This is a genomic window from Ruminiclostridium papyrosolvens C7, assembly GCF_000421965.1.
Lineage (GTDB): Bacteria > Bacillota > Clostridia > Acetivibrionales > DSM-1351 > Ruminiclostridium > Ruminiclostridium papyrosolvens_A.
In genome coordinates this window covers 1-43,320 of the sequence record NZ_ATAY01000013.1, presented here as the reverse complement: position 1 = coordinate 43,320, position 43,320 = coordinate 1, and the positions used below count along the sequence as shown (strand labels likewise).

At 36.5% G+C, this 43,320-nt stretch carries 47 protein-coding genes and 2 pseudogenes; all 49 read left to right on the top strand.

Annotated features, from left to right (window positions below; genetic code table 11):
• Nucleotides 1–608, top strand: a 608-nt coding sequence (locus L323_RS23520; RefSeq protein WP_020814096.1) for a hypothetical protein, incomplete at its 5' end; no start/stop codon positions are given.
• Between the two features lie 115 nt (nucleotides 609–723).
• A complete protein-coding gene (locus L323_RS23515; RefSeq protein ID WP_020814095.1) occupies nucleotides 724–1,074 on the top strand; it encodes a hypothetical protein in 351 nt (116 codons plus the stop codon).
• A 7-nt stretch (nucleotides 1,075–1,081) separates the two neighbouring features.
• On the top strand, nucleotides 1,082–1,615 hold the full coding sequence (locus L323_RS23510) for an HNH endonuclease (protein WP_051153496.1): 534 nt from the start codon (nucleotides 1,082–1,084) through the stop codon (nucleotides 1,613–1,615).
• A 350-nt stretch (nucleotides 1,616–1,965) separates the two neighbouring features.
• Entirely contained in the window at nucleotides 1,966–2,214 is a 249-nt protein-coding gene (locus L323_RS23505) for a hypothetical protein (RefSeq protein WP_020814091.1), read from the top strand.
• A gap of 93 nt (nucleotides 2,215–2,307) precedes the next feature.
• On the top strand, nucleotides 2,308–3,087 hold the full coding sequence (locus L323_RS23500; RefSeq protein ID WP_020814090.1) for a ParA family protein: 780 nt from the start codon (nucleotides 2,308–2,310) through the stop codon (nucleotides 3,085–3,087).
• Nucleotides 3,088–4,146, top strand: coding sequence for a ParB/RepB/Spo0J family partition protein (locus tag L323_RS23495; RefSeq protein WP_020814089.1), 1,059 nt, complete (start codon nucleotides 3,088–3,090; stop codon nucleotides 4,144–4,146). It abuts the gene before it with no gap.
• Entirely contained in the window at nucleotides 4,133–4,279 is a 147-nt protein-coding gene (locus L323_RS41570) for a hypothetical protein (protein ID WP_242835229.1), read from the top strand. The genes L323_RS23495 and L323_RS41570 overlap by 14 nt, the downstream gene beginning before the upstream one ends.
• Nucleotides 4,280–4,334: 55 nt before the next feature.
• Nucleotides 4,335–5,852, top strand: coding sequence for an ankyrin repeat domain-containing protein (locus tag L323_RS23490; protein WP_242835228.1), 1,518 nt, complete (start codon nucleotides 4,335–4,337; stop codon nucleotides 5,850–5,852).
• Between the two features lie 8 nt (nucleotides 5,853–5,860).
• Complete coding sequence (locus tag L323_RS23485) at nucleotides 5,861–6,883, top strand: DUF3991 domain-containing protein (protein ID WP_020814088.1); 1,023 nt, start codon at nucleotides 5,861–5,863, stop codon at nucleotides 6,881–6,883.
• Between the two features lie 61 nt (nucleotides 6,884–6,944).
• On the top strand, nucleotides 6,945–7,091 hold the full coding sequence (locus L323_RS41250; RefSeq protein ID WP_020814087.1) for a hypothetical protein: 147 nt from the start codon (nucleotides 6,945–6,947) through the stop codon (nucleotides 7,089–7,091).
• Nucleotides 7,092–7,336: 245 nt separating this feature from the next.
• Nucleotides 7,337–7,525, top strand: coding sequence for a hypothetical protein (locus L323_RS23480; protein WP_020814086.1), 189 nt, complete (start codon nucleotides 7,337–7,339; stop codon nucleotides 7,523–7,525).
• Nucleotides 7,526–7,828: 303 nt separating this feature from the next.
• Entirely contained in the window at nucleotides 7,829–8,932 is a 1,104-nt protein-coding gene (locus tag L323_RS23475) for a hypothetical protein (protein ID WP_020814085.1), read from the top strand.
• Between the two features lie 363 nt (nucleotides 8,933–9,295).
• Nucleotides 9,296–9,853, top strand: a complete 558-nt coding sequence (locus tag L323_RS23470) for an RNA polymerase sigma factor (RefSeq protein WP_020814084.1) — start codon at nucleotides 9,296–9,298, stop codon at nucleotides 9,851–9,853.
• A complete protein-coding gene (locus tag L323_RS23465) occupies nucleotides 9,834–10,841 on the top strand; it encodes a hypothetical protein (protein ID WP_020814083.1) in 1,008 nt (335 codons plus the stop codon). The genes L323_RS23470 and L323_RS23465 overlap by 20 nt, the downstream gene beginning before the upstream one ends.
• A gap of 129 nt (nucleotides 10,842–10,970) precedes the next feature.
• Nucleotides 10,971–11,312, top strand: coding sequence for a DUF6364 family protein (locus L323_RS23460; protein WP_242835227.1), 342 nt, complete (start codon nucleotides 10,971–10,973; stop codon nucleotides 11,310–11,312).
• 335 nt (nucleotides 11,313–11,647) lie between these two features.
• A complete protein-coding gene (locus L323_RS23455) occupies nucleotides 11,648–12,613 on the top strand; it encodes a hypothetical protein (RefSeq protein ID WP_020814082.1) in 966 nt (321 codons plus the stop codon).
• A gap of 182 nt (nucleotides 12,614–12,795) precedes the next feature.
• On the top strand, nucleotides 12,796–14,010 hold the full coding sequence (gene mobP3 / locus L323_RS23450) for a MobP3 family relaxase (RefSeq protein ID WP_020814081.1): 1,215 nt from the start codon (nucleotides 12,796–12,798) through the stop codon (nucleotides 14,008–14,010).
• 24 nt (nucleotides 14,011–14,034) lie between these two features.
• Nucleotides 14,035–16,326, top strand: coding sequence for a VirD4-like conjugal transfer protein, CD1115 family (locus L323_RS23445; protein ID WP_020814080.1), 2,292 nt, complete (start codon nucleotides 14,035–14,037; stop codon nucleotides 16,324–16,326).
• Nucleotides 16,327–16,425: 99 nt separating this feature from the next.
• Nucleotides 16,426–17,781, top strand: coding sequence for an eCIS core domain-containing protein (locus L323_RS40525; RefSeq protein WP_020814079.1), 1,356 nt, complete (start codon nucleotides 16,426–16,428; stop codon nucleotides 17,779–17,781).
• A 44-nt stretch (nucleotides 17,782–17,825) separates the two neighbouring features.
• A complete protein-coding gene (locus tag L323_RS23435; protein WP_020814078.1) occupies nucleotides 17,826–18,119 on the top strand; it encodes a hypothetical protein in 294 nt (97 codons plus the stop codon).
• A 142-nt stretch (nucleotides 18,120–18,261) separates the two neighbouring features.
• A complete protein-coding gene (locus L323_RS40720) occupies nucleotides 18,262–18,423 on the top strand; it encodes a hypothetical protein (RefSeq protein ID WP_020814077.1) in 162 nt (53 codons plus the stop codon).
• Between the two features lie 155 nt (nucleotides 18,424–18,578).
• Complete coding sequence (locus tag L323_RS23430; protein ID WP_020814076.1) at nucleotides 18,579–19,532, top strand: topoisomerase C-terminal repeat-containing protein; 954 nt, start codon at nucleotides 18,579–18,581, stop codon at nucleotides 19,530–19,532.
• A complete protein-coding gene (locus L323_RS23425) occupies nucleotides 19,525–19,920 on the top strand; it encodes a hypothetical protein (RefSeq protein ID WP_020814075.1) in 396 nt (131 codons plus the stop codon). The genes L323_RS23430 and L323_RS23425 overlap by 8 nt, the downstream gene beginning before the upstream one ends.
• Before the next feature lie 42 nt (nucleotides 19,921–19,962).
• Complete coding sequence (locus L323_RS23420; RefSeq protein ID WP_020814074.1) at nucleotides 19,963–20,856, top strand: conjugal transfer protein TrbL family protein; 894 nt, start codon at nucleotides 19,963–19,965, stop codon at nucleotides 20,854–20,856.
• Nucleotides 20,857–20,868: 12 nt separating this feature from the next.
• Nucleotides 20,869–21,102 (top strand): hypothetical protein, encoded by a 234-nt coding sequence (locus L323_RS23415; protein WP_020814073.1) that lies wholly within the window; start codon nucleotides 20,869–20,871, stop codon nucleotides 21,100–21,102.
• Nucleotides 21,099–21,443: a hypothetical protein gene (locus L323_RS23410; RefSeq protein WP_020814072.1), complete on the top strand. Its 345-nt coding sequence runs from the start codon at nucleotides 21,099–21,101 to the stop codon at nucleotides 21,441–21,443. Before L323_RS23415 ends, L323_RS23410 begins: the two co-directional genes overlap by 4 nt.
• Complete coding sequence (locus L323_RS23405; RefSeq protein WP_020814071.1) at nucleotides 21,440–22,627, top strand: hypothetical protein; 1,188 nt, start codon at nucleotides 21,440–21,442, stop codon at nucleotides 22,625–22,627. Before L323_RS23410 ends, L323_RS23405 begins: the two co-directional genes overlap by 4 nt.
• 2 nt (nucleotides 22,628–22,629) lie before the next feature.
• Nucleotides 22,630–23,310 carry a hypothetical protein gene (locus L323_RS23400; RefSeq protein ID WP_020814070.1) on the top strand — a complete coding sequence of 227 codons (681 nt, stop codon included), beginning with the start codon at nucleotides 22,630–22,632 and terminating at the stop codon, nucleotides 23,308–23,310.
• A gap of 13 nt (nucleotides 23,311–23,323) precedes the next feature.
• Nucleotides 23,324–24,490, top strand: a complete 1,167-nt coding sequence (locus L323_RS23395; RefSeq protein ID WP_020814069.1) for a hypothetical protein — start codon at nucleotides 23,324–23,326, stop codon at nucleotides 24,488–24,490.
• 131 nt (nucleotides 24,491–24,621) lie between these two features.
• Entirely contained in the window at nucleotides 24,622–25,353 is a 732-nt protein-coding gene (locus L323_RS23390; RefSeq protein ID WP_020814068.1) for a hypothetical protein, read from the top strand.
• 112 nt (nucleotides 25,354–25,465) lie between these two features.
• On the top strand, nucleotides 25,466–25,927 hold the full coding sequence (locus tag L323_RS23385; RefSeq protein ID WP_020814067.1) for a hypothetical protein: 462 nt from the start codon (nucleotides 25,466–25,468) through the stop codon (nucleotides 25,925–25,927).
• Between the two features lie 50 nt (nucleotides 25,928–25,977).
• On the top strand, nucleotides 25,978–26,571 hold the full coding sequence (locus L323_RS23380; RefSeq protein ID WP_020814066.1) for a cohesin domain-containing protein: 594 nt from the start codon (nucleotides 25,978–25,980) through the stop codon (nucleotides 26,569–26,571).
• Nucleotides 26,572–26,648: 77 nt separating this feature from the next.
• Nucleotides 26,649–28,175 carry an ATPase gene (locus L323_RS23375; RefSeq protein ID WP_020814065.1) on the top strand — a complete coding sequence of 509 codons (1,527 nt, stop codon included), beginning with the start codon at nucleotides 26,649–26,651 and terminating at the stop codon, nucleotides 28,173–28,175.
• Nucleotides 28,172–28,870, top strand: coding sequence for a hypothetical protein (locus tag L323_RS23370; protein ID WP_242835226.1), 699 nt, complete (start codon nucleotides 28,172–28,174; stop codon nucleotides 28,868–28,870). Before L323_RS23375 ends, L323_RS23370 begins: the two co-directional genes overlap by 4 nt.
• Before the next feature lie 114 nt (nucleotides 28,871–28,984).
• The gene (locus tag L323_RS41565; RefSeq protein WP_242835225.1) at nucleotides 28,985–29,143 is read left to right on the top strand and encodes a hypothetical protein; all 159 of its coding nucleotides are present in this window, start codon (nucleotides 28,985–28,987) and stop codon (nucleotides 29,141–29,143) included.
• A 16-nt stretch (nucleotides 29,144–29,159) separates the two neighbouring features.
• Entirely contained in the window at nucleotides 29,160–30,044 is an 885-nt protein-coding gene (locus L323_RS23365) for a hypothetical protein (protein WP_020814064.1), read from the top strand.
• Between the two features lie 145 nt (nucleotides 30,045–30,189).
• Nucleotides 30,190–30,357 carry a hypothetical protein gene (locus L323_RS41245; protein ID WP_020814062.1) on the top strand — a complete coding sequence of 56 codons (168 nt, stop codon included), beginning with the start codon at nucleotides 30,190–30,192 and terminating at the stop codon, nucleotides 30,355–30,357.
• Between the two features lie 14 nt (nucleotides 30,358–30,371).
• Nucleotides 30,372–30,527: a hypothetical protein gene (locus tag L323_RS41240; RefSeq protein ID WP_020814061.1), complete on the top strand. Its 156-nt coding sequence runs from the start codon at nucleotides 30,372–30,374 to the stop codon at nucleotides 30,525–30,527.
• Between the two features lie 76 nt (nucleotides 30,528–30,603).
• A complete protein-coding gene (locus L323_RS23360) occupies nucleotides 30,604–31,020 on the top strand; it encodes a hypothetical protein (protein WP_020814060.1) in 417 nt (138 codons plus the stop codon).
• Nucleotides 31,017–31,508 carry a hypothetical protein gene (locus tag L323_RS23355; protein ID WP_020814059.1) on the top strand — a complete coding sequence of 164 codons (492 nt, stop codon included), beginning with the start codon at nucleotides 31,017–31,019 and terminating at the stop codon, nucleotides 31,506–31,508. The genes L323_RS23360 and L323_RS23355 overlap by 4 nt, the downstream gene beginning before the upstream one ends.
• Before the next feature lie 158 nt (nucleotides 31,509–31,666).
• Complete coding sequence (locus L323_RS42060) at nucleotides 31,667–31,828, top strand: putative holin-like toxin (RefSeq protein ID WP_020814058.1); 162 nt, start codon at nucleotides 31,667–31,669, stop codon at nucleotides 31,826–31,828.
• A 176-nt stretch (nucleotides 31,829–32,004) separates the two neighbouring features.
• Nucleotides 32,005–33,440: pseudogene (locus L323_RS23350) on the top strand (S-layer homology domain-containing protein).
• A gap of 24 nt (nucleotides 33,441–33,464) precedes the next feature.
• Nucleotides 33,465–38,394 (top strand): annotated as a pseudogene (locus L323_RS23345) (Athe_2463 domain-containing protein).
• Nucleotides 38,395–38,422: 28 nt separating this feature from the next.
• Nucleotides 38,423–38,665 (top strand): AbrB/MazE/SpoVT family DNA-binding domain-containing protein, encoded by a 243-nt coding sequence (locus L323_RS23340; RefSeq protein WP_020814057.1) that lies wholly within the window; start codon nucleotides 38,423–38,425, stop codon nucleotides 38,663–38,665.
• Between the two features lie 78 nt (nucleotides 38,666–38,743).
• Entirely contained in the window at nucleotides 38,744–39,487 is a 744-nt protein-coding gene (locus L323_RS23335; protein ID WP_020814056.1) for a hypothetical protein, read from the top strand.
• Nucleotides 39,488–39,489: 2 nt separating this feature from the next.
• Nucleotides 39,490–41,322, top strand: coding sequence for a VirB4 family type IV secretion system protein (locus tag L323_RS23330; RefSeq protein ID WP_020814055.1), 1,833 nt, complete (start codon nucleotides 39,490–39,492; stop codon nucleotides 41,320–41,322).
• A 12-nt stretch (nucleotides 41,323–41,334) separates the two neighbouring features.
• Nucleotides 41,335–42,267, top strand: a complete 933-nt coding sequence (locus tag L323_RS23325; RefSeq protein WP_020814054.1) for a M23 family metallopeptidase — start codon at nucleotides 41,335–41,337, stop codon at nucleotides 42,265–42,267.
• A gap of 14 nt (nucleotides 42,268–42,281) precedes the next feature.
• On the top strand, nucleotides 42,282–42,464 hold the full coding sequence (locus L323_RS23320; RefSeq protein WP_020814053.1) for a hypothetical protein: 183 nt from the start codon (nucleotides 42,282–42,284) through the stop codon (nucleotides 42,462–42,464).
• The coding region (locus L323_RS23315) for a hypothetical protein (RefSeq protein ID WP_020814052.1) at nucleotides 42,439–43,320 on the top strand (882 nt) is incomplete at its 3' end. The genes L323_RS23320 and L323_RS23315, both read left to right, overlap by 26 nt.

Here is a 43,320-nt window from a genome sequence, read left to right as displayed (position 1 = left end):
TAGGAAAGGATGAGAGATTTATGGATAGTCAAGATCAAGAAATTAAAACAATAAGAGGGAGAACAATTACACTGGAATTATCAGATGCAGATGTAGAGAGAATTTGGAATAAGGCTGGAAGTGTAAATTTAACTGTATCAAAGCTTTTGGAAAATTTTATAGGAGATCTAGTATGGGGGACATATACTAATGGCTCGGATGAGCGGATGTATGCTAATGAGTGGTTTGAGCGTTGTGGGTTTGGTATGTTTTCTCATAAAACTTTTTTAGGTTATTTATTAGAGTATGGTTGCATAAAAGAGAGCATCGGACTTTGGGAAGATATAAAGGATATAAAGGAAGAATTGGAATATGCGAAAGTTCATCCAGCTGAGTATGATGCTGATGAAATTAAAGGATTGAAAGAAGATTTAATAGATTGGCAGTCTTCCCTTGATGAAACCTTTGGGGAATATAAAGAAAGTGCAAAAAATGAAGAAGTAGGTACTTTGGATGAAGAAATGGAAACAGTAATAGAGTGGTATGAAGGAATGAAGCAGATGAAAAATTCCAATACAACATTATACAAAAAAGATGAAGATGAATTAGAAAATGATATGGAACGTTAATGAAAAGGCATTAAAAAACTACATAAATATAAATAACCTTTTGTATTATGTACATGCCTGTAAGCCGCTATTTGAATAAATAGTGCAGCCGAGAATGAGGAAAGTGAGGGTTTTTATGAGATACAAAAATAGACAAGTTGAAGGTTTCTCTGTAGGAGTTGAATTGGGTGAAGCTAAAATCGGTAATAAACTTCAAGATTTTAAAGATAACGAGAGGCTAGTTGCAAATAGATTAAGGAAGCATGGCATTCATGGATGGAATTTCATTGAAGCCCCTATAGATGACCTTGTGGTGATTAATCCCAATAGTAACAATTTAGAGGATGTGAACAACCTGTACAGTAAAGTAAAAGAAGTATTTGAAAATGTAAGTATTCAGGTGTTGTATGCTGATTTTGATGAAAAAGGCCATAACCTTGAAGATATCTACGAGTCATTAGAGGAACAATTATTTACCGCAGAATAGTCCCAATTTGAATATTAACCGTCTGAAAGAAGGTGAGAAAAACTTGCCGTACAACAATAATGGTAAAAGATATTGGCTATCGTTGTGGAATTATGCAAAACAATATCCAAACGACAATATTTTATATCAGATGCCTGATTACAGGGCAGATAAGAATACCTGTAAATGGTGTGGGCAATCCTTAAAAAGTAAGAGACAGCAAAGTTATTGTTGTGAAGATTGTAAAATTGAATTTCAGAGATTGGCGGTCTGGGGGCGAGGGGTTGCACCTCTGCCGTACAGAATACTTTGCAGGGACAATTTTACTTGTAAAGAATGCGGGTTGTTTGGTGCATATAAAAATAAACATGGTTTGTTTGTACCAATAGCAGTAGGACCAGACGTACATCATCTAATACAAGTCTCAGAAGGTGGGACAGATCAACAAAACAACCTTATTACAATTTGTAATGACTGTCACAACCAAATTCACGGAATTAAGTCAAATACTAAAAAGAATCTTGTGAAATCATCAATTTACTACAGTGAACAAAACCCATAGAGAAATATAACTGATTTACATATGAATATTTCATGAAAGGAGTGGCTTAGATGGGGTATTGCGGAAGCTGTGTGCAATTTGAGGAAGATCAAACAGGTAAATGTAAATGCAGGAAATTTGATATGCCCTGTAAGGCAGGGCAAAAGGCTTGTATGTATTTTACAAGCAATAATACAAATTTAGTAAGAAGGTGATAAAATGACAGAAATAATGCAAAGCATACACAAAACATGGGACAGTCTGATATTTGCTGGCAGCAAAAATCTTGAGCTTAGAAAAAACAGCCTATTGGCATAAGATATCCTGCCAAAGTGTACATATATGAAACGAAACAATGTGGAGGATGCGGAATGGTTGTCGGTAATTATCTTTTAAAATTTGAACCTAGTGATAGCTTATTTTTAAACAGGTATAAACTGATGGGTATTCTGTCAGCTCATAGTTGTGTATCCCCACAAGATATTATGAAATATCACGCAGGAAAAGGGACAATATATGCTTGGAGAATCAGTAATGTAAAGAAGTATGATCATCCTATGAACCTCACTGACTTTGGATTGAAGAAGGCTCCGCAATCATGGTGCTATCTGAATAGGTAATATGAATTTTGTGTGATTTAAAAAATAATATCGGTAAGGAATGAGTAGGCAATTTAATGACCTGCTTTTTTTATTTTAAAAGGAGAAAACGAGATGGGAAAAGTAATTGCTATTGCAAATCAAAAAGGCGGTGTAGGTAAAACCACAACCGCTGTAAACATTGCTGCCGGTCTGGTGCAGGAAGGTTGTAGTGTCATGGGCATTGACCTGGACCCGCAGGCAAACATGAGCGACTATTTAGGTTATGACAATGACAGCTTATACAATATAAGCGACCTGATGGTGGCAGCGGCAAACAATACTCTGAGTGATGAGTACATTGAAGGAAGTATAGTACATAGTAAGGAGGGCATTGATTTTATTCCTTCCAGTATAAAACTTTCCGGGGCTGACTTGTTCTTATCAAATGTAATGTGCAGGGAGCAAGTGTTAAACAGGATACTGATAAAAGAAATATTCAGTAAGTATGATTATATAATTATCGACTGCCTGCCTAGCCTTGGCATCCTTCTTACAAATGCACTTTCAGCAGCAGATAGCCTCATAATTCCCGTACAAGCACAGAAGTTTGCTCTGGATGGATTGGTACAGTTGGAACAAGTATATGACATGGTTAAGGTAAATGTAAATCCTGAACTTAAAATTGACGGTGTACTTTTGACTATGGCAGATAACACAAATATGTCCAAGGCGGTAGAAGTAGCTTTAGAAAGACAATACGGTAATACTCTTTTTGATACCAGGATACACAAAAGGGTTGAAGCTACAAACAGTACATTTGAACAAAAAAGCTTGGTTTCAATGGAAAACAGTGTACTGGGTGCAGAATACAGAAATGTGACAAAGGAGCTGATTGAAAGGAGTATAGTATAAGTGGGGACAACAAAAATTGACTTTTCAAAGAAGCTGGATAAGCCGTCAGACAATGCTTTTGCACAGATGTTTAATCTGAATACTACAAACAAAAATAAGGAAAATGCTACTGAAATAGATATAAATCTTATAGTACCCTTCAAAAATCATCCATTCCGATTATACACAGGCGAGAAGCTACGGCAAATGGTTGAATCAATAAAGGAAAATGGAGTAATAGTTCCCATAGTGGTTAGAAAAAAAGATGACGGGACATATGAGAACCTGGCAGGCCACAACCGTGTTAATGCAGCGAAGCTTGCCGGGCTAACAAAAGTTCCAGCAGAAATTAAGGAAAATATCACTGATGCACAGGCGAAAATAATCGTAACAGACTCCAACTTTATACAGCGTTCAGTGGAAGAAATGCTTCCCAGCGAGCTTGCCAAGAGCTTACAGATGCAACTTGAGGCATGTAAGGAAGCCAAGCAAAAACGTGAGCTTATTAATGCAATCGAAAACGACTCAAATGCTGATGAGAGTAAGGATTGGATTGAAGGTGCCCAACTTGGGCACCCTGAAAAAAGTAGGGACACTGTTGCAAAAAATAATAAAATGAGTAAAACAAATATCTGTAGGTATATCCGTCTTAACTATCTCATTGATGAATTACTTAACAAGGTAGACGAAGGAAGCATCAAGTTAAATCCGGCAGTTAGTCTGTCATATTTGACTATAGATGAACAAAATATTCTTTTCAGTATCCTGAACAAAAACGATTACAGGATAGATATGAAAAGGGCAGATAAACTTAAAGAAAGGAGTGGCAAACTTACAGAGGATGATATATTGGCCATAGCATCCGGTGAATTTTTTGAAAAGAAGAAAAGGCCAAAGCTAACAGCAGTAACAGTAAAACCAAAACTAATTTCAAGATTCTTCAATGCTTATACTACGCAGACAGAAATAACATCAACAATTGAACAGGCCCTTGAAGAATACTTTGAACGCCGTAGGCAAGAAGCTGAAGATTCTGAAAAAGAAAACAACAAGGAGGTCGAAGGCGATGAAGAAAATTGATTTGTACAAACCCGGTGGAGGTAACGGAAAAGAAACAATTAAAACAATCAAAGAAATATCGGATGAGCTGGGCAGCAGACTGGAAAGTCAGGGATTGAAACCTGACTTTTTCTTTTTTGTCCGCAGACTTTAAGAAATTTCAAAAGAGTGAATTTCCAAAAGATTATAACGTTTCGGGAATGTTATCTGTGAGCAGTGACATGGTTGTTGCCTCTATCAATGTAATGGACAACGGGAATCCCGAATTAAAAGGGCGGATGTTCAGTGGACAATACAAGATTGAGTCCGGTAAAGCAGCCGAAGCTTTTAGCAAAGCTACAAAGGCAATGCAGTTAATGGTTGAAAGCTTTTGGATGGATACAGAAGAAAAGGCAGTCAGTAATGAGGAAGAACAGTTAAACACTAAAAACCCACAAGTAGAAGAAAACGATATTAAGATTGAAGCTAATCCCAGAGAAATTGCATTATCTATCCAGAAGGCATTGTCAAATGAAGATGTTGCTAAGGAATATAAGAAGCTTCAGCAACCGGCTTCTGAAGACGAAGAAACAACAGCTAAAACAACTAAAACAATCACAATTCCAACAGGTAATAAAGCCTTAACTGACATGGATATTAACAATAATTACAGTCAGAAAGAATTAATTACCGGCGGTAATGAGAGTGGAAGTATTAAGAATCAGCTTATTAACGTAAACTTTACTCCTGAACAGGCAGAGGTTGTTATTGATTTACTTGAAGAGAACCAGAAGAAGTATGAGCCAAAGAGCAGTATGTTTGGTTTGCTTGGAGAAGTAATGGGAAAGATGCTCCGAGCACTCAGCAAGAAGCTTGATCAGGTTATAGATGCAGACAAAATAACGTCAGAAAAATTGAACTCTTTATATTCTGCAATAAATAACGAGGACATTGATAAATTCAGAGAGCTGTACAGAACATTTGAGCAGAAGGTTAAATATTGTCATGACTTTATATGTGAGGCAGCCCATGGAGCAACAATCCAGAGTACGGATATAATAAACCATATTCTATACAAAGAAAAAGTTCCTGTATCTATCAGAACGTTACAAAATGCATTCGTGACAGCAATAGACAATAACATTGATTCAGCACTTAGCATTTACAAATATTCAGATGCAAACCTACATGGAGAAGCACAGTTTGATACCATGAGGGGTTTTCTCAGTCATGAATTAACCACTTTACCGGATACAGAAGCAGAAAAATTCATTAAGTCGAGTTCAAATGCCTTAGATGATACAGTAGTATTCAAAGAAATGATAAGAGCTGAAAAATATGGACTACTCAATTCAGGTTTAATGCAATGCAGGAACATAGACGAACATGCACCGGCGCTTTTCTATTTCGCAGCCCATCATAAGGATGCAGATGCAATGCACACACTTATCAGCCGAGGAGCTAATGTTAATTCAAACAATGGTGAAGCCCTCTATGCCTGTTATGAAACCAATAAGCTTGAAGCAGCAAAAGTTCTCATAAACTACGGGGCAGATATTAATTACCTTACTAATTACATAAGTCAAATAAAAGATGCAAGACCAGATATTCATTTCATTCAAGAGCTATATAAACACTGTGGAATAACTGAAAATGCACTGGATAATAAATTACAGTCAGGATCGGAGATAGATGAAGCCGTTGGTGAATATGGAGAGATTGGTGTATTTGATGGTAGTTGGGAGTGATACGATAGATGAAAAAATTCACAGATGAACAAATTTATCGTGCAAATCATGTAAGCATATACGAGTTGGCAAAGCAGCTTGGATACAATCCCGAAAAGCGTGGTTCAAACTATCACATCAAGAATCATGGAGGTCTGTATATCGATGATGCCAAGAACTCATTCTATTGCTGGGCAGCTGAACGTGGAGGAGGTCCTATCCAGTTTTTGATGTTTGCTGAAAATATGAGTTGGCTGGATTCTATGAAATACCTTGTTGGTGATGGAGAAATCCAACAAACTCAAAAAGCAAGCCTAAAACAGCACAAACCAGTGGAAGAAAAACATGTAGAATTCAAACTTCCGGATAAAGCCAGTCCGTACAAGAGATTGTTCGCATATCTGATAAAAACCCGTGGGTTAGATAAGGATATAATAACCGATCTTGTTTACAAGAAAAAAATATATGAAAGTCTGCCTCATCATAATATAGTATTTGTCGGGTATGATGAAAATGGCGAAGCAAGGCAGGCATTCCAGCGTGGGACAGTAACAGGTTTGACCTTCAAAGGAGTTGTACCGGGAAGTAATATGAACTATTGTTTTGCGATGGAAGGTAAAGGAGACAGCCTAACGGTGTACGAAGCCGCAATAGATGCGATAAGTCATGCAAGTATATACAAAAATCTCGGCATGGGGTGGAAAAAAGAACACAGAATAGCACTGGGCTGTCTCTCTGATAATGCATTGGCAGAGTACCTAAAGCATCATCCGGAGATAAAAAACATAACGTTTGCATTAGATAATGATGACGAAGCAAAGTTCTCTAATGGAAGCCCTGCACCAAACTGGGGACAAGAAGCAGCCAACAAGTACGCAGAAAAATATTCAAAACTAGGTTATAACACAACTATAGAAAAACCCCTTGCAAAGGATTGGAATGAGGATCTGCTAAATATACGACTGGTACAGCAGGATTTGGAGAACAGGAATGAAGAAGACCGTTTACAGCTTCTGATGGGGAATAATGAAGAACTTGAGGCAGCTTTATAAACAAATGGAAGACTGTTGGAGATGGGATATCCGGCAGCCTTCTTAAAATACGGAGGTGGACATGAAAATTATTCAAAAATATTTCTTTTTTCAGAATCATTTTTCAGAGTTTTGCTCTGAAAAAACAGGGGGCATGGGGGAGAATCCCCCGATTTACGTACAAAAAACCGCACCTTTTTGGGGTGGGTATGTACGGCGGCAGGAATAGTCGGGTGACACACCCGACGGTATACAGCTTGCCAACAGAGTTGGCAACGGGTGACGTTGTAATTTATGGGTGACAAAAGGGTGACGGAAAAGTTGTAATGTTGATATAGTGTGGGTTTCGAAGGATAGAGTTAAATGTGGCTTAGAATAGGCATATATAAAGTTGAAAGTAATTAAAAATTTAAATAAATAATAGAAGGTTGCTGTGGCATAATGCTGCAGCTTTTGTTTTGTTAGGAGGTGCAAATGGCTAAAAGGAAAACAAATCCGGAGGAACTCAAAAGGTCAATCAGGTTTAAAGCCAAAAGTATAGAAGATATGAAAAAGCTTGCAGCGGTCAGGGGGATATCCGTTTCAGATATTGTCAGAGAATTTGTTGAAAGTAATTTGGAAAATTACAGAAGAAGTTTTATATTTTTTGTCAAACATGTATAGAAAAAGTAGTTTTTGTAATTTATATAGCAAAGTTTTTTAATGTTTTTACAATATTTGTTAATACATATACTGACAAAAAAACAATAATATGTAAATATATAAGATATTCTGATTATGGAGGTTAAATAATAAAAGATGAAAATCAAAAATATAAACAATAACATCTTGTAAAGTAGAGGAATATCTATGGCAGTTCCTCATAAAAATGTATGTAAGATGTACTTTATTCATCATTTGTAGAAATGGAACTCAATTTTTTAAGGTTCAAATTAGGAATACCATAATTGAAAAAGGAGATATAAAATGTCAATTAATAAAAGAGTGTTATCATTTATAGCATTAACAGTATGTGTGTTCATAGCTATTTCAGGATTTAATATTACAGCTATAACTACTAATAATGACACAAAAGTAAATTTAGGATATGAATACCCAGTAAAACCTGGAACAGATGAATGGGTAGCACTAAATAGTAGAAGTAATAGAGTATCAGCTTGTCAAATACCTGAAAGTATACTACAAGAAATGCCAACTGATGATTTGATTCAATCGGTACTAAATTATCCGTTTTTAATAGATATTTATGCTTACGATTCGCTCCAACAAGGATTTAATGTTGTTAAAGAAGGATTTAATGGTCTGCAGGAATTATTAAAGAGAAATGACGCTGGAGCGAGATTAATTAACAAATATAATAATACTAAAGTAATTGATGATGTAACAAAAGTTAATCACAATAGGTTTTTTGATTTATCTAACCTTGAAATAATACTAAGCCAAAATGAGATAAAGAATAAGCTATCAAAGGAAGATAATGAAAAGTTAGAAAAAGCATTTGAGAATAAATATTTAGAGAAGGATAAATATCCCAATATTTATAATTTAACAAAATCAACTGCTTATAGGGTCAAAGCAGAAAATGAAAGTTCTTTAGCAAATGTAAGTATACAATCGTCTACTTATGTATATACACCAAAAGGTTCTGCTGTTTCAGTAATTATATCACCAGAAACACTAACTGATGCAGAGAAAAGTTCTTCAGATGCTCAAATGCAGAGCTCATATCCTGGAATTATAGTTATGAGAACTGCAACATCAACATACAATTGTCACTCATATGCTTGGTATAGTACATCTACTAGCAATACATATTGGATGAATGATCCGTCTCTATATATGTCAGATGGAAGTTACACCAAAAGGACAAGTGGATATTCAATTGGAGATAAGATATATTACCCAGTTAGCGGTAGCGAACATTCAGGTATAGTAACTGAAAATAATCCTAATAGTACTACTTATCCTTATATAACATCTAAATGGGGAAGTTGCGGGCTCATGCGGCATGCTGCTAATAATTGTCCATATTTTATAGGGCCAATTAGCTTAAAATATTATTACCGCTAATTACAGGTGCACTTAAGTAGATTTAACCTTAATAATAATAGAACTCATATTTCAACATTTGAGTATTAAAAATTATGAGGAATACCATAGATATTCTAACTTAAAAATCTTTGTTTATACAAAAAACCTCCTATATAGAGAAACATCTATTTTAGGAGGTTTTTCGTATAGAATTACTAGAAGGTCCTGGGGTCTAGAAGGTCAGATAAAACCTTTCGTGACTGTCAAATAATAATATTTTTACAATAAAATTAATAAAATTTTTAGGTTTGGCAAAAAAATGAATATTTTTTACTTATATTAAGTATAGAAGCAATTTAATAATATCAGTAAAATAATATTGTGTAGAAAGGAGGGGGTGTTGTGAATGAATTAAATGAAAAATTTTCAGAACTTTATAATGAGACATATAGTTCCATTTTGAATTACGTAATAAGCAAAATTAAGAATATACACGATACAAATGATGTTTTGCAAACAGTATATATATCGCTTTATCGTCTAATGAACAATAGGGGTGTCCTTCCTACAGAACAAGCTTTAAAAATCCTTTATACTTCTGCGAGACATGAAATTGGTCGTTATTATGGGTTTGTTAAGTATCAAAAGAGACTTGTTCCAACATTTTCGGAGGATGAAACAGATGGTGTAAACATAGAATTACTTTCATATAATTTGTCAAATGTAGACGATGAATTTGACCAAGAATTATTGGATATAATATGGGACTTTATCAGTAAAAAAGATGAATTAACTTACCGTGCTTTTCTGTTACATTATGTTCAGGGATTGACCTTTAAAGAATGTGCGAATTTGCTTAAATGCAGTAATTCAACTATAGTACATAGAGTTTATAGGACAATCGAAGAGGTAAAAAAAATATATAAGGAGGATAATAAGTATGAAAGAAAAGAATTTTAGAGAGACTGGTCTTGAAAATAGTCAATTGTTAAGTAAAGAGGAATTGTTAGTCAAAATAATTAATAGTGCTAAATGTGAAGATAACATTTTAAGAAAAAGAAAAAAGAAGTTAAAATGGAGCTACAAGGCAGCTAGGATTGCAGCTGTATTTCTAATATTGTGTGTTGCTAATGTAGCAGTTTATGCGGTTTCTCCTGACTTTAGATATATGTTATCAGAAAAGCTTCATATAAACAATGAAGAAACTCATCTTATTGGAAAATCTGTCCATGATCAAGGAGTTACAATGAAAATTATATCTTCGCATGTTTCTAATAATACAGCGGTTGTACTTTTATCATTTTCAAAGGATAATGGAGAAAAGTTTGGTAACTCCTTAAATCCATATGAAAATAAAATAATTTGCAATAATAAAGAGATCTCATTAATGGGAATCTATAGCAAATTATCAGATGATTGCAAGACCTTATATTGTTACTATACTTGGGCATTACCTAATTCTATAAACGATAGTCAGAAAGTTACGATCAAAATTCGTAATTTGATTTGTAATCAATCACAAGTAGAAGGTGTTCAGTTTACCGATGAAATGCTGTACGGAAATTGGAATCTTCAGTTTGAATTATTAAAAAATAAAGATAATAGTTTTACAGCTACTAATCCAAATGTTAATAAAACTATATCAATGTGTGGAAAGAAGCTTCAAATAAATAGTGTTACATTAACAGACATGTTAATGATTGTAAATACTACAACATTAAGTGATTCTGGGATGCCTAAAGATCCTTTAAGTAATGTTAACACCGGAAGCGGTGCTTACTATGGTATATTTACTCAACTTATTTATGAAAATGGAACAGTATCTCAAAAGAAGGATTGCCAACTTGACGAGAAAGGTAATATTATTTCTTGGTATCCAGAGGCTATTAACCTTGACGGTTTAAAAGAAATACATGTTGGGGATGTTGTTATACCTGTAAATAAGTGAAATTATTATAACTGAGTGTATATCTAAATAAAAGTGTGACAATTTAAATAAATACTATTTGGAAATTTATAATATCTATTTTTCGCTGTGGCATAATGCTACGGCTTTTATTTTGTCAGGAGGTGCAAAGTGACTAAAAGGAAAAGTAATCCGGAGGAACTTAAAAGGTCAATCAGGTTTAAAGCCAAAAGTATAGAAGATATGAAAAAGCTTGCGGCGGTCAGGGGTGTATCCGTTTCAGATATTGTCAGAGAGTTTGTTGAAAAGGGCCTGGCAGTTGATGGCTATAAAAGTGACATTTATTTTATTACGGAAATCATTCACAAGGAACTGAAGGAAGTACTGGAACCGCAGATAAACAGAATAGTAAAAATGCTTATGAAAATAGGAAAGGTATCAGCCGGAACCATGTATTCAAATTTGAGCCTTATCCAGCTAATAAGTGACGAGGATCAGGAAGCTTTCTATTAAATGATTAACAGAAGTTTACGGCTTGGAGTTGAGTACATGAAGAAGAAGGATGTTGAGATAGACCAGTATCTGAGTCAGGCTGATGAAGTGGGTAAGGATAGTAGGAGGGTGAAGTGAATATTCTTATAAAAATTTGATAAATCGAGGTATAATATGTATAATTATATTATAAGTAAATAAATGGTAAATTTACTCCAATGGATAAACAAAATTAATCAAGATATTAATTCATCGAACCTTTAGTAATTTAATGAATAATCTTGAAATTTACATTTAGAGGTATTTCTATAAAGTTACTACTTTGGGAGAACGCTATAGATTCATTAGTATGGTCAATGAAGCACTTCACTAATTTCTTAAGAAAGGGTGCATACTTTAAAGAAGCTGATAAATTTGCTACATATTTGAAACAGGGTATAATAAATTTAAATAATGCCCTCGAATTATTAATGAAAAAAGCAATTAGTGATATAAATGAAATCATAATTTTTGAGTCAAAAAGTAAAGATAAGGTTCATAGTTGTATACTTGAATACTATAAGCTGAAACGAAATAATAAAATAGATATTCCATTGTATGACTTTGTTATATTAAAAGATCCAAAAGACTTAAAAACAATTGATTACAAAGATATTATTGATTTATATTGTGACCTTTTTGATGTTGGAGATGCTCTCCGTGATGATTTTAAAGAATTAAATAAAATTAGGAATTCTTTTATCCACCTTGGTATTGATTATAAACAAGAATACTATAAGTTAGCTGGTCATATTAATAGTATACTATGGTTTCTTCAATTTATATATTTCAAAAAATTTAAATATAATAAAAGGAAATTGGATAGTCTGTTATGTAATATATCTCAAGTTGGGTTTGGATTTAGCCAAGTTGAAGAGACACTATACAAAGAACTATTTCAAAATAATATAGATATGGTTGGTAAAGACTTAGAGCAAACTTTTAATGATACTGAGGTTCAAACGTACATAAAAGAGAAAAATGTTGATGTAGCATTTGGTTATGGTTCAGATGCTGAGTTTATAAATGCAAGTATGTCTCTTACAAATGAGAATGATTATATAGAATTAGTTTTTGTAAGTAATCATCCTAAAATTCCAGGACTAATTATTGATGATGGACAACAAAATGGAAGAGTTTTTGCTGTCTTTACATTCGACAATTGTGACAAAGCTCCAGTATTTTTTTATTGTGCTTCAGATTATATGGGTATTCAAGTAGAAGATGCTGAAAATCAAAAAATTTTTGGGCAAAAGATTCTGGAAATAAATTTGAAAGATTAAGTTACAATAATAATAATTTAAATAAACTTATGCTAAAATTAATAGATTACTGTTCTAATGTTAGTTTTAAAAGTTGATTGTTTTTCTTTCTAGATTCCCATTAACCAATAGTTCCCCCGTACCCCACCCAAGGGCCTACGGGTTTTTTTATGTCCCAAATTCAATTAAGAAGGTGATTCTTTTTGTCAGCAGTTTTCTATAAACAGTGGTTTAAGCCGGTAAATGAAACTCGCACACCAAATAAAAATGCCGAGCATATCAGGTACATTGGTACTCGTCCGGGAGTAATGAAAAATGAGGGAGAAAAGCATGGTCTGTTCGGTAACTTGTATGATTCCGACACTCTCGAAGTCAAACATAAGATAAAGGATGTAATGGATTTAGTTAAGAAAAAATCCGAAGAAGGAAAAAACATTTTTAGGTCAGTGATTTCATTCTCTCCTGAAGATGCAGCAATAAAGGTTGGAGAGCCAATAACAAAAGAGGCATGGCAAGAGCTTATAAAACAACAAATAAGGATAATTGCAGAGGGAAACAACATAAAGATGTCAGATTTCAAATGGATTGCTGCAGCTCATGACACTCCCAGCCATCCCCATGTACACATTGTTTTCTGGGACGAACGTCAGGAGATACAAAAAAATTGGGTCAATCCTAAAGTACCGAACAAAATCAGAAGCAAACTGGTCAAGAACATATTTGAAGATGAGTTAAAAGAATATTATGAGAAAAGAGATGAGAAAAAATATTTACTTAAAGATATTACAAATGAGATGGCAAGTGAGTTTGAAGCCTATCTTGATAAAATAAGCAAGAGAGATTATTCAGCTTTGACAAATGAAGAATTCTTTTTTGATAAACCGGATAGTGAATTTTGCAAATACCTGGCTCAAAGGCTATTTGAAATAAGAAAAGAGATACCAAAAGGTTCATTAAAGTTTGAGTATCTCAAACCTGATGTAAAGGACAAGCTTATTTCTTTAGTTAGAGAGCTGGTTGACATAGATGAAAACCTACAGGAAGCCATTTCGGAGTATGTTCAAGCAAAGCTGGACATTGCCAGAATATATTCATCTAATGAAATGGAACTGGATGCAAAAGCCGATGAGTACGAAAAGGAGGCTGAGAAAATTATCGCAAACAAGCTTTTAGAGCTTGTAAGGAAATTTATTAAAAAGGAGTGGGATATAAAAAATGAAGAGTTTGAAGCCAATATAAGAGAACGAGCGACAGAACAGTTGGTAACAGAAATTTTTTCAACACTTGCAAGGCTTACAAAAAATAATAGGAAGAATCGCATATCCCGTAAGCATGTCATGGGAGGCGACCTTTCCAAGCAGGCCAGAAAGGAAAAAGCAAAGGAAATGGAATCAATCGGATGGGATATTGAAAAATAAATAGTGCAAGGGGGAACAATATTCATGCACAACAGACATTTGAAAGTACAGTACGCCACTGTATTTTTTGTATTTATAGTACTGTCAGTGTTCTGTGTAGTTGCCTCAATGGCATTTCATATGATATTAATAGGAGCTGACAGAGCACCAACATTTTACCCTATAAAAGAATGTATCGATAGCATAAAAACAGTCAAAAAACACAGACTGCTTTTTTTATGCTTTGAGGGATTATCCTTCTGCCTAGCAGCATCACTCATGGTCAGTTACAGTAGAAACTATATCAGCAAGTTACAGTGTATAACTCCCAAGATATATACACCGGTAGCCGCAGGTCAAAACCAGTTCGGATCAGCCAGGTGGATGACTGAGAAGGAAAAAGCAAAAGCCTTTTATACCGCGGTTATAAATCATAAAGATGAATTCTATAAAGCTCTGTTAGCGTCTGGCAAAAAGGACAGGTCTATAATAAAAAAGCATGTTATTGATAAGGAAGATAAACAGGAGCATAAGAAGTTACATTTTCAGTATATTAAATGGTTCGTGGATAAGGCGCTACCGAAAGAAAAAAGGCGTACACTCCGAGGAAAAGTCAGACTATATTACGATGAAATGCTTAAAAAATACTTCCCAAGTATATGGCAGATGAAAGAACAGCGGAACATTGATAAACTCGCCGATTTGTTTGATTGTGAATTTGATGTTTTAAAAGAAGCAGATTCGAACGCTGAAATAAAAACAGGTAGTATCGAAACGATTGCCAATACCCAGTGCTTCAGTTCCGGTGGATTGGTTATTGGAATGAAAAAGCTTCGCGGAGGAAAGGAACTGTTCTATTATGTTGGTGATGATACACATTTGCTTGGAATAGGAGCAACCCGTTCAGGTAAAAGTAGAACTCTTGTAATACAAAGTATTTGTTTTTTAGCTCTGGCAGGAGAAAGTATGATTGTATCCGATTTAAAGGGAGAATTGAATCAGTATACAGGAACTTTCTTAAAAAGGCTGGGATACAACGTTATAATCCTCGACTTCGAAAATCCTTTGAAAAGCGATAGGTACAACCTTCTGCAGCCAATAATTGATGCTATAGATGAAGATAACATACCCAAGGCTACAGAGTGTGTATGGGATTTAGTCGGGATCCTGGTCGGAGATGCGAAGGGCGAAAAGATATGGAACAACGGTGAAGCTTCAACAATAGCCTGTGCCATAATGTCGGTTGTATATGACAACAGACATGGCGAATGTAGAAAGTATCAGACCTTGACCAATGTGTATTACTTTATAGCTGAAATGTGCAAGGCCGTAGGAAAGAATATTCCCATAGTGGAATACGTCAAAGAATTGCCGGACAATCATCCTGCCAAGCCGTTGGTAGCCATATCTGAAATAGCCCCGGAAAGAACAAGAGGAAGCTTTTATACTGCTGCACTTACTACGCTGAAACTATTTACATCAAGCTACATAAATGCCATGACTATGGCCAGCGACTATAATCCAAAAGACCTCGGCAGAAAAAAGACTGCACTGTTTATGGTTCTTCCGGATGAACGTACAACATATTACAGCATTGCATCATTACTTGTCCTGCAACATTACATTCAGCTGGTAAATGAAAGTGATAGCAGGGGAGGACGTCTTAAAAACAGAGTAAATTTTATACTTGATGAGTTTGGAAACTTTGCTGCCATACCTTCCTTTGACACACTACTTACAGTCGGTGGAGGCAGAGGAATGAGATTCAATTTATTCCTTCAGGACTTTGCACAGTTGGAAAGCAAGTACGATGAAAAGGTTGCCAAGACTATAAAAGGAAATTGTCAGGTATGGGATTACTTGCAGACAAACTCACCAGAAACTCTGAAAGAAATATCAGAAAAACTTGGAAACTACACAGTATCAACCTATTCACTATCCAGTCAAAGCAGTAAATACCAAACACCTTCATCCTCAGCAAGTGTAAACCTGACAGGAAGAGCATTACTAATGACAAACGAAATAGCTCAGATTGACAGACCGTACAGTCTGGTAACATCCAAAGAAAATCCGGCAATCATGTATTCCCCTGACCTGTCAAAATGGAATTTCAACACAATGCTTGGCCTTGGAAACAAGAAACACAACGAAAAGGTAAGAGACTACAGAGAAAAACAAAGAATCGAAAGAATGACCAAAAAGGAAGCTGAAAAAATAGAGCTTTGGAGCGAGTGTTGGAGATACTGGCAGAAACATTGCGAAGGGATGCAACAACCACCGCAGCAGCCAAATCTTTTAAGGAGAACAATTTCAAGAAGGGAGGATGATTTTTATTAATTTAAAACGTAAATAACAAAAAATATTAAGGCTTAGGTTGTTAAAGTATTTTACATTTTACCCATTATATAGAATGTGATATAATAAAGGAGACTCGAAATGGAAAAAATATATACTCCAAAACAGTCAAAAAGTACTTCTTATAAGGGTAATCGAACAATCCAAAAGTCGGCTTCTAAAGTAAAGCCTATTGCAAAGCAACCTCACCCTAATGTAATCATGGCTAGGGCCCGAGAAAACCCTAATACTTTAACACCTGAAAATATAATTCAGTTACAGAAGAGTATTGGCAACAAAGCAGTAGGCCAATTTATTGCAGGAATCGGTCAGAGCCAAAAGCCTGTTAAAGATGAAGAATTATTACAGAAGAAGTCCAAGAAGGAAAACAAGACGGATTTACCTGCACAACTTAAAACTGGACTTGAAGCACTTTCAAATATTGACATGTCTGATGTAAAAGTTCACTATAACTCAGGTAAACCCGAGGAAGTAGGAGCTCTAGCTTTCACACAAGGAAATGACATTCACATTGCTTCAGGGCAAGAAAAGCATCTTCCGCATGAAGGGTGGCATGTAGTTCAGCAGAAGCAGGGAAGAGTAAGAGAAACTTCTCAAATGAAAACAGGGATTGCGGTAAATGATAATGAAGAACTTGAAAAAGAAGCCGATATTATGGGAAAGAAGGCTTTAACTACTCAGAAAAATAATACGGGCAAAAAGAAAGTACTAGGCAAAAAAAACGATGTGATTCAAAAAAAAGAAAAAAGTTATACAAATGATACTATACGAATCACATCAAATGGCTTTCTGAATACATTTATAGGTAGTGATGGTTGGTATATAAAGAATTTGAATGATAAAGAATACTTGGCAATTCAGATTTTAAAAGTAATTCCCATAGCAAGCACAGTCGAATCTATACAGGAAGGTGATTGGCTTGCAGTTGCTGTAGATGCTGCTTTGACATTAGCAGGACCTGTGACAAAGGGAGCTGAATCAGCTGTGCTAATTGCAAAAAACGGTAAGAATGCTTATAAGGCAGCAACTGCAGCTAAAGACATATTTAAAATTAGTGAAAAGGTTAAAAAATCAGTAAAACGTATAGAAAATGGCAAATTAGTATATGATTCGATTGAAATTGGTCAGAACGTATATAAAAACGTTCTAGTATCCAGCGAGGATACTAGAATGAAGAAAAATGATTTGGTTTTAAAAATGATTGCACGTTCATACACTAAAACCCAATATGTTGATTCAAAGACGCTGGAAGTAAAGAAAAAATCAAAGTTAACTGCAATAGATTTTGGCGACGATACATATGCAACTCGAGATGCACTGAAATGGTGTGTTAATACCTATAGCGAAATTGTATACACAGGAGAAGTTAAATCTGATGATTTAGGCATCAGTGAATTTTTGTACAAGGAGATATTAAATATGCAAGCATCGAAATAGTGCTATTCCCGGTGCTTTTATGAGGATCTAAAGGAGGTTATTCGTTGAAAAATAAGATCAAGGTTTTTTATGCTATTTTTATATTAGTATGCATACTTTTCTTTTTACTTGTCTTTAGCAATAATACCTTCGTAAAGGAGTTTACTTATGCCCTTATTGGAGTATTACTGGTTACTGCAAGTATTTTTGGTCTATTAACAAAATCTATGTTCCTTGGAAGAGCTGTTATTCTACCATATAAATCAGATTCACCCATTACAAAAGCGGCAAACGTACTCATAGGTATTGTAGGTATTGCATTAATAATTTTTAATTTATATATTGTATTTTACAAATAAAATTATTACCGTATGTAATGTTAACCGTCATCAAACAATAAACCAAAACTAAGAGGAATGTAAATAATGAAAGAAAAACTAAGAGAAATTATAAACGATTGGGACCCAATAGATTTATTTCCATACTCTCCAAAGGATGAGTATGGAAATAAAGCTTATTGCAGATGCATTGTGTGAATCTAAAGACATTGAATTTTTGGCTAATAAAATAAAAGATATATTTATTAAAAGGTTTGGAGATGACGTATTTGCAAAAAATATTGGAGAATGTATGCAGATAGCAAAGAAGCTTGGTTATAAGTGAATGATTTAGAATAACTTAAAAATGCCTTTATTTAAACACCCCACCGGGTGTTTTTTTCTTACCTTTTTTCATTACCAAAATCATCAGCCTTGGTTCTTATACGAATCAGGGCTGATTTTATATATACAAAAAATAAAAGAACGGAGAGTGACTAAATGGATGAAATTTTATGCATTAACTGCAAAAAACCATTGAAGGGAGATGATAGAAAGTGGTTCTGTGACTGTGGAGTGACAGTGTGGAAGGTAACTTCCGGAAAGCTGCTTTCACCGGTACATTTAAGACAACTTATGGAACAGGGACGTACTGAAATGTTGACTTTCAGGTCAAAGAAAAACAAGCCGTTTAAAGCGATGCTGACTATAAACGGTACACGAACGGAATTTGTTTTTGAGAATGTCGGGCAGGATCAGGATGCTGATGATGAAGCAAACAGGTATATGGCTCTAGACAGAAAGGAAGTACGTGTGAGGGTTGAATCGGGGCAGCCCGGAATAGTTGATTTGACTATAGAAAGTCTGGATATGCCGAGATACTTTCAAAAGATTAACTTTGGATTGTGTTCTACAAGGGAAGCTGAGTGTATGGGTATTATGGTGGCTGCTGATTATGCCAAGTTCTATATACCTGACTTTTCGGAGAAGACCTTACGCATTCAGGTAAACTCAGAGGAGTTTTCAAACTATATACTTCGTGAGACAAAACCCCGAGACAAGGAAATGCAATATTTTATAGCATACGCATGGGAAAAGCTTGGCGGGTTCAGGGCTTTTGAAGCGGTGTACACACCAAAAAGGAGAAGGAAGAATGAAGGAGGTAATGTTTCAAGAAAGTTTCCTACCGGCATCTTTCCATGGCTTGAAAAGAACGTTGAGAGTCAGGAACTGGATGAAAGGATTAGAGTATTCCTTCCCAGAAACCCAGCTGTTTACAGACAGTTCAAAGCATCATTTCATGTTGCTGAGTTACTTGAGGTTGATGATGATGAATATGTAATCTATGAAGTTCCGCTGGAATTAAAAAAGGCATTGGATACATGGTATTCAATGGTGTCTTCTATTTCAACAAATTCCAATTCAGTTCAAGAAGGGAGAAGTACCAATGAATAGGCTAATTAAGAAGATACAATGTAAGCCAAATAGAATTAGCAATAGACTTCGAAGAATTTATTTAATATTAGCAATTACATTTTTTACGTTTATTAATACCATTCCCGTATCGGCAGGAGGTTTCGGTGATAGTATATTTGCAAAAGGAACCAAGGATCTTTTTACAGACATAGGAAAATACCTAATAATCCTTGCTCCAATTGCAGGAGCTGCAGTGGGTGCATACTTCTTTATCAGAAGGGGTGCTGCAGACGAAATGGATCAGAAAAAATGGAATGACAGGATTAAGACCACTGTCATATCAACCCTTGGTGCAGTTCTCATTGGAACAATCATTGTACTAATCGCATCTTACTATGGTAAGTCGATTACAACAGGTATTGAATAAAAAATATTTATCAATTATGAATTAGCAAAGAAAGGGTGTGGTGTGTTGGATAAGATACTTGAATTTCTTTTCACACCGGTTATAAATCATGGTGCAATATGGCTCGGAGGCATGTTTTCGGGACTGGCTGAAATAACACTTCGTATAGAAAATTCAATTCCGGTAATTTTGGAGAAAGATGCAATTTCAGAATCTATTTCATCCGGAATTACATTACGAGCAGCTAATGTACTGTCATCTGCATTATCAAAAAAACAGGTGTTATGCCTTAGTATGGCTGTTGCTATGATTATACTTAAATTCCTTAAAAAAGGGTTTGAAGCATACGTTTTATGGACAGAAGGGGATGCAGATGCAGACCCTTTGCTTTTAACCACAAGCTTTTTTAAGGCATTAGCAATTGCAATGGCTTTTCCCGTTTTATATGGATATGTATGTGATATAACGAGCAGTTTTTCCACGGCAATAAAAAATGCTTGCGGTGTTACATCTGAATTTTCTTATGGAAATATTGGTGCTCTTTTAGAAACAGGTTTGTTTAATATAATTGGATGTCTGGTTGCGGTAATTATGTTGATTATACTTTATGTGCAATTTGTAAAACGTGGCTTCGAGATGTTCGTATTAAGGATGGCATTCCCTATAGGTTGTGTTGGTTTGCTGGATTCCGACAGAGCAATGTACAAGGCAATGACTCAGGTAATGTTGCAGTGCTGTGCTACTATTGTTGTTCAGGTAGGGCTATCCCAGCTTGCATTAAGTATTGTATTTACTGGACACCCGATAATAGGGATAGCAGCAATATTGGCAGCACTGGGTACTCCTAAGTTCTTACAACATTTCATGGTTCCAAGTGGAGGAGGATTTAATACGGGTTCAGTTTATCAGACGGCAAGGGTTTTTCAAATGGCAAAAGGAGTTATCACAAGAGGATAGGGGTGAGTATTGATGGATTCGGTAAATATGGTTAAGGTAATTTCTATATGGCTTGCCCCTGTGTGTGCAATCGGCGGAGCAGCTAGAGCTACCTATTGCCTGATTGCATCTAACTACAATGAGGACGATTCCGCTATGCTCAAAAAACGTGCCAAAAATGCGATAAAGTTTGCAATTATGGCATCTCTCACAGAAGCCGTAAAACAATTGGCAGAAGCATATTTTAACGGAGGTAGAAGTATATGAGCTCAGAGGATGAAAACAGGGATACCCTGTATATACCGGCAGGCTTGAAAACACAAAAGGAAATATACACAGGGTTCGGCAAGAACGAATTAAGACAAGCCATAATTGGAATATTGATTATAGGAGGACTAGATGGAATATTTGCTTTAATGATTTTTAACAATATACCGGTATTTGTTATCTTGCTGCTACTAGGTATCTTTGTAAGTGTAATGTGTGTACAAAAGGATGTAACAAATCTTTCGGCACTTGATATGGTGAAAAATTTGTACAACTATATTCGCTCACAGAAAAAATTCTATTATAAATCACTGGACGAATGGAGGTGGGATCACAAATGAAAACTGCGGGTTTATTTGAAAGTAATGAAGTAATGGCAGGAATGAATAAATTCCTGAACAAGTTTGATATCAGTGTTGCGTACAACATGGAAGATCTTTTGAATAATGTCAGCAACATCAGCAATTGTCAGGATTTAGTGGCGATACTAATTCATGCAAATGCAAGGCCAAAGGAACAACATAAGAAGCTTCTATACAATATTAGAGCCATACTTCCAAATACACTATTAATCTGGTTTTGCCATGAAACCGAAAAGGATGAGCAGTTTGAAGCATGGGCTTTTAGTGCGGTTAGCTTAAAACATATCATATACATAAATGAAAATGGAGAAATACCTGTAAATCGCCTAGTTGAAACACTTACTGCGGAGCATGAACGTCTGGTACAGCAAGAAGAAGCGAAAAAGCAGAAGCAAGCTGTTAATACCATGCTTTTAAAGGTAAAGCCACCGCCAAAAGAAAAAATAGTTGAAAAGGTAGTAGAGAAAAAAATAATAGTGGAAAAAGAAGTAATTGTAGACAGGCCTACAGTTGTGAAAGGGTTGCTTAAAATAGCGACCTTTTCTGTTTCTCCTGGCTGCGGCAGTACATCTATGGCAGTCCAGCTGGGCAAGTATCTGTCACAGTATGGAAAGACGGCTGTAATAGAGGTTGACGGGTCAGATTCATTACAATTTGCAAAGCCGATATCAAACTGTGACTACAGGGCTTTGAAAAAACCGGAAGAGCTTGGAGATGCTTTATATGAACTTTATAGGTCTGGCTTTAACATAACGGTTACTGATTATGGTTGCTTATTCAAAATCAATTCAGAAGGGAGTCTAGACCGTAATCAGGAGGATTCAATAAACCGGGTATTAATAAAGGAATTTATCAAGGCTGATGTAAAACTGGGAATGGCATTTACAGCCCCATGGCAGCTGGAAAAGTTAAAATTCTTTACACCCGGTAACGAAGTATTTGAAGGGCTTTGCGGAAAGGCATATGAGGAATTGTGCTTTCTCACAGATGGAGAAGAAAACAAGGCAGAAAAATATTTAAACGGCATAAAGTGCTTCAACAGGGACACAAATACAGACCTTTTGATACAGACACTTCTACCGGATATAGCGGTTCCAAAAGAGAAAAAACAGCAGAGGCAGTTTGGAATATTCAGACTGCTTCCAAGAATAAGGGGGGTATAAAATTGAGACAGAGACTAAAAGGGGTTATAGGAATAGTGATTATGTTTGTAGCACTAATCGCTACATATTTATGGGTTACTTACGGACAAAGCGAGGTGCAATCAGTATCCCTGCTTGTGGCCCAAGAGGATATACCGAAGGGTACTGTAATCAATAATGCAAAGGATTATTTTAAACCACAAAAAATAAGCCTTGGATCAGCAGCTGCAGGAGCAATAAAACCCAATCAAATCAACTTGCTGGATGGTAGGATAACAGAACAGTTTATCCCTGCTAACGGACAAATTGTAAGGCAGACGTTTTCTAATAACAGTCTGATACTGAAGGAAAATGAATTTGTATTCAAGCTTCCGCCCACATGGGTATATTCAATCCCGTCATCCATAAGACGTGGAGATAAAATCAGTATATATGAAATAGATAGCAAAATAGATAACAAATTAAATACCAATGAAGACATTGCAGCCATGCTGACCAAAGGCAAACAGGAATCAATATTTGATACCACCGTAGTATATGTAAAAGACAGTACTAACAGGGAAGTTACAGACACAAACGGAAATGAACGCCTTGATGGGACATCTCAGGTTTCTGCCATAGAAATAATATGTACCAGGCAGGATACACAAGTGCTGGAAAACAGTGTACTAAGCGGCAAAAAGTTAATAGTCGTTTACAAATAGAAGGGAGAGAAAAATGAATACAGTAACATTAATAACCAATGATATTGATTTATACAATGTATTTTCAAATTCTAAATTATTTGATGAAGTAAATATTGCATCCAGCCTTGATGAAAAAATAGAATATGATTACCTTGTAATTTCAGATAGGATATACAACATAAATGAATTGATACAAAGTATAGAAAAAGGCATCAGGGCAAAGAAAATAACGTATCTGCTAAGCTCGGCAAAGGGCAGTCAATCGGGTTATTCCTCATTGACTGCTCTTTTAAAATCCCACGGAATAAGCATACTACCTCCTAAGCTTACAGAAAGTCAGCTGCTATTACGTTTTTGTGAAATAATAAACCTTCAGGAAAGAAAGACCAATAATGTAGTAGTACTATTTGGAGCTGATTCAAAAACCGGAACAACTTTGACAGCATTAAGTATAGCCGAGAACATGGCAGAGCAGAGTGAAGGGAACATCGCATTTCTGAATATGTCCGGCCATTTGTCATATTCATATGTTGAAAACTGTGAAGGTAAGGGAATGGACAGCATCCGGTCAAAGGTGTTCAATAAAATACTGTCTAAGGATGAGTTAATGGAAGCAATGGTAAGAAGCAGAGAGCTTAAAAACCTGTACATTCTTCCTCCCTGTAAAACTCTGATTGACTTTAAGTACTACAAAACAGACCACATTGAGTACCTAATAAATATGGCATCCAAAATCTTTGATGCAGTAATAGTAGATGCAGGCTGGTATCCACATAATGAACTGTACTTCGGTGCATTAAATTCAACACCAAACAGATACATGGTAACAACACCGCAGCAGTCAAGCTTGGATAACCATAGGATAATTAAACAGCAAGCTTTGGACGAATACGGTATCACAGAGAGAAAAAATAATGCTGAGAAACGGGATACTCCAAATAATATTCTGCTGATTATAAACAAGCAAAGTGATGGTTTAAGCACAAACGTTACAAAAGAGTATGACATGGTTTTTGCAGTGTCACTGCCATATATTCCAAATGCATCCTACCTAACTGATATTCAGAATAAATCACTCAGGGGATTAAGCAAACAATATGACAGGCAGCTGGACAAACTTGCAAACCTGATTGCATTACAGATTGAATATAAGCTACAGCAAAAGCAAAAGGCAAAAAGTATATTTGGAAGGGGGTGAAGGACGGAAAGATTCAATCTAAAAAGCATAAAAACGACAACATAATAATGCATTTTTTTTATATATAGTATGATAATGTAAGAAATGACATATATTATGTGCATTTTATAAATGAAAGGGAGATTATTTGCGTGAAGAAAAAGAGTATACTATCATTAGTTTTAGTATTAGCAATAAGTTTTTCAAGTTTTACTTGTTTTGCCCAAGGTGAAAAAAAAGAAAAGATTATTTTAGAAAAAAATAATGAAATTACAGATATTAATGTATTAATTAAAAGGGCAGAAGATGGTATAGATGAAAGCCGAGGTAAATCTAGAAAATGCTTAAAGGACATGTCTAAAGCAATTATAAAAAATAAGGATACAAAAGAAGAAGTTGAAGTGGAAACAAAAACAACTACTCAATTATTAGAATCAAGTATTGAAAATAACATTATCACAAATTCATTTGCAACTACAGCAATATTATCAAGAGAAGATTCAGGAAGTAGTACTGGTGCTGATGTAGGTGCAACCAGTACAATATATTGGTCTGAATATACAATATCATCTGGAGGGCAACAAGTTCCAGTAGTACAATTAACAAGAGCAACTGGACGTTGGTTTATTTACCAAAGTGGTGTAGTACTAAGTAATTTACTAACACAGGGATGTCAACAGGGCTGGCGAGATCCAAGTGGACAAGTTGTTGACAACGCTTATTGGGCTGTTACTTCTTATACTGGCTATGATATGAGATATTATTTTACTCCTATAGAACAAGACTCTTTGTGGTGTTTACTAAGTGAACGAATGACTTGTGATTGGAAACGTGGAACAGGCAGTACATACACATTCGAATTTGTTAATTGCCAATCTTTTTAATTTATAGTAATTTTAATTAAAAAAAGTAATATAATTGCACATAATAATTGTCATTGAACCGCTTAAACTAAGTATTTCTATCACATAAGTAAATACAACTAGGAGGCCTACTTTGCTTAAACAAAAAAAAAGTGTTATTTATTTATCAGGATTAATTCTTATAGCATCAGTAGTTGTTTTTTATTTGGTCTCTCATACGAATCAGAGTAACAAAAAAAATATCTATAATGGGGAAAGTAATAACTGGTCTGCTTCATATACCGTTAATATAAATGAAACATCTAATCATAAAGATAATAATTTAAAATATTCAAATGTCATAAGTTCAAATTTATGCCTATCATATAAAAAATACCCAAAAGGTTCTGACACAATAAAAATAATTGAATACAACTTGAAAAGTTTAAGTCGTAAATTACGTGGAGAAGTTAATTTTTCATCACAGAATAAGGCTGGAAAAGTTGAAATAACTAATTCTAATAAGAATATAGCATATGAGAATGGGGATGAAGAAATTCAATTAACAATAAAGTGGAACGGAAAAGAGGAAGTAATTAAGTTAAAAAAAGGTTAAAGATAAATAACAAACAGTCGTATATTTTTACATTTGAAGAACTTCCTCCCATGCTCGATGTAACTTCAGTTGACAAAGCAAAGCTTGGCGACGAAATAACCGCAAACATAGTAATTCATAACGCTGTAAATATATGTGCAGAAGATTTAAAAATAGCTTATGATACTTCTAAGCTTCAATTCATAAGTGCTGAAAATGCTGATGGAATGAAGATATATAAAGAGGATGATATAGCAGCTGGGATTAAAAGATACATAACGGCGTGTCTAGGTAAAGTGAATGCTGCAAATGGTGATAAAGTTTTATTAAAACTGAAGTTCAAAGCTATTGATAAGGGGGAAGCGAAAATTGATATAACCAACGGGCGTATCGCTGACAATGCTACTCTTGAAATGGATGTTTCACAGGAAAACTGTGGAGAAAAGACAATTTTGATAGAAGGGGTAAAGGACGTTAACCGTAATGGTGAATATACTCTTTTGGATTTAGGTATTGATGCATGGTATTACGGAAGTGCAGTCGCTGACACTGATACCAGTAAGTATGATGCCGACCAGATAATCAATGGAACAATTGACGATGATGACTTAACTGAAATAGTAGCTCAAATACTTGGTAATACGAACTATTCCGCAAACAAATAAGCAATTACTTTAAAATAATATAATTAAGCAAAGAACTTACCATTTGGTAGGTTCTTTCGCTGTATAAGGAGGTTTCTATGACTAACATTGTAAATCAAATTTTAAAACAAGAAGGGGATATAAATAATAAGGATAGTCCCGACTACACAAAGATGAAAGAATTCGACTTGGAAGAACTACTGAGCGGATCTCGCAACAGGAGAAAAAATAATTTAGGCTATGGAGCTTTGGATAACAATTCCAGGTTCCTTTTACTTTGTTCCAGAATCAAAAAACATATTGATGAGGAATGGATCAGAGAGCAGAACCAGAATAACCAGAAGCTTCTTTTAGAAAGACACAGGAATGCCATACTTGGCAAACCCACAGAAGTAAATTACCTGAAGGATAAAATCAGGGAATATCTAAAAGCCAACAGGCTTGAAAATGAAGGATATCCTTCATGGTATAAAAACCTGGTGGATGCAATATTTCATGAAAATTGGGGTATAGCCGGTATTGCGGAGTGGATGGACATGCCGGAAAGCTCGTCGGCAAAGATAATAGGTGACAGGATATATTTCTTTATAGATGGTAAACAAGTGCTAAAAGAGCAGAGAATAAGTAAAAAAAGGTTTGAACAGTTAAGACAGGCTTTTATGCTCGGTGATGAAACCAAAAGAGCAAATGAGAACTATTCAGAGCTTTATATGTATTCAGGAGAGCGTGTTACCGTTTACACAGGCCGAAAGGTTATTGATAGTCAGTCCGTTATGGTATTTAGAAAGTATATAGTAAAGGTTCTGACTTTTGAGGAGCAGGCCAGACGAGGTACTATTCCTATTGAATTAGTACCCGCACTGGAAGCACTTGTGAAATGCGGTGTAAAAGTAGCGTTTATCGGCCCGGTTCGTTCAGGGAAATCCACCATTCTGTTAACCTGGCAGTTATATGAAGATCCGGAACTGGAAGGGGTACTTATACAGACCGACCCTGAAATTCGTATTCACGAAGTAATGCCAAAGGCTCCTATCATGTCGTTGATTGCAGGAGGAAAGGAACTCTTTGAGTTATCATCGGAAATATTAAAATCCGATGCAGACTACTTGGTAGTTCAGGAAGTCAGGGACGGTTATACCTCATATATTGCAGTTGAGGCAGCCAATAAAGGAACAAACCGCTTGAAGATAACTGCTCACCTGTCAAATCCGGAAGATTTCTGCTATGACATAGCCAATAAGATTCAAGGAGTGTTCGGAGGCAACATTGACTACCAGATGGTAAGAGTGGCAAACAGCTTTAATTTTCTCTTTGAAATGGTTCAGCTACCGGGTAAAAGGTCACAAAAAAGACTTAAATCCATATATGAAATCCGTTACGATACTGAAGCCAATTTGATAAGCTATCACAAAATTTGTGAATATCATAAGGATACAGACAGCTGGTGTTTTAATTACAGTGTTGGGAAGAAAGTTATGGAGCTGGGCGAGTTTGAAAATCCAAAAGCACTTGAAGTATATAAAAACACATTGAAGTCTCTTGCTAAAAAGTATCCAATGCCTGAAAAGGTAATAAAGCCTACTTATTCAAAGGTAGTCGTTAAAGAAGGTGAACGCGAAAAATGAAACCCAATATAATCGGAATTTTACTACAACACACTGTACCATGGGGCTGTGTTGGACTTCTTGCTGCCGGACTCTGGTTTATCTTTGGAACTTCAATAGTAAATATGTTCAAAGAAGTACAGCGTTATAGGCAATTAGAGAAAACAGTCAGTGCTACCAAAAAGAAAAGTCAGGGAATAATATTCAATCATATATACAAGGTCTTAACTGCGACCTTATCAAAAGAAATATCTGACTTAGGGACTTATACCTTTATCATAGGTAGTATTTCATTATTTATTTTCAGTTTCCTGACTGCATTAAAGTTGTTTAGCTTTATTATAAGTCTTGGTATTGCAATAATAATTGCGACTTCGCCCTATGTGTTGCTGAGACTAAAGCTCAGGTCAGTACAAATTGAAGGCTCCTATGATGCAAATGTGCTAGTGCCAAGTATTACAAACGAATATAAGCAACATTATTTCAATATGATAAATGCCGTAGAAAACTGTGCTGTCAGGGAGGATATAGGAAGCTATTCAAGAAAGAATCTGTTCAGACTGTCTCTGGCTTTAAAGGCATATTACTCTGAGGAAGACTTGGACAAAGCAATCGAACGCTTCGTATTCGCATACAATACCGAATGGGCCATACTACTGGGTTTGAATATTAAAATGGCAATCCATAAAGGAATTGCCGTCAGCAGCGGACTTTAAGATATCTTAAAAAAGTTGAAGGACAGCAGTGAACAAGTTGAAGTTAGCAAGAGATATAATACGGATGCTTTTGCAATAAAATTTTTACTAATTCCTCTTTATATCGGAGGAATTTTGTTTTCAATAAGCACATTTGGTTTTACACTTAAAAAATACTTTGAATATCAGTTTTTAAATCCAATCGGCCTGCGGACGGGAATTATATCATTTATGGGGATTATAGTGAGCTTTATAGCTCTCAGAATGATACGCAAGCCCAAATACGACATATGAAGGGAGGGAATATATAGTGCAAATACTTCCTTATATAGTGATTCTAATAGTGTTCCTTTTTGGAGCTGCAATATATAAGAAATCCTTCAGCTATGAAAGTGTGGGATTCAGGTTTTCAAGAGACGTGACCCGGAGAAGTCTTGATAGGATCACCAAATGGTATAAACAAGAGTTTGAAAGTGAAGAGACGGATAGAGTACTGAAGCAGGCAGGAATTAAACTGTCTGCTTTTTCTTATCAACTAATCCGTTATTCATTGCTTATAATCTGGCTCGCCTATATAACGTATATTAGGTTACACAGAGGATCAGGAGTAAACATTCATGTTTTGCTATGGTTGGTTATTTATATTGTATCAAGGCCAAGCCTGAAGCTTTTGAATTTCAGAAGCCCATTTTCAATGCTGTGTGATTTGATTAACAAAAGAAAAAGAGAAAAATGCGATGTCGAAATATTCAGGGTTCTTAGTCAGTTAAAGAATATGGTCATTTCAATGTCACAGAAAGCACTTTCTACGGAGTACTTAATAGGTGAAATTACAAAGTACACAAAAGTAACGAGGCCGTATTTTATGAGAATGCTGGCTTATTGGTACGAAGGAAGGTACAAGGAAGGACAGGAGTATTTTCAAAGCTCTATTGGAACAGAAGCAGCCAGGTCTATAGCCGGACTTATAGGAAAGCTTGACTATATTCCACCGGAAGAATTCATATCACAGATTGATTTATATCAGAATCAGGTGGAAGACAAACGTAAAACAGCAGTTAAAAAAGTACGTGAACATCAGGGTAATGTAGTATTCGTGATTGCTATGCTATCAGGAATTGCTATTTTAATAAATTTTCTTGCCGTAGCGGTTGGAATTGATACCATTCCCATGCTCCAGAAGATATCATTCTAAAACGCAAAGGCACAAGGAGGTGAACATACTTGGATAAAAAGAAAGCAACCATTATAAAGTTTTTATTAGGTTTTGTAGGTGGAGCAATAGCAGTATCAATATACTTTATAGCAAAATAATTTGCAATCTGGAAAGGAGATTTTCAATGAAGGATTTTTTAACATTACTGGCTGGAGTACTTATAGGAGCACTGTTTTTCGTATTAATATGGGGAACAGGTGGAAACGACAATTCGAGTCTGGCCGGTAAATCAAAAAATATTTTTGATAATGTGACAATTGAAATGACAAATAAGGTCAAGGTGTCACCGTAAGGGGATGAGGCAAAATGAAAGAGTTTTTAGCTACCATGGCAGGAGTTATACTGGGGGCATTTCTTTTTACATTGATTCTGGGCCCGGAAGATACTAAATCCCTTAAATCTGAAACAGGCAATGTAATGAAATACACGGTAAAACAAATGCATGAAGAATTGGTTCCATAATTAACAGCATAAAACAGGGGTATGCAATAAAGGTTTTGTTACATACCCCTGTTATTTATGTATTGGAGTGTGAGGTATGAAGAATTTTTTAGCTGGCTTGGCTATCGTGGTTTTACTGATAGTATTCCCGTTGCAATCAGTACTGGAAATATCCAATGAGCGAAGGATACAAAGGTTCTCGGACATAGTATATGTTGCAGCACAAACAGCAAGATTAGACGGATATTTCAAACAAACAACAATAGATAAGCTTAAATCAGACTTGATGAAAGAATTTCCGGATATTTCTGATGGAGATATATATGTTAACGTAACAACAACCATGAAATACAGGACAAATGAATTTGATGAAAGGGAGGCAATAAACTACGATATCCGGATTCCAATAAGGAAAATAGTTGCAGTTCCGGCATATTGGGGAATATCGGAGAGCGAAAATCAGACTACTGCCAAAAGAGCAGGGTTTGTGTTAAGTGAGGTGTTGGCACCATGAAAGCATTTCTTTTCGGTATAGCAGCCTTCTTTTTTGGTTTGATAGTGTGGCTCTTCTGTCACGACTACAACCTGAACCATATGCACTATAACCAGTTGAGGACAGTAGTTGAAGAAGCATCGGTGGCAGCAGCACTGTTTACAGATTCTCAGGCTGAAAATGAGGGAAATATAGTATTTAATCAGACAGAGGGACATAAGGCCATAAAAGCAGTATTAAAATCAATGCTAAAAACCGATGAAAACCTAAATCCGGTGGAAGGAAGCTATTGGCAGGAACAAATTACATACAAAGCATACTTCTTTGACGATTCCAACACAACATATCCCAAAAGCTTTACTGATCCGGAAACAGGTTTTAAGTTTGAGGTGCTACGACCTTCGGTTGTGGTTACAATAAATGCCGGAAAAGCCAGATACACTATGGCAGGAATTATAGATGATACAGCAAATATCCGAAGTGCAGCACATGAGATTGTGGGGTGGTAAAACAAAAAACATGCAAAAAATCAGTTCCGGGGGTACTGAAATAAAAGGGGAAAAATCCCTGAAACACTTGAAAATACTTGATTTGAGACACTTTTTATGGTAAAATATAGATGTAAAGTAAAAAAGTTTCAACTGCCAAGTTTAAGGTGGTTGGATACATGCAGGGTGCGTTAGTCACTTTCCCATCTTACAAAAGAAGGGAGGTGGCAGGTATGGATACTTATGAAGCAGTATCGTTAATTATAATGTTCTCAATGTATCTCATATCGTTGCTCTCCTTGATTATTGCAATAATCAAGTTATACGAGCGAAAAAAATAATCACCCTGTCTAGCACACAGAGTGATTAAATAACTTTTTATTCACATTTGAGTGACTGCCACATCTTGTGGACATTCAATCACCTTAATTATATTATACCAACTTTGATTAAAAAGTAAACCGTAAAACCAATCTTAAATTCAAGTATTTTACATTTATAAAGGAGAATATAGCGTATGAAAAACAACCTAAGAAAAGCTGTATCGGTTATCTTAGTAATTTCATTTATACTTCTTGGAGCGTATCCGGCTCTGGCTGATAATGCAGCAGACACAACAACAGCAATGCGTATGAAGCCTCTACTTGACAAATACAACGGCCTGACACAAACAAACCTTGATACTGAGCTGGCTAAGTACTCAGATATCAAAAGTCACTGGGGCAAGAATTTCATATCAAAAATATCTGCCCTTGAAATAATATCAGGGTATCCTGACGGAAGCTTCAGACCTGATGAAAAACTACTGGGAGGACAATACATTTTGATGCTCGTCAGAGCAATAGGCTACCGCCCTGAAGTACCCCAAGGTACACCGTACTATGTGCCTTTGTTAATATAGCCCTGCAGGAAGGGATTATTTCAAAAGGTGAAATATCAGATTACACAAAGCCTATAACAAGGGAACTTGCAGCAAGTCTGGCGAGAAGGACTATCGGAAAATATGAAGAAGTCCCCAAGGATTATTTTGTAAAGGGAAGTGATCCGTACCCATCTAAAGGTGATAAAGGATTCTTTGACAGTGTATATGCAGGCTACCAAAAGCTGAAAATGATAGACTATCCGACAGTCACAAGTAAATACCTTCAGGATGTCATCGACTGCTACCGCATAGGCCTTATAACCGGCAGCAACAGCAAATTTAATCCAAAGGGTACTCTTACCAGAGCAGAGGCTTCTGTTATTGTGGTTAAGCTCCTAGACAAGAAGGCAAGGGTTGAAAGCGTTCCTTCATCCAGTGAGAGCTTTAAATGGATAAACAGCAATGCCAACAACGGTGCATATGACAACGAATCCGCAGGATTCTACGAAAACAAGGAATACACCCTGTATAAAGGATTGTTTCCAATGATGGAGATATGGGAAACAGCACAAACAATGTACAAAAACCGTAACCTGATAACAGGAGGAAAGATAGACTTTACTTTCAGTGAGAAATACAAAAGCTTTGCAGTAAACTATTTTAATGGTGAGGATCACTTTAAAAAGTATATGAACTATAACTTCAACGGATTAATTTTACCTCAGAACTATGTTGGAATAGCCGTTGAGAAACTTCAAAATAAGAAAGGACAGGATCGGAGTTTATATGATAACTGTAACGGTTGGTTGTACGATATCACAAGCTACGAAGTTGATAAATACAACAAAGACTTAAAGAAATACAGCTATGAATTACTTAAACTCTGGTTTGGGAAGGATTACGAACAAGCAAAGAAAATACATGACCAATACTTGGGGTATGCTTTGAATGATATAGAAGGAAAAATAGGTATATATCTGGTGAATGGTCGACAGATATATGTTGTTGGAGGTAATGGCGATAGTGGAGATGTTTTTTCTTTTAAGGTTTGGGCTAAAGGATTTATCACAAAGGATACAATGCTTAAATAATACAAATTTGAGAAGGTGATTTAATTGAATACCAGATTAGTTAAAGTGCTGTGCATGATATTATGTACAGCTTTTTTTATTGCTTTTTTTCCAGTACTTTTTAAGATAAATGCAGCCGAAAGCTATACAGCCCTGAAATATGAAAAGGGTGGTATGGAGTTTTTTGACCGGACTGTATACGAAAGCTACAAAAAGAACAACCAGTTGCCGACACTTCCAAGAGGGGGCGCGGTGCCATTTTCGATAAAAAAGGGTACTAATACATATTATCTCAACTACAGGCTGTTCACACAAAAAAACTTTGTAGTATATGGCAGCTTCAAGAGTGTGGCAGGAAACTATTTCAAGTGCGGTTATCAACTGCATAATGATTTGGATAATAAAATGCCTGAAATTGAATATGACGGCGGTTACTTCTTAAAGCCTGAAGGAATCTCCTGCAAAGGTAAGGAGCAGAACCCGGAAACTCATGGAGACAAGTGCAAGACAAATCGTGGGGAGTGGAAGTACCTGGGCTTTGATGTAAACGGCGAAGTATTCAGCAATATGTGGATGATAAATGTTGCAACAGAAACTACCTTCAGGGAAAGGAATTGGATAAAGGAACCTTGGAGTAAAAACAATGAAGTTAAAAAGGTACTTACGCTTAGTACGAGCACATATAACAATGCAGCATATAATGACTCACTTCAACTATAATCAACAGACAGTACAGAAACTGAAAGACTGGATGTACAATACCTTTAATTCAGTAAATAAGTTTTCCGGAATACCAGACGGGAATGGACACTATGACCCAAATGTATACCAATACCTATATGTACAGTCGGCTCCTACAATCCAGTATTCCGGCAGCGGAAAGATGTGGCACGTAAGACCAAACGGCTCTATCTGGTATCAGACGTTTTCAATACCAATACTGAAAAATAACAAGTATGACTTGCCGGTAAAGTGCTATGTTTCACTTGCTTCTACCTTGCCAAGCATACCTGAAAACGGAGAACAAGACAGTCAAAGGGTACGGCTTCAATTCAAAGTTCAAGGAGTTTTGGAAGATGATGAGTATTACAAAGATTCTGTTACCAGAAGTGCATTTTATACGAGACAGGATATAAAAAACTGGGATTTAAACATTGATAAAATCGCAGGCCTGCAGCTGACTGATGAGGAAAAGAAATCAGTTACGGTAGTACCAAAGAGCGCTGCCGACAACCAAGGTATTGCAACTATTACAATAGAAACAACTGTAGCAGACATAAAAAAACTGCCAAAGTTAGTCGACAAATATCAATTAGCGGTGGAAGCTACTGCAAAAGTTGCATATAAGGATACACACTCTCAAAAGGCAGAAGGTAATAACAAGTTTTTTACAAACAAGTTTCAGGTGCTGTATATGTATACCCAACAAAGCCAATTGCACAATTTAAGCTTTCATCAAACTCTTGGAAACAGAACCGGATAATAAATGTTGAAAATACCTCCGTTGACGGGAACATAAAACTGGTTCTGGACAAATATCCAATAGTTGAATACAGATGGTCTTACGGTGGTGACACTACTCAACTGTATAAAGGTAACAGATAGCGACTTACGAAAGCAACTGCAATATAAAGAGCCGGGTTCATATTCCTTGACTCTTGAGTGCAAGAACACTCTGGGAAAATGGTCTGATTCATATACGGTAGAATTCCAAGTACTTGAGGACATTGCGCCAAATATAGAGCTGAACTTGTCAGACAGCATAGTAACAAGGAATGACCAGATAAGTGCCTGGCACTATGACGTCAACAGTACAGACGGTGACAAAGTGGATGCTGCCAAGATAGAACTGTGGTATGACAGTGACAACAACGGCAGCGTTGACACATTGATTCAGAAATGGAATGGTCTTGGTGATTTCCCCAAATATTCTCCAAAACAGCTTGGTTACTATAAATTCTTTGTATATGCCCAAGATGAGTTTGTTGGAGTAAATGGACAGGATACATTATCTCAGTATGTTACCGAATCGGATAAAAAGTCAGCAAGTCTGGAATGTGATTTTTGGGTAGATAACTACCAGCCGTTAAGTGACATATATATAGATGCTCCAATAGAAAGGCCCAATGTGGATTTGTATATCATGAGGGATAAAGAGTTACCACAGGATAAATACGAATACATTGCAAGCAACAGAGTGACGATGGAAAATGCTTTGCTGGGCAGAAATATCATTCCCAACGTTAATATATGGGACATGAAAACTTATGAATATTCAACCCCTGCAAGTATATCAAGCAATACCGGAACAAATTACCCTTCAGGGGAAATCCCATATACCAGTGCCGGTTACTCTGGAAAGCTGCAAAGGACAAGTGTAACAGACAATGGTGGGTATCATGATTTTGGCCATTATGAAACTCGAATTGAGACCAAGACTATAAGTTCCGGTGGTGGTTATTCTTCCGGTCACGGGTATGGTGGTTCAACCCCATCATCGAGCATTTCCTACAGTGATGGGGAAGGTTATTCGGGCAGCATGTCTATTCAAAACTATGTATACACAAGTACTCCTTGCGGACATCCCATAAGCCCTACTCATGGAGAAGGATATTTTAACTGGACAAGATCGTGGTCGGGATATTCCGGAACCGCATCAAGAACAGTTTCGTACTGGGTTCCCAATATGCAGTGGGTTGCCAACTATACAGGCTACTACAGCGGTACTATATACAAGTATGTCCGGCAACCTTACACCGATACGTGGCGGGGGAATAGCAGTAAATACATCCTATATATAAGTGATGGTAATATTTCAGAACTTTCAGACTTCAATTCAGCTGTTTCAAAGACCGATGCAAAGGTTATTCTGGTAGGAACGCCAGAAGTAAAGCAGCAATACCCGGACTGTGCAAAATTTATAAATGCAGAAGACAAGACAGTTCAGGAGATTTTGAATGAAGTTCTTGAATATATTTCAGAAGAAACCCCGGAGGTCGAACAGATATTTATTCTTCAGAATCAACAGTTCACATTGAATGTAGGTGAAGATGACCTTGAAAATGATGAGATCATATCCGGCGAAATGCAGTATGTACAGGATAAGGACTATTTTGATAACCCAACAGGACAGGAACCCGGAACTCAAGCAGTTTTCAAATCTGATATGGGATGGACAGCCGAGATAAAAAGTTCTTTTTCCAATGTAGGAAAGTACCGGATATACAGAAGGGTAAAAGACAAGCCTTCCGGTGCATATGGGGAGAATTACTCATATTACAGCGGAGCTACAGAGGTTGACATATATATACACAGAAAGCCCATTGCAGATGCTGTACTAGATTGGAAATATGATCCACAATCAGGAGCATGTAAAACAATCTGGATTGATAAATCCTATGACCTTGACCATAATATTTCACGGGCAGATACGGATAAGGGTATTGTAGAAAGAAAAATTATGTTCCGCAAGGACAGCGGAGAATGGCAATACTTTATACCAAATACACTTACGTATGGTACTTATGATGTAATGTATTACGTAAAAGATATGGAGGGTGCCTGGTCTGAACCGTGGGTGTATAACTTCACTTTAGATGATAGTCCCCAGTTTACAGCTTCAGCTAGAGCTTATGATTCTGCGTTCACTCTGAAAAGTATCCCGGCGTCAGAATACATTGAAGGGTACAACCTTTGGACAAGGCAGCCCAATCCCGTTCAGCTTGAAATTAATCTGACCCCGACAGTTTCTGCCTTACCCTCAACAAAGACTATTAACTTTCAAGAAGGTGTTACAGGAACACAGTTGGGGCAGGATATTAACTGGAAAAACCAGACCTTGCAGATTCCGGATATCTACCCGGACGGAATAAGAACTTTTACAATTACTGCCCGAGATAAGCTGACGGGTGCTGAAACACAAAAGACGTTTTCAGTCAATGTGTTTACCCCAATTAATCTGGAGCCTGCTCTTGGAGGCAAAACACTCAATACAAATGTTCAGACAAAAGTCTATGCCACAACCACCATATACCCCAATGTAACACGGGTTAATATGCAATATGGTACTCCTTATCAGTCCTATACTTTGAATATGACACCAACACCGGATGGAAATATAAAAAGCTGGGCAGTAAATTATACGGTTCCCGACAATGTGCCTGACGGAACTTATACCGCACAGTTTACTTCCATCAATCCCAGTGGTAAGGCGGAAACAAAATATGTTACATACAAAGTTAGCAGAAACCGACCTCCGGAGGTAAATATACAGAGAATATCACCGCAATTTATTTACGAAGGCGACAATGTTACAATGACATTTGAAGTAACAGACCCGGACCCGGAACAGGTGCTAACCTCAAAAGTAACAGTGAAAAAAGGTTCAGAGGTTGTATATTCAGGAGAAAATGTCTCTATAGTAACAAACGGAGAAAAGAAAACATTTACAATGAAAACACCCAAGCTAACCGAAACGGGCACATATACCATAAGCATTACCACAACAGACCAGTACTTTGCGCAGGATGAGGATACAACAACTTTTACAGTACATGGGCTTACAATAAAGGGATATGTGAATCACACACCCACATGGGAAACCAATTGGGACAAATATAACAAACATCTTGCCGACAAGGGAAAAGCCACATATGGAAATGATGCATTTTTTAATGATGAAAAGTATGTGTTAAGTGCAGTTACAACAGACATCAATTCAGGAAGTACTGTTACAGTATCAAATGTAAAGGTAAAAATATTAGAAAGAAGCTACGGCCCGGTTTCACTGGCCAGCCAAACTACCAATACTTTTAAGGGCGAAATGTGGAATGATGATATGAAGAAAAACAGATGGAAAGGTACATATGCAACCTTCGTTTTTACGGTAACTTATAGTAATGGCACAATCAAAACAGACACTGTAAAAACCTATGTAGTGAATGATGATTATTGGAGAATCAGGATGGCATTTTAAGTTAATTATGAAAAGGAGGACTGTTAGTATGAAATCTACAGGAATAGTAAGAAGGGTTGATGAACTTGGAAGGGTAGTAATACCTAAAGAGACAAGACAAATATTTTCTATTAGCGAAAAAGATTCTTTAGAAATTTTTACAGATGAGGATATGATACTATTAAAAAAATACTCTCCCGGGTGCCTATTTTGCAACAATGTCAAAAATCTTACGGTATACAAGGGTAAGCACATATGTGGAGAGTGCAGGCAGGATTTAAAAACAAAATAATAACAGGTTGTTTTTTTAGGTGGCAGAGTTAATAATTCTGTCACCTTATTTTATACCAAAGCGAGAGGTGTTTTAAAAATGGATTTAATAACGATTATTTTCCCCATATTAGCTGTAATAGGCGGTGTTATAGCACTGTATGTAATAAACAAGGGTAATGTGAAAACGAAGAATAATTCACCGGTAAGCATTAACAAAGGTGCAAAAGCTTCCAAGAATAAAACAATGGAAGAAATCACTGCACAAGAGTTTGTCAATGTCAGGGACATTACGGACAAGTATTTGTATACCAGAGATGGGTTTGTATTTTCATATATCAGGATATACCCTATATCTCCGGATTTGCTGTCTAGAAGAGAAAAAAGGACATTGACCAGGCAGCTTACAGCGGAACTTTCTGCTGAGACTGATAGATTTGGTTTCCTTGCATTAAGCAGACCCGTTGATATCTCACCTCTGGTGAAGGAATACAGTGAGTTGCTTTCGGATACCAATGATCCGGTACAGAAAGAAATATTAAAAAGTGAAATGCAGGCCATGAGCAACTATGCACTGTCCGGTGAAGTTGTTGAAAGGCAGTTCTATATCAAGATATGGGACAAGTATTCCGAAGGAGTGGAAAACGAACTTCAAAAGAGATGTTTCACGCTATTAGGATATTTTACATCTTCAAACATAAACGGAGAAATCCTGATTGAGGAAGATATAATCCGTCTATCAAACCTTATTACCAATCCAGCATACGTTCACATAGAAAATACAGATGTCAGAGCTTCCATGCCGATTATTCAAAGTCTGGCAGCTGCAGCGAAGGAGGAATAATTATGTCAAGAAAAAATACTGAAGAAATACCTGTAAACGGAGCATTACTAAATAGTATTACGCCTATTGGTATGGAATTTAAGAAGAATACAATAACTGTAGGTGAAAGCATGGGGAGGGTATACGGTATAGTCAAATATCCTCAGTCTGCTGACTACGGCTGGCTGTCAAAACTCACTAATATACCCTCCACTGTAGCCAGTATTACATTTACACCCGTTGATGATTCTATTTTTCTGGAAAGCCTGTCAAATACAATAAAGCAAAAACGTGGTGAAGCCGAAAGTGCAAAAGATGCCTTAACAGCCTCTAGGGCAAAACGTGCTGCTGACGATGCTGAAAAAATGATGATACAGGTAGACCAGCATGGTGAGAAAATAGGTGCTATGAGTTTGCTTGTGGCACCGCTGACACGGGATGAGAAGCTTCTCAAAAAAGCATGTCAGAAGGTAGAGAGTGCAATAGCCGTTGCCAAGTGTAAAGGTAGGCTTTTGTCCAGTCTCCAGAAGGAGAGCTTCAAGCAATTATCACCTTTTTATACATCAAACGAAAAGATAGAGCAGATTACTCAAAGAATACTGCCTCTATCCAGTTTCATAGGTGGCTTTCCATTTGCGTCTACAGGCCTGAATGATGGTCGAGGGTATTATTTTGCAAAGGACGCTTCAGGGGGATTGGTGGTTGTAGACCCGTGGATGCGTGGAGGTGATAGAACCAATTCAAACATGGTAATAATGGGTGTTGCGGGAGTTGGAAAAAGTACTGCCATAAAACACATAATTATGGCAGAGTACATGCGTGGCACAAAGATTATTATCATAGATCCGGAACGAGAGTATAAGGAAATTACTCGGAACCTAAACGGTGACTGGCTTAACTGCGGAGGAGGTATAAAAGGGAGGCTAAATCCTTTGCAGATAAGAACAGTCCCCCAGGATGAAGATGATGAGGACGGCGAAATATTATATAAGGACGAAGGCTATGGAATGGGTGCTTTAGCCCTCCATATGAAGAGCCTTGAAATCTTTTTCAAACTGTACAAGCCATCCTTTTCTGATATGCACATGGCTATAATAAAAATGTGTCTTATTGAAATGTACGAGAAATTCGGCATAACTTGGGAAACCGATATAAGTAATTTCAAAAACGAAGATTATCCCATATTTACAGATTTAAATGAAGTAGTTGAAGAAAGAAAAAAAAGGGAACAGGATTCTAACATTAAAAAACTGTATGTTGAAATATCGTTACTCTTGCATGACCTTATATTTGGCTCTGACCAATTTTTATGGAACGGACATACAAGCATAGATACAAAAGCTAAATGCGTATGTCTGGATACCCATGATCTTCAGGATACATCGGACAATATAAAAAGTACTCAATATTTTACAGTACTTCAATGGTGCTGGGATCAAGCAACAAAAGATAGAGAAGAAAGGGTGCTCCTGATTTTTGATGAAGCATACCTTATGATAGACCATAGAGTACCCCAATCTTTAATATTCCTTAGAAATTGTGTTAAAAGAGACAGAAAGTACGAAGCAGCCATTGCAATTGTATCTCATTCAGTTGTGGACTTCCTAGACCCTAGTGTCAAAATGTATGGACAAGCTCTTCTTGATATACCCTGCATAAAAATCTTGATGGGAACCGACGGTAAAAACCTTCAGGAAACCAAGGAACTATATAAACTTACGGAGGCTGAAGAAGAACTTTTAGCAGCCAAACGAAGAAAATTAGCACTATTAATCATTGGTTCAAAACGCCTTCAGGTAGAATTTGACTTGCCAGAATATAAGATGAAATATTTGGGAAAAGCCGGAGGAAAGTAGAGGTGAACTATATTGGCCATAAATCCTGCACTTATAAAAGCAGCAGTACAGGTGGTAGCGTCTGAAAAAGGGCGCAAGGGACTGGTAATTGCCATATTCGTACCAATAGGTATATTAATGCTTATAATTTGCTTAATTTTTTACATACTTACTTCGCCGTTTCAATTTCTTACCGAAACATATAGCTTATCTGCTGATGAGCAGACTGCAATACAAAATGTCCAAACAGATTACGGATTTTATTTGATGCCGGAAAATAAAGCGTTGGACAGGGGAGGCATATTTACATATCCCACAGAGGGAACAACCGGAAGCAGGGGATTCAGCCCCATCCCTGTTCATCATCCTGTTCTTGGAATCTCAAGGCCACACTGGGGACAGGATTTTAATACGGATTGGCATTCAAATGTATATGCTATTGCGGATGGTCAGGTGTACAACATGGGTGTAAATGATGAAGCCGGAATGTTTTTAGTCCTGTATCATGACGTAAACGGACAACAATTCTTTACCCGGTATCTACATTTATCAGCTATACATGTACATCAGAACAGTCAGGTAAGACAGGGAGATGCAGTTGCTTCGGAAGGAGGTGAACCGGGAAAGGACATGTATCCCGGAACATCAACGGGACACCATTTGCACTTCGAAGTAAGGGAGGGCAGTATTTACGGCAATGCTGTCCCGGTAGACCCCAAATTGTACATAGACCCTGTACCTGTTGAAATATCTTGTTTGTCCGGTTCCGGCAGTATAAAAGTCAATATCACAGGAGGATGGGACAGAGGATACGAAGTAAGCAATGATGGAGGTAAAACCTGGATTAGTACATTTGAAAAGACATATACTTTCATAAGTCTTAATCCGGGTAGCTACAGTGTAGTGGTCAGAGATTGGTCATATCCGGAAAACATCTCAAAGGTGTCCGTTGTAAGCTTAAATTAGGAGGAGGGAGTAACTTGAAAAATAGCACAAACAAAGTGTTAGAGCTGCTGTTCTACGCAGCACTTAGCATTATCTTTATAGTCCTGTATTTTATAAATAAGCCTTATGATAATAAGCCGGTACACGTAGATAGTCCGGTAAAACCAACAATAGAAAGTCAGGTGAGTCCATATGATGCTTTACCTATGCAGCCATAGTAATGTCAATCTATTTGATTGGCTCAATGAATCCAGTCTGGTAGCTCAACCCTTCATGCTAAAGAAAATATCTTCAACCCAGTTGGATTTATCCGCATTTGCCAAAAAAGAAGCAATAAGCATTAACTACTATAAATACCTTGCAATAGATTTGAGTACAGTCGTAAATGATAGGGAAACCTTTAAGCTTGCAATACAAAGTATCCATATAATGAACCCAAAGATAAAGTTCCTTTATGTTGATATAGGGAATAAGACAAATACATTGCAGGAGGTTCTTAAAACTTTTGGAGATGTACCGATAATAACAGAAAATCCGGAAGAAGATATGTCACGGTTTAAAACACAGGTAACAGCAGGAGTACAATACACACAGCAGTTCTTAGATACCGAAAAAGAAAGCCGGGATAACACAAAAATTTTTCCAAGTACTACAAAAGGTATAAACGAAGCTTTTCAAAAAAGTGAGATTAAAAAGGATTATCTATTCAAAAATCAGAAAGTCATGGTGGCTGTAATAAATGCATACCCGAGAGCAGGAGCAACAACACTCAGTATAAATATGGCTGCTTATCTCAAGTCTATCGGTGCAACGGTATCCTGGGTGGAATTAAACGGTGAACTTGGACACTTGGAACATATAGTAAACTCAACACACGGTTTTACAGCCGTTACGGAGAACCGCTTCGAACGTGAGGATGTAGTGTATTTGAAAGGTGAAATACCTGAAGAAGTAAACTTTGTAATAAATGATATGAGCAGGGTTATCCAAGATGAAAGTAGCGAAGGAGCATTAGAATTTACCAAGAACTGCAATGTTGCAATACTTTGTGGGACAAGCAAGCCATACGAACTG

Bases quoted from the DNA above. Each gene is read 5' to 3' on its own strand.
- L323_RS23515 (WP_020814095.1), top strand. From the start codon at position 724: ATGAGATACAAAAATAGACAAGTTGAAGGTTTCTCTGTAGGAGTTGAA.
- L323_RS23505 (WP_020814091.1), top strand. From the start codon at position 1,966: ATGGTTGTCGGTAATTATCTTTTAAAATTTGAACCTAGTGATAGCTTA.
- L323_RS23500 (WP_020814090.1), top strand. From the start codon at position 2,308: ATGGGAAAAGTAATTGCTATTGCAAATCAAAAAGGCGGTGTAGGTAAA.
- L323_RS41570 (WP_242835229.1), top strand. From the start codon at position 4,133: ATGAAGAAAATTGATTTGTACAAACCCGGTGGAGGTAACGGAAAAGAA.
- L323_RS23485 (WP_020814088.1), top strand. From the start codon at position 5,861: ATGAAAAAATTCACAGATGAACAAATTTATCGTGCAAATCATGTAAGC.
- L323_RS41250 (WP_020814087.1), top strand. From the start codon at position 6,945: ATGAAAATTATTCAAAAATATTTCTTTTTTCAGAATCATTTTTCAGAG.
- L323_RS23480 (WP_020814086.1), top strand. From the start codon at position 7,337: ATGGCTAAAAGGAAAACAAATCCGGAGGAACTCAAAAGGTCAATCAGG.
- L323_RS23475 (WP_020814085.1), top strand. From the start codon at position 7,829: ATGTCAATTAATAAAAGAGTGTTATCATTTATAGCATTAACAGTATGT.
- L323_RS23465 (WP_020814083.1), top strand. From the start codon at position 9,834: ATGAAAGAAAAGAATTTTAGAGAGACTGGTCTTGAAAATAGTCAATTG.
- L323_RS23455 (WP_020814082.1), top strand. From the start codon at position 11,648: ATGAAGCACTTCACTAATTTCTTAAGAAAGGGTGCATACTTTAAAGAA.
- L323_RS23445 (WP_020814080.1), top strand. From the start codon at position 14,035: ATGCACAACAGACATTTGAAAGTACAGTACGCCACTGTATTTTTTGTA.
- L323_RS40525 (WP_020814079.1), top strand. From the start codon at position 16,426: ATGGAAAAAATATATACTCCAAAACAGTCAAAAAGTACTTCTTATAAG.
- L323_RS40720 (WP_020814077.1), top strand. From the start codon at position 18,262: ATGGAAATAAAGCTTATTGCAGATGCATTGTGTGAATCTAAAGACATT.
- L323_RS23430 (WP_020814076.1), top strand. From the start codon at position 18,579: ATGGATGAAATTTTATGCATTAACTGCAAAAAACCATTGAAGGGAGAT.
- L323_RS23425 (WP_020814075.1), top strand. From the start codon at position 19,525: ATGAATAGGCTAATTAAGAAGATACAATGTAAGCCAAATAGAATTAGC.
- L323_RS23415 (WP_020814073.1), top strand. From the start codon at position 20,869: ATGGATTCGGTAAATATGGTTAAGGTAATTTCTATATGGCTTGCCCCT.
- L323_RS23410 (WP_020814072.1), top strand. From the start codon at position 21,099: ATGAGCTCAGAGGATGAAAACAGGGATACCCTGTATATACCGGCAGGC.
- L323_RS23405 (WP_020814071.1), top strand. From the start codon at position 21,440: ATGAAAACTGCGGGTTTATTTGAAAGTAATGAAGTAATGGCAGGAATG.
- L323_RS23395 (WP_020814069.1), top strand. From the start codon at position 23,324: ATGAATACAGTAACATTAATAACCAATGATATTGATTTATACAATGTA.
- L323_RS23380 (WP_020814066.1), top strand. From the start codon at position 25,978: ATGCTCGATGTAACTTCAGTTGACAAAGCAAAGCTTGGCGACGAAATA.
- L323_RS23375 (WP_020814065.1), top strand. From the start codon at position 26,649: ATGACTAACATTGTAAATCAAATTTTAAAACAAGAAGGGGATATAAAT.
- L323_RS23370 (WP_242835226.1), top strand. From the start codon at position 28,172: ATGAAACCCAATATAATCGGAATTTTACTACAACACACTGTACCATGG.
- L323_RS41245 (WP_020814062.1), top strand. From the start codon at position 30,190: ATGAAGGATTTTTTAACATTACTGGCTGGAGTACTTATAGGAGCACTG.
- L323_RS41240 (WP_020814061.1), top strand. From the start codon at position 30,372: ATGAAAGAGTTTTTAGCTACCATGGCAGGAGTTATACTGGGGGCATTT.
- L323_RS23360 (WP_020814060.1), top strand. From the start codon at position 30,604: ATGAAGAATTTTTTAGCTGGCTTGGCTATCGTGGTTTTACTGATAGTA.
- L323_RS23355 (WP_020814059.1), top strand. From the start codon at position 31,017: ATGAAAGCATTTCTTTTCGGTATAGCAGCCTTCTTTTTTGGTTTGATA.
- L323_RS42060 (WP_020814058.1), top strand. From the start codon at position 31,667: ATGCAGGGTGCGTTAGTCACTTTCCCATCTTACAAAAGAAGGGAGGTG.
- L323_RS23340 (WP_020814057.1), top strand. From the start codon at position 38,423: ATGAAATCTACAGGAATAGTAAGAAGGGTTGATGAACTTGGAAGGGTA.
- L323_RS23335 (WP_020814056.1), top strand. From the start codon at position 38,744: ATGGATTTAATAACGATTATTTTCCCCATATTAGCTGTAATAGGCGGT.
- L323_RS23330 (WP_020814055.1), top strand. From the start codon at position 39,490: ATGTCAAGAAAAAATACTGAAGAAATACCTGTAAACGGAGCATTACTA.